Source organism: Brucella grignonensis (genome assembly GCF_002252505.1).
Taxonomy (GTDB): Bacteria; Pseudomonadota; Alphaproteobacteria; order Rhizobiales; family Rhizobiaceae; genus Brucella; species Brucella grignonensis.
In genome coordinates, this window is record NZ_NNRL01000167.1 from 57672 (window position 1) to 98777 (window position 41106).

Genomic DNA, 41106 nt, shown 5'->3' on the forward strand with positions numbered 1-41106 from the left:
ATGGTGAGGATATCCGGGTTCCAACCGTGGATATGGTCATTACCGAAAAAAATATCATCGGCAATCTTGTTGGAACCTGGGCTGAGCTTACAGAATTAATGGCACTTGCCGATCGAGGTCTCGTGAACCTGACGACTGTGGAATACAAACTCGCAGACGCCAATAAAGCACTCAAGGATCTGCACAATGGCAAGATACACGGGCGCGCCGTGCTGATCCCTTGAGTGCCAAACGCCGCAAGCCTGATGGCAGTTCTCCAGCCGCACGGCTGGAGAACGTGACGACAGAGGATGCCCCGCGAGAGGACAAGGATATGGTTTTCAGATTGTTGAGTCGCCAAAACCCCGAGCCGTTTCTCAAGATCAGCCGCTCCGTGAGGATCGCCGGACATTCGACCAGTGTGCGGTTGGAATCGGCATTTTGGAGCACATTAGAGGACATTGCGACAGTGGAGGGAATGACGATATCGAGTCTCATTAGTCTGCTATACCAGAAGGCAATAGATCAACACGATGACGTGCCCAGCCTCACCTCAATGCTACGGACCATCTGCCTCCTCTATCAGGAAGAGCGTAGTTCACCGGGTATACAGACGCAACAGCGCTGAGCCGACAGCGCAGTGGTATAGAGTGAACACCACTAAGTTTAGAGCATTTCGATCTGATTGAAACAGATCGAAATGTTCTCAATATTTGCTTTAACGCGCATCTTATCTGAGAACCGTTTCACACTTTTGGGGATGCGCTCTAATAGGCGGACACCTATTCCTTCAGAGGTGTCGTCTTGGTGGTTTGGTCAACCCTTCCTTCCGCAATCCAACGCGCACCAAGCACAAGTGCCCCCATAGCGAAATCCCTACCGTAGGCGACTACCATCTCTTGCGAGATCTGCGAGATCCTTTCAAAAAAAGCGTCTTTTGCCTCTTGTTCTTCCTTTTCGGACAGTTCGAGTTGCATGATTTCCTCCATTTATGGTTCGATTATTTGAACATCTGCTGTGGAAAGCTAACGATAGCAACGTCGCCAAGCGCATCTCCGATCGCAAGATGACGTCCATCAAGCGTCCATTGCAATGACGTGACGGGACCTCCGGCTGAGCGAACGACAAGTTCCGCGGGCGTGCCGAGGGAAGATACGACGACCTGTCCGTTGGCATAGCCAGCGGCGACAAGACGTCCTTTTGGCTGGGCTGCTACCGCCTCTACCAGAACCAAGCCAGTACGGCCTGTCGCGAGCGCTCCCGTCGAGCGGTCATCGAAGGGCGGCGTTTTCATCGACCAGGCTGCAATACGAAAAGCGCCGGATGCAAGAATAGTTTCTGTAGCCCAGGTCACATCCCGCACCTGACCCGGAAAGCCATCAAGAAACACGTGGCGACTTGAAGCTATTTCCAGAAGCAAAAGCCCTTTGCCGACGATACTAGATGCCAGCATGCTACCGTCATCGCTCCATTTCAATGACAACGGCTCAGCAGATAGCGGAACTCGCAACAGGGGCTGCAACGTATCCATAATCCGATATACGATCAGGCACTCGGTGCAAGCGGCGGCCAGCATGGCCCCATCCTTCGAAAAGGCGATACGTTCCGGTTGTCCTCCACCCTCGTGGGCCACGCTCAGCGGCGCGGACCAATCCCCATCTCGATGGACAAAAAGTCTGTCGGCGGTTCTATAGGCTGTTGCTCCCGTCAAAAGGCAATGATCGAATGCCATCAACCGAGCTGCCGACGAAAGAACGGTCTCCAAAATCTCGCCTGTTCGGCTGAGATGGACGATGTTGACTTCCCCGGCAGCAAGGAAGCCGCCATTGCGATATGTGGAGACCGCTTCGCCGTCTTTCACTCGCGTGACGATCAGCGGCGCTGGCTTTCCCTGCCGGGGCGCTATTGTTATTTGGCTCCCATTGACTGAAACGCGCGCGTCTGGCGGTTCGTTGTCAGCCATTCTGGCCAATGCGACCGAGCCATCGTCTGAGACGATGGCAAGAAGCGTATTATCTTCATTAAAACACATATGACGGATCGCAGACGATCGCCGCCACTTTCGGGCGAGGAGATCGAACAAGGCTATCGATGGGACTGTTTGCTGGTTCATGATTTTCCTCCCCTTGCCGCGATCAGACGGTCGATCTCCGCAACCGCTGTCTCTGCTGCTTCTATCTCCACGATGCAATCGGCCTGGGCCGATCGGATGCCGGAGGCCTGTTCTTCGGCCTCGTTCAATGCCTGTATGAGCTCATTGTTGGCAGGAACCTGATCCAGCGCCAATTGCAAGCGCAGGATCTCCATCTCGGTTCCCGACATCTCCTGGATCAGCTTGTGTACCCTTGCAGTAAGAGCCGACACATCGGCGACAAGATCAAGTCGGCGGCGCAGCAGTTTCTGAATCGGTTGATCTTGATCGTTCATGATGGGATGCTGCCTGTCTCGCGATGGCTTGAACGCCGCGTAGATTTGGAGCATTTCCCGCAAAAGTACGAAGCGGGTTTGCGTAGGGTAATGCGTAAAAACATAGAGATAGAACGGCTCCACGACTCCGTTTTAACTGGAACCGCTCTAAGTAAGAGGAGCCGCGAGATGTTTGAAACAATTGGCAGCACATTCTTCGATGCCCTGCGCCAAGCAGCCGAACGCCATCTTGAGCGTGACCACTCCTGTATTGAAGCGCTCGATGCGGCGGCCCGCAGTGCCAGCCCGGCAGCGACCGTCGCTGCGCAGGAGGCGCTTGCCGCTCTCGATCCAGCAATCATGAATTTGCTGCTGACCGAGACACACAAACTGTTGCGCGAACACCCTGGGCAGATCCTCGGAAGCTGGAAGCCCGCTGGCGCCAGCCATTGATTGTCGCGCGAGCTGCTCTTGCTGTAGCACTCCCCGACGTTTTTCAAGCGCCGAGGAAAGCATGTAAATTCGGCATTTGCTTTCTGCATTGTCGTTCAGCCAATCTTGGAGCGGTTCCAGTTAAAACAGAGTCGTGGAGCCGTTCTATCTCTTTGTTTTTACGCATTATCCCAGGCTTCTACGTGGATCATGGCGCCCTCATCGGACACCCGGAACGGTTTCGACAGCGCTACGCCTGAGAAGACGAAATCGAGCAACAGTGTCGTGTGTCGTTCGGCCAAAGCGTGAAACAAGGGTTGCACCTTCTCGATGATGCACGTACCGGAAAGCTGCAAAAGCATTAATCGTTGAAAATGGCGCTGCATCATGTGCTGGCTTTCTCCCAGGAAGCGCATCACGAAAACGACGTCTCACTGCTTCAGCAGGGTGAGTTCATTGAAATGTCGCCTTCCAACGAACCAAACGGCGACTGATGCTCGTTCCCGCCCGTCATGAACCTTTTCCAGAGCCAGAATAAACATCTTTCCGATTAAATGTAATCATTAAATTGATATATGTCTATCTTTGTTTACTTTGATATTTGAGGGAATTATTCAAGATAAATTCAAGTATAAATATCATTACATATGTAAATTACGATTGTAAAATAACTTTACACTACCTCGCTTTCACCGTGCGTCAAGACTGCAAAATACCGAGAAAATCGCATTTGGCACGCTATTTGCATTGTTCTTTGCATAAAATTATCGCGCTTACTGCGACGACAAAGAACGAAGGAATGGGGAGTACCGGATTCTTCGACAGAAGAGCCACCCTAAGGACCTTCGCCTCAATTGATTGCACCGCCCGGCTCCGGGAGCGCTCAAGCGCATTCTCGTTTCCGCGCGTTCCAACTCTCGCTCTCGGCGCTTCGCGCGCCGTTCCTGCCAGGCCTGAGGCTTTGGCGCAACAATATGGAGGCAGAGGACGATGTCGTCTTTGACGCTCAACAAGATTACCTCGCAGCGGGGCATTTCGGTCGGCGAGGCGACCAAGCGGATTTCCGATCTTGGTTGGAATCCCAGCTATGTGCAGGAAGCGATGACGTTTCCGACGGACTACAAAATCACCAAGGCACCCCGCGATCCGATGAAGCAGGTGCTACGTTCCTATTTCCCCATGCAGGAGGAAAAGGACAATCGCGTCTATGGCGCGCTCGATGCGGCGTTGCGCGGTGATATGTTCCGCAATGTCGAACCACGCTGGGTGGAATGGATGAAGCTCTTTTTGGCGATCATTCCCTTTCCGGAAATCTCCGCCGCCCGCTCTATGGCCATGGTCGCCCGCATCGCCCCCGGTGAAGACCTTCGGACAGGCTTCACCATGCAAATGGTCGATGAATTCCGTCACTCAACGATTCAGATGAATCTGAAAAAATGGTACATGGAAAACTACATCGATCCGGCCGGATTCGATATTACCGAAGAAGCCTTCGGTAAGTGTTATGCCACCACCATCGGCCGCCAATTCGGTGAGGGCTTCATCACCGGCGACGTGATGACTTCGGCTTGTCTGTACCTGACCGTTGTTGCAGAGACCGCCTTTACCAACACGCTTTTCGTCGCGATGCCATCGGAAGCCGCCCGCAATGGCGATTACGCCTTGCCGACAGTGTTTTTGTCGGTACAGTCCGACGAGAGCCGGCACATCGGCAATGGTCACTCACTCCTGATGGCAGCTCTGAAAGAGCCGGAAAATCACCTGCTGCTCGAGCGAGACCTTCGTTACGCGTTCTGGCAGAACCACGCGATCGTCGATGCCGCCATTGGCACATTCATCGAATACGGCACCACGAACCGCGATAAGAACAAAGAATCCTACGCGGAGATGTGGCATCGCTGGATATTCGAAGATTATTACCGCACCTACATGTTGCCGTTGGAGAAATACGGTATCAAAATCCATCATGATGATGTTCATGAAGCCTGGAACCGCATCACGAAAAAGCACTACGTGCACAAAGTTGCCCAGTTCTTTGCCGTCGGTTGGCCAGTAAACTTCTGGCGGATCGAAGCCCAGCGCGAAGCTGACTTCGAATGGTTCGAGCACAAATATCCAGGCTGGTACGCCGAATTCGGCGAATTCTGGAAATGGTACGACAAGCTTAGCCGCCCGGGTGAAACGATAATCACCTTCAACCAAGATGTGGGTTATGTCTATCCGCATCGCTGCTGGAGTTGCCTCGTTCCCTGCCTTATTCGCGAAGATATGGTCGTCGATGAAATCGATGGCAAGCTGCACACCTTCGCCCATGAGTTGGACCGCTGGACCGCCGTCGAGGCTTTCGCGAATGAATATCAGGGGCGGCCAACTCCCGCCATGGGCCGTTTCAGTGGAAAGCGCGAGTGGGAGACGCTCTATCACGGCTGGGATTTGGCGGATGCAATCAAGGATCTGAACTTCGTGCGTTCCGATGGCAAAACTCTCGTGCCGCAGCCGCATCTTCGTTTCGACGCGAAGGACATGTGGACGCTGGACGACGTACGTGGCCACACACTTCAGTCGCCGCTTACACTGCTACGCGAAATGTCACCCCAAGATCGGGAAGCTCATCTCGCAGACTATCGCGCGGGCTTCACCATCAATCCTTGCCACTAAGGCATTTTAGCTACAGGGGGCCGGAAACCCGGCCTCCCATTTAGTGACGAGGCCTCTGCCTAAGGGCAATTGGCGGGAGTTTGGGAGATTTAGAAATGGCCGACGCTCAGAAGATACAGGCGGTGGTGCATACGGTAAGATTAGAGCCCGTTGGCGTGGAGTTTGAGGTAGAGGATGGTGAAACAGTCCTGAATGCCGCATTCCGCCAAGGGATTGCACTGCCACACGGCTGTAAAGAAGGCCAGTGTTCCGCGTGCAAATGCGTTCTGCTGGATGGCGAAGTCGATATGCTCAAATATTCGACTTTTGCCCTCAACGATATGGAAAAGGATTCCGGTCACATATTGCTATGCCGCTCCATCGCCTATTCGGATATGGAGGTCGAGCTTCTAAACTACGATGAAGAGGTGTTGTCAAAATCGATCGCTGTGAAGGCCTATAAGGGCAAGATCTCAGGGTTCGAGAAGCTTACGCACGACATAAGAGGCGTCGAGATCGAACTCGAGACCCCGATGAAGTTCTGGGCTGGACAATATGTCGACATCACGGTCACCACGGAAAATGGGGAGACGATTACACGCTCGTTCTCCATGGCAAATACGCCGAGCGAAACCCAAAAACTCTCCTTCATCATCAAAAAATACCCCGAAGGAAAGTTCTCTGGCGAACTTGACTCAGGAGGAATCCGAGCTGGAGCCGAAGTCACAGTCGTCGGACCCTATGGCACCTGCTTCCGACGAGAAAACAGACAAGGCGCCCTAGTGTTGGTTGGTGCCGGGTCGGGCATGTCTCCGGTCTGGTCAATCCTGAATGACCATCTGCTCAGTGGAGAATGCCGACCCGTCTATTTCTTTTATGGGGCTAGAACGGTCGACGACCTCTTCCATCTTGATCGGATTGCGGCGCTCAGCGAGCGACATCCAGAAGTGACATTCATTCCTGTGCTATCGCACGCGGACGACAAGAGCGGCTGGTCAGGCATGCGCGGTTTCGTGCACGAGGCGGTCGACGTTAAGCTCAAGGAACTGGAGATTGATGGCGAAGGCGACGTCTACGCTTGCGGCCCCCCACCCATGATCGATGCATTGCAGCCTGTTCTGTTCATGAACGGCTTCGAAAGCGAACGTATTTTCTTCGATAAATTTACAACCTCGTCTGGAGATAATCCGGGACACTAGAGCCGGACGAGGATCGGACAGCATTGTTCACCGAAACAAGGGAGTGAGAAATATGCCTGCAATTTCCAGTTCAGTTGGGTCCGGAGCAGCCGGAGCCGCCATATTCGCGGATTCCGATAGCCGCAAATATCGCTATTTTGAGCCTAAAGGCCAGCGCGCCACCCATTACGAGGATGTCACGGTCGATGTCCAGCCAGATCCCGAACGATATTTGATCCAAAACTGGATTATCTCTTTTGCCGATGGCAAGGGCGCTTATGTCAAGGACAACACTATTGTCAGAAGCTCCGACTGGCACGCCTACCGTGCGCCCGATCAGGAATGGGAAAGGACGCATTATCAGCGCCAGTCCAAGATCGAAACGATGGTGCAAAACGTCATTACAAACGCCCGCCGCGCCGGGGCTCCAAAAGCTTTCGACAAAGCGTGGAGCAAAATTCTTCAAGCACATCTTGGAGCGTGGAAGCACGTCGAATTCGGGCTTGGCACCTCGTTGATGCAAGCGCAACGCTACGGCTACACGCAGATGATCAACAACGCTACGCTGACCAACTCGTCCTACAAACTTCGTCTTGCGCAGGACATCACCCTCTATCTGGCGGAAATCGGTATGGACATACCTGGGTGGGATGACGAGCTTGGCAAGAGAACCTGGCTTGATGACCCGGTCTGGCAGCCGACACGCGAGGCCATCGAGACCATCATGGGAACGGAGGATTATCTCGAGCAATATTTCGCTATCAACATCGTGTTTGAGCCGCTCGTCGGTGAACTGTTCAGATCAGGCTTCCTGATGCAGGTGTCAGCAGCCAATAATGATTTCATCACCCCACCGGTTATTTCGGCAGCTGAGGCAGACTACGAGCGCAACCTCGCCAACACGATCGATCTGATCTACATGCTCGCCAATGACAGCACCCACGGCGACTTCAACAGGAAGGTCTTCCAGTCGTGGCTCGCGAAGCATGCCGCTCTCGCTGACAAGGCTTCCCAGGGACTTCAACCAATCTGGTCGATGCCTCACTCCAAGCCGATCTCGTTCGCGGACGTCCAGGCCAAGTCTGAAGAACGCATCAGCAACATTTTGAACGAACTTGATCTCAAGCGCTAAGCCAAGGAGGCTCACACATGTCAAACGTTGCACGCGACACATCGCACAATAACATTTTCAAGTCGATGAAGGACATCACCTTCGAGCAGACTATTTCCCATCAATGTGGTGTCACCATGAATGACTCGGTCGAGGCGCGCGCCATCGCCGAATTCATGAGCAAGAAACCCGGGGTGATAGTGACCTATCAGCCAGCCATGATACGGATCGACGGCAACGGCAAACTGATCTTCAAAATGGATGAGATCAGTGAATATCTAGGCCGTGAGATGACTGCGGAAATATTCGAGGTCAATACCTCCACCCACTACGGTCGCATGGTTCGCATCGATGACAACGAGGTAATCCTGTTTGGCAACATGGATGAAGTCTTCGACTACATCTGATGGGGACATTCGGTGATTGAGCGGCCCCCATTGTTGGGGGCCAGCTGGAGCATCCAGATTTCTTAGAGGAGAGAGAAACATGTATGTCACCCCTGAAGGCAAAGAGGTTTTCATCATTGATGGTCACACCCATTTTTGGGACGGTAGCCCGGAGAACCAGCTCAATATCCATGGAAAGCAGTTCATTGACTCCTTTTATGGATACCACACCTTTTTAAGTCCAAAAGAACAGTACTGGCCGAAAGAAAAATTCGAGAAATACACGGAAGATGATCTATACAACGATTTATTCATTGATGGACCCGACGACATCGCAATTGTGCAGTCGACCTATCTGAAGGATTTCTACAAGAACGGCTTCAACACGATTGAGCGCAATGCCGAGGTGGCCAAGCGTTATCCAGAACGATTCATCGTGAATGGCTCATTTGATCCGCGTGACGGTGAGAAGGCGCTCGAATATATCCACTACATGAAGGAGAACTTCAACATTCAGGGTGTGAAGATGTACACGGCTGAATGGAATGGTTCTTCACGCGGCTGGAAACTGAACGATCCGCAGGCCTACAAGTGCTTCGAACTCTGCGAAAAGCTAGGGATCAGAAATATTCATGTACACAAGGGGCCGACGCTACGGCCGCTGTCATTGGATGCATTCGATGTCCACGACGTTGACTATGCTGCGTCGGATTTCCTGAACCTGAACTGGATTGTCGAGCATTGCGGCTTGCCTCGACTAGAAGATTTTTGTTGGATTGCGACCCAAGAGACGAATGTCTATGCGGGTTTGGCGGTTGCGCTGCCGTTTATCCACAATCAGCCGCGTTATTTCGCCGAGATCATGTCACAGCTACTTTTGTGGCTTGGTCCCGACAAATTGTTGTTTGGCTCAGATTATGCCATCTGGACGCCCCGCTGGATCGTAGAGGAGTTCTGGGCATTTAAAATGCCTGAACATTTGAAAAAGGACCCAGGCGTCGATCTTACCGACGATGACAAGTGCAAGATTCTTGGGCTCAATGCGGCTCGCCTCTACAATATCGACATCGAAGCGAAGAAGGCCGTGTTCGCCAAGTCGCCGCTGCGCATTGCTGCGGAGTAGGCATAATGTCCGGAGCAACTGATCTCAAAACCGTACGCGAGAGCGAGCTTTGGCGCCGACTGGGCGAAGTGGACGACCCGGAACTTGACGAGCCCATCACATCGATGGGCTTCGTTGAGCGGGCCGAAATTCTGGAGAATGGTACGGTGGAAGTGGATTTTCGCCTGCCGACCTATTGGTGTTCGCCCAATTTTGCGTTCCTGATGTTGAATGGCATTCGCGAGGCAATGGAGAACCTCTCGTGGCGACCCGTCTATCGCATCCGTCTGCATGATCACCTGATGGCGGACGAAGTGAACGAGGGCATCTCTAACGGCAAGTCCTTTACCCAAATCGTTGGCGAGCTCGCCAATGACTGTAATCTTGATGAACTGCGCAATACTTTTGCCGGGAAGGCCTTCAAACGACGCCAGGAAGCCGTGATCTTGGGCCTGCGTGAGCGTGGGTTGAGAGACGGGGAGATACTGGGGCTGGACCTTGCGGGATTAGACGAAGAAAGCTGCGAAGATGTCGAAATGGCAACGCAGAAGCATCGTTACAGGCAGGCACTATTGAAGAGATATCCTGATCTCAAGGTGGATGCTCCTGTTTTCGTAACTTGGGAGGGCGTGCCGATCCTGGAAGAAAACCTGAAAGTCTATCTGCGTGAATTGAGTGCTATTCGAATCAATATGGAATTCAATGGTGTTTTGTGTCGGGGATTGAAGAACACGCGATACAAGGAGATGGAAGTCATAGACGGTGAACCGACACTTGTCGATTTCATCGTCGGCAGCGTCCCCGCGACCGCCGCTCCATCGCCCGGAACCAAACGGGAAGCCACAGGTAAGAAATCGTCGTCAAGGCAGGAGGAGGTGAAGTCATGCCAAAACTGATGCTACACAATTACGAGGCTCGACGCGCACTTGCTCGTGGTATCGGAAGACTGGCCGCAGCAGTCGAGCCAACGCTCGGCCCGCGGGGTATGAATGCCATGATCGATCGTCCGATCGGCACCCCGCTGGTTACGCGAGACGGTGTCAGCATCGCCTCGGAAATCGAGCTTTCCGACCGTTTCGAGAACATGGGCGCACAGGTGGTCCGTGAAGTCTCCATGCAGACGAATGAAATCGCCGGTGATGGCACAACGACCGCCATCATCCTTGCCAACGCACTCGTACAGGAAGGGATTGCAGCCAATGAACGAGGTGCAAAATCGGTTGATCTTTGCAAAGGCATCGACATGGCAGTCGAGAAGATTGTTGAGACGCTGAAAGGCAAAGCGAAACCCGCCAAGGGAAATGGCGTCCTTTCTGCTGTCGCAAATATCGCCGCCACTGATCCAAAACTCGGCGCGCTCGTGGCAGAAGCCTACGAGAAAGTTGGTGCTAAAGGCATTGTTACGACCGATTATAGCGTAACCACCGAAACAACGCTGGATGTAGTCGAAGGAATGTCATTCGATCGCGGCTATCTTTCGCATCACATGGTGACGGATCAGGACAGTATGGAAGCCGTTCTGGAGCACCCCTTGATCCTTATGACAGACCTTAAGATAAACGACCCCGCTTCGCTCGACGCTGCTCGTAGCATTGCCGATGCGGCGGGTCGGCCACTACTGATCCTTGCAGAAGAGATGTCACCGGAAACAGTTGTGACCTTGCTGGGCAAAGAGGGCGCTGGCAAATATCTGGTTATACATCCTCCAGAATATGGTCATTGGCGAAAGGCGTTGATGGAGGATCTGGCAATCTTGACGGGCGGGCGGGTCATTGCTCGCGATCTCGGTGGCCGCTTGGAAGAAATTGCGGCCAGCGATCTCGGTTCGGCCGAGCGCGTGAGAACCAGCTCCATTTCCACTACGATTGTCCGTGGCGACGGTGATCCGGTGGCGATTGCGGCAAGGCGAGCGCAGGTTCAGCGTCAGTTTGACATCGCGCCACCCAATATCGAACAGGACAAGCTGCGTGAACGGCTTGCCAAGCTTTCTGGTGGCACTGCGGTGATCTATGCCGGTGGGGTGACACCCGTCGAGCAGAAGCGCACCATTCAACTTATCGAAGATTCCCTGCATGCCGTGCGTGCGGCGGTGGAGGAAGGCGTCGTTGCTGGCGGTGGTTCGGCGTTCGCCCAGGTCGCCCCGATTCTGGACGAGGTCCTGCAAACGGTGAGCGGCGATATGGCGGAAGGGGTGCGCCTCGTCAAATCTGTGTTGACACGGCCGCTTTCTCGTATTGCTATCAATTCTGGTGCTGATCCAGTGGCAATCGTCAGTGAGGTCACCCGCGTCAACGGTGGCTATGGTTACAACGCCTCGACCGGCAAATACGAGAATATGATCGAGGCTGGTATCATCGATCCGGTGCGTGTCACCTATACGGCACTGCGCAACGCGGCATCAGTTGCAAAGCTCATCCTGACGACGGAGACGCTGATCGGCGACCTCGAAGAAGGTGAGACTGACCCGACTGCTGGGCCAGCGCTGGGTGGTGGGGCGGAGCGATTGGGACGAGATTAACGGAAAGCCACCTGCAAGGCTTCACGGCATGATCCCAATAATAGTTTTCGAGAGACAGAACTCCGAAACAACAGGGAGAAAGTAATGGACCAGAAAACTGATACCGCTGGCAAGTGTCCAATTCCGCATGGAAACACGAGCGTCTCGGCCAGGTCAAACCGCGACTGGTGGCCGAACCAGCTGAACCTCAAGATTCTCCATCAGGGTTCTTCCTTGTCCAGCCCGCTCGACAAGGACTTCAACTATGCTGAGGAATTCAAGAAGCTCGATCTGCAGGCGCTGAAGCAGGATCTTTTCGACCTGATGACGGATTCGCGGGAATGGTGGCCGGCCGACTTCGGTCATTACGGACCACTCTTCATCCGCATGGCCTGGCACAGCGCCGGCACCTATCGCACCGGCGACGGCCGCGGCGGTGCCTCTTCCGGCACGCAGCGTTTCGCGCCGCTCAACAGCTGGCCGGATAACGTCAACCTTGACAAAGCCCGTCGTCTGCTCTGGCCGATCAAGCAGAAATACGGAAACAGCATCTCTTGGGCCGATCTGCTGATACTGACCGGCAACTGCGCACTGGAATCCATGGGTTTCAAGACGTTCGGTTTCGGCGGCGGTCGGGAAGACGTATGGGAACCGGAAGAAGATATCTATTGGGGTGCGGAAGAGACCTGGCTCGATGACAGGCGCTACAGCGGTGATCGTAATCTCGAAAATCCGCTGGCGGCGGTGCAGATGGGCCTCATTTACGTCAACCCTGAGGGACCGAACGGTAACCCAGATCCGATTGCCGCTGCCCGCGACATTCGCGAAACCTTTGCACGCATGGCCATGAACGACGAAGAAACTGTCGCCCTCATCGCCGGCGGCCACACCTTCGGTAAGACCCACGGTGCAGGCGATGCAGCTCTTGTCGGTCCCGAGCCGGAAGCAGCTGGCATTGAAGAGCAAGGCCTCGGCTGGAAAAGCAGTTTCCGCAGCGGTAAGGGTGGCGACGCGATCGGCAGCGGTCTCGAAGTGACGTGGACCTCGACGCCAACTAGGTGGAACAACAACTTCTTCTGGAACCTGTTCGGTTACGACTGGGAGCTGACGAAGAGTCCGGCCGGTGCACATCAATGGACTCCAAAGCATGGTGCGGGCGCCAACTCGGTGCCGGATGCACACGACAAGTCCAAGCGTCATGCACCCGCCATGCTGACCACGGACCTCGCGCTACGGTTCGATCCGGTCTACGAACAGATTTCGCGCCATTTTTTTGAGAACCCGGATGCCTTTGCTGATGCCTTTGCTCGCGCCTGGTTTAAACTGACGCATCGCGACATGGGGCCGCGTGCTCGTTATCTTGGTCCGGAAGTGCCGAGTGAAGAACTCATCTGGCAAGATCCGGTGCCGGATGCTGACTATGCGCAAATCGATGCTAACGATATCGCTGCCCTCAAAAGTCAGATCGCTGCCTCGGGCCTGACGATCCCGCAGCTCGTCTCGACGGCCTGGGCTTCCGCTTCTACCTTCCGCGGTTCAGATAAGCGCGGCGGCGCTAATGGTGCGCGCATCCGTCTTGCACCGCAGAAAGATTGGGAAGCCAATCAACCGGACCAGCTTGCTTCCGTACTTCAGGTACTCGAAGGCATCCAGAAGACATTCAACAATGCTCAGACTGGCGGCAAGAAAGTATCGCTTGCCGATCTGATCATTCTCGGTGGTTCGGTAGCCATCGAACAGGCTGCGAAGAAGGCTGGTCACGACGTGGTCGTTCCCTTCGCGGCTGGCCGTACTGATGCATCTCAGGAACAGACCGACGCTGAATCATTCGCCGTTCTGGAGCCGATTGCCGACGGGTTCCGCAACTATCAGAGGGGTGTGTACACCGTTTCCTCCGAAGAACTGCTGATCGACAAGGCTCAGTTGCTGACGCTGTCGGCCCCGGAAATGACCGTTCTTGTCGGTGGTCTGCGTGCACTGAACGCTAATTGCGACCAAATCCAGCATGGCGCCTTCACCAAACGTCCGGAAACGTTGACCAACGACTTTTTTGTCAACCTGCTCGATATGAATACGGAATGGAAGGCTGTTTCCGAGACGAAGGACGTGTTCGAGGGACGAGATCGTGCAACCGGAGAGGTCAAGTGGACTGCCACACGCGCCGATCTTGTCTTTGGCTCCAACTCGCAGCTACGAGCTATCGCTGAAGTCTATGGTCAAGCTGATGCCGGGCAGAAATTCATCCACGACTTCGTCGCTGCCTGGACGAAGGTCATGAACGCCGACCGCTTCGACCTTATCTGATCAAATTCAGGGCATTTCCAGCAAAAGTGCGAAGCGGCTTTGCATAGGATAATGCGATGAAACAAGCACTTAGAGCGGTTCTGTTTTGCTGGAACCGCTCTAATTTAGCCGGACACGCCAAAAAAGCGCGTCTGGCTCGGCAACGGCTTACTTGCCGATCTCACGTTGTTCACCCCCCGACAAAAGGGGCGAAACGGAACGCTTATCTTTTTCCAACTAACACGGTGCAGAAATTGGAGCAGTTTGGCATCAAGCGTATTCTCGCTTGATGCCAAACTGCTCCAATTTCCGATAGAGCGTAGGGCGAGATATCCCGAGCCGGCGAGCAACCTTACTGAGATTGCCACGTTCAGCTGACAAAGCTCTGATCACTGCCTGCCGTTCGGCTTCAGCAAAACTACCGACAGGCCTGTCACATTCGATGCCATCACTCTCTGAGAACGATGCAAGGATCTCGGCAGGGAGATCGTCAATACGGACAAGCTGATCGTGCGACAACAGATGCGCCCGTTCAACAAGGTTGCGCAGTTCCCGGACGTTGCCTGGCCAAGGATAGCGGATCAACGTGTCGAGCGCCTCGTTCGTAAATTCAAGGCGCGAAACTCCCCTTTGGGCGGCCATCCCTCGATTGAAATGATCGAGAAGCAAGATGCAATCGTCACCGCGTTCGCGCAGGGGCGGCACGTGGATCGTAACTGCGCTTATTCTATAGAAGAGATCGCGACGGAAGCGTCCAGCCGCAACCTCTTGTTTAAGATCACGATTAGTCGAAGCGACGAGCCTGACGTCAACCGGTCGAGACTGGTTCTCACCCAAGCGCTGAACGAGACGTTCCTCAAGAACGCGCAATAGGAAGGGCTGTATGTCGAGCGGCATTTCGCCGATTTCATCCAAGCTCAATACGCCGCCATTGGCTAGTTCAAAGACACCAGCCTTGCCATCGCGCGATGCCCCGGTAAAAGCGCCGGAGACGTGACCAAACAGTTCGCTTCCGAAAAGCTCCTTTGTGACAGCCCCACAATTAAGGGCTATGAAAGGACTACTTGCAGCCTTCTGGCTACCCGCGTGGATGAGCCGCGCGAATAGTTCCTTGCCAACACCTGTTTCACCTTCAATTAGCAGAGACGTAACATCGCTGGTCCCGGCGGCACGGCATGCAATATCAATTGCCGCTCGAATTGAATCGCTCTCACCGACGATTGGACAGTTCGCACCACTAAGCTCACTCGGGCGATGGCCGTTGATCGCAACTGTTTGTTTCACGGTATTTTTCGGAAGCACGAGAGCCGCGCCGCGGATATCGCCATCGACTTCGAGAGGACGGACATCACAATTCCCCATGACGTCAGGAAGATTTGCCACGATGCTGTCCACGAAGCCGGAGCCCGCAAATTTCGACTCCCGACGGTTGACGCCGCCATTGCGAAGGCCGTCCGTAAAACTACGGCCTTCAGAAGGTGATACGTTGTTGTTGTAGACTGTCCTGCCCTGCCTATCGATAATCAACAGCCCATCACTGGCTCGGTAGTTTTTCGCTGAAGCGAGGAAGGCCTCGAGTAGCAGCATGCGTTCTGCTGTCTGCGAGTCAACGATCGCCCGCTCGATCTCACGCGCTGCCGCTGTGACAAGGGCAATGTTGTGTAGACGAAAAATATCCGGATGCCCCGAAAGATCGATGACCCCAATCACATTGCCGTCAAAGGGATCCCGGATTGGCGCGCCGGCGCAAGTCCAACTCTTAATACCAGCGCAGAAGTGTTCAGCGGCATGGACGAAGACTGGTGCACCAGTCCAAAGCGCTGTACCTATGCCATTTGTACCGACCACATCCTCGGTCCACTTTCCGCCAATGCCAAGGTGTATGTCCATACCATCAAAAACAGTTCTCCGATCGCCGGCCACGTCAACCAAGACGCCGTCTTTATCCGCCAGTACAAGCATGGCACCAGTACCGTCCAGCGTTCTGCCGATCATGGAGAAAGGCTGCGCAGCAGCCTCCAAAAGTTCCAAATTGTTGCGCGTTCGCGCCTCCACAATGTCACGGTCTGTTTCCAGAGGGGCGTGATCACGTTGCGCGTCGATGCCGCAATCAGCGCAACGGAACCAGGAATCATGGATCGTCGACCGAATTGGAAACGACGGCGTCTTCGCTTCGTCAACTCCGTCAACCACGCTTTCCCAGGCACGCGTGACCACCATCTCATCGTAATCAGATCGTAGCAAGTTGGACTGCGCGAACGTGGTGCCCCCTTTTGATGAACGGGCTACAGGCAGATCACTTGCCTCATTTGGATTCCAAGTCATGTAGCTCTCGCATTCCCAGAAACAACAAAATGTGGCGACGGTGGAATGACCGGTTTCACGTCAGGTTTCGGGAGGGATATCGAGACGCATGCCGATGTCTGCAGCGAGCTCGGCAGGACCGTAGGCGTCACCGAGAACAACGCCATCCATGTCGGCGATCGCTTCGGCAAGCCCGGTTTTCAGAGGCGCAATATAACGGTTTCCCGCTGTGGCGAGAGTGAAAATCTTACCGACGCCCGTTTCACGGAGATCGCCGAGGTGATAAATCTGCCGTCCTGACTGGACATCGACAGCAATTATCCGGCCGTTGAGGGTGACTCTTATGCGAGCCACCGGCTCTGGTGTGGGAGCCAAACTGCCACCGACATGGATGATCAGGCCATCCGGTTGTGGCGTCGGACTCGGGTTCCCCATCTTGGAATAGCGCCCATCGCTCAAATGGTCTGCAAGTTTGGTGATAAGCCCACGATTTTGCTGTATGAGTTGCCAAATATGGACATCCTCACGACGCGGACCTTCCCGCTTAGAAAATATCTCGACCATGAATCCTCCCAGATCATGACTGCATTTTCTTACGTATGGTTGGCTGGAGTAGTACCATGTTTCAACCAATACGCCATCATATACCTTAGCATCTATTGTCAATAAGATGGTGGTGCAGGAGCGCGTCATACCAAATTTCGATCAAACGCGGGAACTCGTCTCTAAAAGTCTAGTGTTCAGTTTCTGTCTATTGCGGGGTGTGGGTGCCCAGCGCTATCCTTGTCGTAAAATGATGCATAGGAGGAGATATGCAGCATCTTTCCAGCATGGACCGTGCTCGTAATGGGCTTGAGAGCGGCGACAGATTTCCGGTAGCGACCTTACCGACGGTCGTGGCTGAGAGTTGGCATCGTTGTCGCGAACTTGGCCTCGACCCGCGCTCCGAACCGCGCCAGAACGTTATAGCCTTTTCGCAAGTCAAGCATCGACGTGAGCAGAATGCAGTTCTGCGAAAGTTGGCACTTGCGGAAATGCAACTACTCTTTTCACAGATCGCCGGGTCAAATTTCATGATCGCTCTGGGCGATGCGGACGGAATCGTGCTTGACACAATCAGTGACCAACACTTTGCGGATAGCGCTCCCGGTCGCTCAATCATCCCCGGTAGTATGTGGAATGAAAATTTGAGCGGCACCAACGCGCTGGGGCTGGCTGCGGCGTACAATAGGCCAATAGCAATCTACGGGCGCGAACATTACTTCAGAGGCCACGGGCATCTTAGTTGCATGGCCGCGCCTATTCTGAATTCGCGTGGCGAGACAATGGGACTGCTGGATGCTTCCTGCGCCCATGAAGCAAGGCAGGAGCATACCCATGCCCTTGTGCGAATGGCGGCCGCGCAGATCGAGAATGGGTTGATCTTTCAGGAGTGTTCGGAAAGTTTCATCTTCGCATTTCATCCACGAATAGAGTATCTCGACACAATTTCAGCGGGCCTTCTCTCCGTCGCGCGGGACGGCAGCGTCGTTTCGCTGAACCGGCCTGGCATCTCCTTGCTTGCAGGCCTACCCGCAATGATCGGTCGGCATTTTGATGACCTCTTCGAAGGTGGTTTCGGTGCGGCAATGGATGGCCTCCTCAACGGCGGAGTGATCCGAATCCGCGACATGGCGGGCAGTGGTCTTTTTATGGTTTGCCGCCAAATCGGCTTGCGTCAAGCAACAGCAGCGCAGCTTCGGCCGTCGACACCGCCCTCGGTAAAAGAACGAAACGAGCCTTCCTTCGTCTGTGAAGACCCTGTGATTAGGCGCGCGATGATCGACATTGAGGAAGCAGCGGCACTGCGCATGCCACTCCATATCACGGGTGAGACCGGGACCGGCAAAGACCTGATGGCACGCCATATCCATCATCGGAGTGGGCGCGAGGGTGCATTTGTTGCACTGAACTGTGGCGCAGTGCCAGAGGCGTTGTTCATCGCCGAGATCTTCGGACATGAACGTGGCGCTTTCACCAATGCCCGCGCCGAAGGTGCACCGGGGCTCGTTCGCGCAGCCGATGGCGGTACTTTATTCCTGGATGAAGTTGCAGACATTCCGACTGCCGCTCAAAGCTCCTTGCTTCGCTTCCTCGACAGTATGGAAGTACGGTCCGTCGGTGGTACCAAGACGGACAGGGTTGATGTTCAGATTGTATCGGCTACCAATCGGGATCTTCGTGAGCTGGTAAGCCAGCGTACGTTCCGCGCCGACTTATATTATCGGCTCAATGCTTTCTCCATCCACCTGCCCCCCGTGAGAGAGCGTAGCGACTTCGACGGCATCGTCCGTTATCTCATGGAAAGTCTCGCGCCTGGAATACCGATCACGGATACAGCAATCGCAAGCCTTGCTTGCCGATCTTGGCCGGGCAACGTTCGCGAGCTAAGAACCACCTTGCAGCGTGCATTGCTCCGTCGGCGTTCAGGCTATGTGGACGAAGGATGCTTAGAAGAGATTGGTTTAGCGAAAATTGATGATCAGGATTGCTGTGATGCGTGCAGACCACATCCACTGAGCCGTACGAAATGCCGAGAGATTCGCGCAGCATTCCGAGCGAACGAGGGCAATATCTCACATACGGCTCGCCAACTCGGTTTATCGAGAACGACTGTTTACAAGCACGTTCGTTAAGGCTGCAAACATAGAATGAAGAGAAAGCTGTGAGTTCTGTTACCTGATGGCGGTCATATATGGCTGTGAGATCGTCTGGCCATTTTTGATTGGTGGAGGAGTGTCTTCATAGGCAGACTCGATAAGCCTTCATCGACGAATTTCTTGCGAGCCACCTTACCCATCGCTTACAGCATGCGCGCATCGTGGATACCGCGATAGACAAGCTGCTCTACTATTCGGGCACAAGTGTTCTCAAAATTTCTCATTGTCTTTCTTTTGAGTCGAAATGAACCCAATCCATCCTCTGCAGACATCAGCACGAAGGCCAGAGAAACAGAACAAACGAAAGGTCCGCCCAAATGGTTCCAATGATCGGCCTAGGTAGCCGTTAGGACAGCCAGGATATTGTGGATGAACCGCGCTCCGTACTGTACGAATTTTTGCAACGGGACCCCGAAATCATAACGTTGTTTGAAACAAGCGAGTGCGCAAATTACTTTACGACCTGCTGTTGTGACCCATAAAAGCGGAGACGCTCTGATGACTGGACAGACAACGAATTGGTTCGGCATTTTAAGTATAGTCTCTCTGACAAAGCGGAACTTCACTAATCCGTTGATGCAGCGCGGAAAGAAATTTCTCTTCTGCGCGATTAAGAACAGTGCTGGGATTATGAACCACATAAATGTCGATAGCAGGAGGGCTTTCATATGGTGGTAGTCGCCAGAGAAGCTTTCCATCAACATCGGGCTGTGCAACGTGAAGAGGCAGGGCTCCTATCCCCAAGCCTGCAACGATCATACGTCGAACTTCTTCAGCATTTGCGGACATTCCAATAATCCGAGAGTTGAGTTGTGCTTCCTCACGCAGAATAGCCACAGGGCGCAAAGCATCTGTAAGAATATCAGTTTTGAATGATACAGATGTTTCTCCACGCAGATCTTGTAACTTCAGATCGGAAAGTCCGTATAGGCGGTGAGATGGGCCACAAAAGAAGCCGAAATACTCACGGAAAAGCCTCACATATTTGAGCTTATCATGCTGCTTGTGAACCAGACAAATTCCGATACTTGCTTGCTTTTGCAAAACGCTCGTTGTCACCACGCTGCTGGTCATGACTTCAATACTAAAAGTCACTTCGGGGTTTTCATGATGGAAGTTTTTGAGCACTTCATCAAGAATCGGAGAAACAACATAGCTTGCCAAGGCGATTGTGACATGCCCGGTTATCTCTTCTTTCATGTCACGGATGAGCACATCTAATCGCGAAACACTTCCGAAAATTCCAACCGCTTCCTTATAAAGAAGAAGTCCCGCAGCCGTAATTTCAAATCGGCCCATCGCACGATCAATCAATCGCTTTTGTAGTCTGTCTTCCAGTCTTTTCAAAGCGTTGGATACAGTGGGTTGTTTCAGCCTCAAGCGATTTGCTGCTGCAGTAATGCCCCTCTCTTCAACGATGACGATGAAAGTGCGCAGTAAATTCCAGTCGAGTTCCCAAGGAAGTTTTTTAATGCGGTTTGATGAGGATGGTTCAGCAGCAACCATGGCATTCTCTAAATCTATGGGTAACATTTCTATTATCTATTTTGAAAATGACCCGCTTTCATATCACTATGCAAGCAAAATTAACCACAACCACCTGTGGGGGAAATCTGAAATATGCGGGACCACGTTTCCTGGATGCGCCCATGGCTCTTATTGACACCGGCTTTAACGACGGTTGCTTTATTGCTCGTCATACCTGTCGGGTTCATCATCGTTTATTCATTCTGGTTAAGCACAAGTACCGGAACGGATTCCGTTGGCTTTTATCTCGATAACTGGACCGAAGTTTTAACGGACCCATTTTATAGAGACATTCTCTTTAAGACACTGCGCATCGCATTTCTGACGACGGTTGCTTGCTCTATATTGGGGTATGCACCGGCATATTACATCGCGACGTCGAAGAGCCGTTATAAGCCACTGTTGCTGTTGTTGCTTATACTTCCCTTTTGGATTAGCTACATAATTCGGACCATGTCCTGGATCAATATTCTTGGTGCCGCGGGCGCAATTAACTCCGTCTTACTCTGGATGGGACTGATCAACAAGCCTGTGCAACTGCTCTATAATGAGGCCACCGTCATTCTCGGGCTCGTTCACTACCTGCTGCCATTCATGATACTCAATGTTTATGTGAGCGTAGAAGCCATTGATCGTAATCTGGTCGATGCAGCGCGTTCGCTTGGTTCAACGAGCTTTCAGGCGTTTCGTGAAGTAACTTTGCCGTTATCCCTGCCGGGTTTGGCCGCAGGCGGATTACTTTGTTTCGTCCTTAGCGCTGGAACCTATATCACTCCCGCAATCCTCGGCGGTCCGCGCGATGCCATGTTCGCCAATCTGGTTTTTGATGCTGTTATTACGCAGCTCAATTGGCCGTTGGGCTCTGCACTTTCCATCATCCTGCTCATTGTTCTGAGCGTTGTTGTGATCATTTATAATCGCTTGATTGGCATAGGCCAGCTCGCAAAAAGTTTTCAGTGAGGCTGCAATGACCACATCATTCTGGCTCCGGCTCTATACAATCGCTGTCTATCTTTTCATGTTCCTGCCGATCGTCGTTGTCGTGCTGCTGGCATTCAACGCTAACCAGTTTGGCACGTTTCCGATGGAGGGGTTAAGCCTGCGCTGGTTTATCCGTTTATGGGAAAATGACGCGATCATGCGCGCTTTTCGGGTTTCGCTGCTGCTGGCATCATTGACCGCAATCATATCGACCACCCTTGGCGTGCTTGCCGCCCTTAGCCTCGTTCGATACCGCTTCAGGGGCAAAGAGGGCATTACAACGCTGCTGATTGCTCCGATTTTAGTGCCGGAAGTGGTTCTCGCGGTCGCATTGCTGCTGTTTCTGCGTTGGCTGGATTTGCCAAAGAGCTTTCCGCTGCTTCTCTTGGGTCACGTTGTGTTTACGCTGCCTTTCGTCCTTCTTGTGGTTCAGGCACGGCTCGCAAGCATAAAGCGCGACTATGAAGAAGCTGCAATGAGCCTTGGCGCCGGACCGATTCAAACCTTCTTCGTCATCACACTTCCATTGCTTATGCCTGCTGTATTTGCCGGGCTTCTATTTGCTTTCACCATCTCATTCGATGATGTGACTGGCACTTTGTTCTGGAAGCCGGGCGGAATTGAGACTGTGCCCACACAGATTTTCGCAATGCTTCGCAACTCGATTTCACCAGAAATAAATGCACTGGGAACTGTGATGATCGTGGTGACTGTAACTCTGCCAGTGGTCGCCCTCGCCTTTGCACGCTGGCTGGTCATGCGACGAAGTTAGTGGTGTTTCCGGCTTTGATTGAGTTGGAAGAATAAATGCAAGCCTTTGTTTATAAATAAAAATATGAATGTAAGTTGGACTATCGGCAATACTCTGATCGAAATAAAATTGTTAATCAAAAAGCAAAAAAGGGGAATATCAATGGATGATACAAAACGGTACGAACGTTTGTTGGATCGCTATCGTCATGGAGACATAAAGCGCCGTACGTTTTTGGGTTTGATCGGTGCATCTGCCGCAGCGTTTGGTGTCATGGGTAAACCATTTGCCGGCTACGCATTGGCTGCCAAGCCCGATGAAGTTCGCTTTGATGGCTGGGGCGGTGTGGTTTCCGATGCCTTCCGCAAACATGCATTTGCTCCCTATACTGAAAAAACCGGAATTCAGGTTGTTGATGGAACATTTGGCGGTGCAGATGAATATCTAGCTCGGGTGAAGGCCGGACGTCCGGGCGAGTTCAATATTGCACACCTGTCGGGTGTTTTCGATTATGCCCGTTACAATCAGCAGGGACTGGCTTCGGAAATAAACGAGGCAAACATTCCAAATCTCGCGAATGTTATTGTTCGATTGCAGGATGCACTGCGCCCGATTACGGGCGGTAAACTCTCCGCTGTTCCTTACAATTATGGGACCACCAGCATTGCTTACAACCGGAAATATATTTCCGATGAAGAAGCCAAGGAAAAGGGCGCAAAGCTTCTTATCGATACGGCCTATAAAGGTAAGCTCGGTGGCTGGAGTGAATGGAAAACCCGGATTTGGTATGCCGCTTTGCAAACAGGGCAGGATCCAAATGACATCAAAGACGAAGATGTGATGTGGGAGAGCGTTCGTACGAGCCGCGACAACGTCCTTAAATATTGGAGTTCGGGCGCCGAACTGATGAGCCTTCTGGCTGCCAACGAAATTTACGCAACGGAGGGCTGGTCCGGACGTATTCGTGCTTTGCAGGATCAGGGCCATGATCTGGGCTACCTTGATCCCGAGGGTGGACTTGGCTGGCAGGAATGCCTTTTCGTATTGAAAGGAAGCCCGATGGAGGCGTGCGAGGAATTGTTGAACTTCATGCTGGAACCGGAGGTCGCAATCGCGGTTGCCGAAGGTCAAAGCTATCCGCCGGCGCTTGATCCGCAAAAGGTTGACCTTGGAAAAGTGGTGCCGACGCTGCCAGCATTCGATCCGGAAGGAAAGCTGACGTCGCTCAATTTCTTTAATCCTGACTATTGGAACAGAAATGAAGCCAAATGGTCAAAAGCCTACAGTCGTGTAGAGGCTGGCTATTAACTGAATGCAACGGGCGGGGCCGTTGGTCCCGTCACCGCTGATGTTTTCCCATAGAACCAGGATCAAGCGAGTATCGTGTTGAATACACCTCAAGTTGCTGTCGAACTAAATAAACTCGTAAAACGCTTCGGTGATGTGACTGCCGTACACGAGATCAGCCTAGAGATAGAAGAAGGAAGCTTCGTGACCTTGCTTGGCCCCTCAGGCTGCGGCAAGACAACGACATTGCGTATGATCGCGGGGCTGCTTTCGCCAAGCTCTGGTGCCATCAAAATTAAGGGTAAGGACGTTACCACGACACCGATCCATCGGCGTAATCTCGGTATTGTCTTTCAGAATTATGCATTGTTTCCGCATAAAACAATTTTCGATAATGTTGCTTTTGGTCTTAGATATCGCAACATCGCCAAAGCCGAGATTGTGCGGAAGGTCCGTGACGCGCTTGAACTGGTGCAGCTACCGGATGTTGCAGAACGGTTTCCGGCTCAACTATCTGGCGGACAGCAGCAACGTATCGCACTTGCACGCGCGATTGTTATCGAGCCGGATGTGTTGTTGCTCGATGAACCTCTTTCTGCGCTTGACGCTAACCTTCGCGAAAATATGCGCGTTGAACTCAAACGAATCCAATCAGAGTTGGGTATCACAACAGTGTTCGTGACACATGATCAGGCGGAAGCACTTGCGATGTCTGATCGGATTGTGGTGATGCGGAGGGGGCATGTGGAGCAGGTGGGGGTGCCTGAAGAGGTATACAATCAACCCAGAACCGCGTTTGTGGCCAATTTTCTAGGCAACTCGAATCTCGTGCCTGCCCGAATAGTGGAAAAACGTGGATCGCACTTTATTGCTAGTATTGATGGTATTGGAACGTTGCCAATAGAGGTTGCGCGATGTGGGACCCTTTGTGAAGGGGATGAGGCATTGGTCGTGATCCGTGCTGAACGTCTTTACCTTAAAGAAAGCGATGTTCCAGCAACGCTTGAAGACGACATTTTGCAATTGTCCGCTCGTGTGACCGATGTCGATTATCAAGGACAAATTGCGCGCTATTTTCTCGATTCGGGTGGTAAAACCTATGAGGCATTGAACACGATTGATCGTACGCCCTTCAAAAAGGGGTGCGTATTAAACGCGGTTATTCGCGGCCGTGATTGCGCGTTGATTCCAAAATCTGAAACATAGAAAGCGATTTCAACGTGACGGTATCAAACGCCGACGTCATCTCGCATGCAATTGACTCTTCTACAAGGCTCGATCGATGAATTTTATCTTCTCTGAAGCACAGCGCACTCATGACCCGCGCCACTTCTTGTCTGCTGGCACGCGTAAGCAAAATCCTGAGGTACCAGAGCGCATCGATAGATTGTTGTCGGGTGCAAAATCAACCGGTCTAACGTCAATGGAGCCGGCTGACTATGGAATGTCACCAATTTCGGCTGTCCATACGCCTGAATATCTCCATTTCATGCAAAATATTCACAATGAATGGTGTAAATTTCCTGGCGCTGCAGACGAGGTGATCCCCAATATTCATCCTGCGAGGCGTGATATTTCTTATCCTCTTTCATGGCTGGGGCGCGCAGGCTATCACATGGCAGATACGTCATGCCCCATATCGGCTGACACTTGGAGTTCTGCTTATTGGAGTGCACAAACCGCGGTGGAAGCTGCTCGTCATATCCAGAACGGTAGTGACTCTGCTTACGCTCTCTGCCGCCCGCCCGGCCATCACGCATTCAATGATATGGCGGGGGGCTTTTGCTTCCTAAACAATTCAGCTATTGCTGCCCAACAGTTACGCCAGACTTGTGAGCGCGTTGCCATACTTGATGTAGATTTGCATCACGGAAATGGAACACAAGGCGTGTTTTATAGTCGTAAGGACGTTCTCACATTATCGATCCATGTTGACCCAACTTCATTTTATCCGTTTTTCTGGGGGCATTCTTGTGAACGCGGAGAAGGAGAGGGGCTTGGCTACAATCTGAATATTCCCCTAAGTCTCGGATCTGGCGACGATGTTTTTCTGAATGCGTTAAAAGTGGCTATCGCCCGCATTCATGCATTTCAGCCCGATGCATTGGTGATAGCATTGGGACTTGATGCATCATCTGAAGACCCCTTCGGTGGCCTGACAGTCACCAATGATGGGTTCTCCCGGATTGGGGCAGCCTGCGGTGATATAAGATTGCCGACCGTCATCGTCCAGGAAGGTGGATATCTTTCCGATGCACTTGGAAAAAATCTCACAGCATTTCTAAGCGCTTTTTTATCGAAACGTATATCTTGAAGCCTAGCATTGTCACATTAAAGCGCATGCAGTTCATTGCGTTCTGGGATGGGCTCAAATTTTACCACCCATCCCGTTTTAAAGCGGAAGGAATATTTGGTTCCGCTTTAAAAGGTCTGATCGTTCTGGTTTTCATCTATCGTTTGCAGATGAATTCATGGGGTCCCGTTGTAAAATTCGGTCGGCAGGTAGCAAGCCTTAACTGTAGAGATACACTTATGCTGTGAGCGCTGTGAACTGTTGTCAGAGTGAAAATGGTGTCAAAAAAGGAAATTTAATCCTTCGTATTCTTTTATGAAGGGCCGTGACATTAGGTTGCGGTTCTTCATATTTTATAGAATGCTTTATTGAAGGATAAAGCGAAGTGCCTTTATTGAAGTTTAAGATTCTCAACTTCACTGAATACACGAAAATAATTCAACCCAAGAATACCGTCTGTTTCCTTTTCCGTAAAACCACAATGCATCAAGGTATTCTGTAGTTCACTAAATGCTGTGTAGTCACTGAACAAATTGGACTGCAGTCCGCACCTATCGGTTCCAATAGCTATGTTATTTACGCCGACTAAGTCCGCCGCTTTTTTAAGTCCTATCGCATAATCCATAATTGAGGGAAATAATATCGAGTTAGGCCATATACCAATCAATCCGCCTTGATTTGCAATTTTCAAAGCTATTTCCGAAGGTAGCTTTCTCGCATCGTCGTCTCCCGCTTCCCGTATTGATGTGTGCGAACAGACTACGGGTGCGCTTGTTTCCTTGAGAACGTCATTCATTGACTTCTCGGATAAGTGTGCCAAATCAATGATAATACCTAAGTTATTGCAAAGCTTGACTGCAGATAATCCAAACGTGCTTAAACCTCCATATTTCTCTGGTTCAGTTTGATTGTCAGCTAATTCACTCGGGTAATAGTGTACTAACCCTAGTTGTCGAAGATGGCGATACTGATAGTCGAAAGCTAATTGGCGTAGATCCTTCTGAAGATGATCCGCGCCTTCAATTCCGACGATTATCCCTCTTTTCCCTACAATTGATATTTGTAAAATATCACTGGATGACTTTATAAACTGAAGATCAGATTCGTTTATTGTCCATTTTAAATTCTCAAAAGCTTTATCGGTATAATCCACGATCTGGTGCTCATTTTTGGGTTCCTCCATAACCACTTTTCCGTTCTCAAAATGCAGTAAACAACCATCAGGAACAATATTCTGAACGGTTATAGCCAGACCTGATTTTCTCATCAGATCGCCAACATCTTCTGGTGTCGTATTGGGATATAGAAGTTGTTCACTGTGGCAATGTACATCAACAATAAGGTTGTTTCTCATCTTGTTCTCCTATCATCGCTTCGAACAATTACGAGCGATTGAGATTGTATCCGAAGATAGCGGCCAATAGGATTATCTGAAACTTCGAATGGCCCCGAAAACCACCATTATAAGATGCAGTTAATGAATATTAGAGTAACTAAGTCAGCTACGTTTTGTGATAAAACTCTTCGCACAATAGTTCCAAACTGCACGAAATATCAAGCTATTAGTGTGCGGATCATTGATATTTATAATGAGGTACAGTGATGCTACCTACAGTGGTATTACTTGGGGTATATTGCTTCTCTCCAGCAGGAAATAGGGAATATGGAGAGGGAGCTGTGATGGATAGCTTTTATAGTCAACCACTTGCCATATGTGGCATTGGATGCAGATTTCCTGGTGGAGTTGATGACAGTAGTTCGTTTTGGGACCTTTTAACTGAAGGACGTGACGGAATTGTCCCGGTTCCACAAGATCGATGGTCATCGAGCAAATTTTTCGATCCAGATGTTCGAATCCCAAGTAAGATGTATGTAAATGCTGGTGGATTTATAGATCAGAATATAAATGAATTTGATGCGGAGTTTTTCGGCATTTCGCCGAGAGAAGCGTCCAGGCTTGATCCTCAGCAACGCATTCTTTTGGAAATTACATGGGAAGCGCTAGAAGACGCTGGCATAAGTTTGTCCGATATCGTGGGAACCTCAACGGGAGTGTTTGTCGGTGGTTTTATGGCTGACAATTTACTCACCCAACTTAATCCACTCAATCGCGATATGATAGGTGCGCATAGCGAAATTGGTTCAACGCTAGGTATATTATCGAACAGGATATCTCATTTTCTGGATTTACAAGGCCCGAGCATGACAGTCGATACCGCGTGTTCATCATCCTTGACCGCTTTCCATCTTGCATGTCAGTCACTACGGTCATTTGAATGCGATACTGCGTTGGCCGCTGGTGTTAACATAATGATACGTCCAGAAAACCACATTGCACTGTCCAAGGGGGGATTTCTGGCAAAAGACGGACGGTGCAAAAGCTTTGATGAGCGTGGAGATGGATACGGTCGCGGAGAAGGTGCAGGGATAGTCGTGTTAAAACGGTTAAACGATGCAATCCGTGATAATGACAACATTATATCAGTCGTGCGGGGCACATCAGTCAATCAAGACGGTCATACCGACGGCATTACAGTTCCAAGCGGTGAAGCGCAAACTTCCCTGATCCGTAAAGTGTACGGGCTATCTCATGTTGATCCGATTAAAATTGGTTATATCGAGGCGCATGGTACAGGAACTAAAGTTGGAGATCCTATCGAAGCAAATGCATTAGGCAACGCTATAGGGGTCTATAGGGCCTCAGAAAATCCTGCATATATTGGTTCTGTAAAATCAAATATCGGACACCTTGAAGCGGCAGCTGGGATTGCTGGAATAATTAAGGCTTCGTTGGCGTTGAAACACGGAATAGTACCTAAGCTCGCAAACTTAAAGAACCCCAACCCCAATATTCCATTCGAAAAGATGGGGCTAAGGCTTCCGATAGATAATATCGAAATGCGTGAGCCTAAGGGAGAGAGATACTACGCTGTAAATTCTTTTGGGTACGGTGGTTCAAACGCGCACGCGTTGCTGCAAGACTGGGTTGAAAGCAAAGCACACCCACAAGATCATTCTGCCTCGCCTTCCTTTAAATACCTTCCCTTATCTGCACGGAATGAAAAAGCTTTGCGGCAGCTCGCCGAAAGATATTCTGATATATTAACCGAGGCCAATGTCAATGATGTCTGCCATACAGCGTCGTGTCGACGTTCCCATCTTGAATATAGGTTGGCGGTTTTTGGCAATAATGCTTCAGATTTAGAACAACAATTAAAAGCATATGCCGCGGGCAATGATCAAGATATTATTGCCGGGAAGACTGCTTTTAAACCCAAAAAGCCGGTTTTTGTTTTGACGGGCATGGGGCCTCAGTGGTGGGCCATGGGAAGAGAGCTGTATCAATCCGAACCAGTCTTTCGATCCACTGTCACTACCATTGACGAAGTGTTCGAAACTTTCGCTGGTTGGTCAATTCGCCATGAAATGTTGGCTGGCGAAACCGAATCCAGGATGGCACGAACTGAGGTTGCCCAGCCAGCAAATTTTGTTCTGCAAGTTGCTCTGGTAGAGTTATACAAATCCTGGGGGGTGAAACCTGCTGCCATTGTTGGTCACAGTGTAGGTGAAGTCGCCGTCGCTTATTTATGCGGTGCCTTATCACTCAATGAAGCTGTTCAAGTCTCATTTCATCGCAGTCAACTGCAACAAAGACTAGCAGGAAAAGGTGGCATGCTGGCTCTGGGCGCAACAGAAGAGCAAGCTACGTCAATGATAAACGGATACAGCGACGTTGTCTCTATTGCCGCCATCAACAGCGATAAATCTATCGTACTGGCCGGTAACGTAGATGCTTTGCAGGCAATTGCGGGGCAAGCTGAGAAAGAAGGGATTTTTAATCGCTTTCTAAAAGTCGAAGTCCCTTACCACAGTCCGGTAATGGACGAGATTAAATCTGATCTTCTCTCAATGCTGCACCATCTAGGTCCCAAACTACCCCAGATGCCGACATGGTCGACAGTTACTGGCATGAAAGTAAACGAAATCAATTTTGATGGAGATTATTTCTATGAGAATGTCAGACAACCAGTTCGGTTGGCTGCTGCATTGTCGGATTTGATGAATGCAGGATTTGAATCATTCATCGAAATTGGACCCCATCCAGTTTTATCAAATGCTATTCAGGAATGCGCTGCATCGTTGGGAAAGACTGTATCGGTTGTTTCGTCACTGCACAGGGATAAGCCAGAGCTTGAAACTCTAAGAAGAGCGTTTTCTCAACTCTATGTAAATGGCACAACAATCGATTGGCGAGCTTCCTGCCTTAGTGAGGGAAACAAGATTGATCTGCCACATTACCCTTGGCAACGAGAAGAATACTGGGAAGAAGCGCAGACCGCCGCATCTGATCGCCTAGAGCCATTGACTCATCCATTAGTTGGTTTTGAGATGCCGACCGCAGTGAAAGGTTGGCAAAATGATCTAGGTGGTGTGAAACAAACCTACATCAATGAGCATAAAGTCGATGATCTAGTTATTTTCCCGGGAGCTGGATATATCGAAATAGGGTTGGCAATTCATTCCCGTCTTGATGAACGAAATTTAAAAGAAATCCTGAACGTTAAATTCGGTAAAGCCCTGGTTGTGAACACACATGAAGGGACGAAAATCCAGGTTTTCTATGACAAAGAAACGTCTAGCTGCAAGATTTTCGGTTGGGACGAAGCTTCCGAACAATGGACATTGCATGCAAGCATGGAACTTGGATTTGATGTGCAAAGTGAAAATCACAAGCAAATTAATCTGAGCGAATTAAAGTCAAAAATTATACACGAAATTGACGGCTTGAAGCATTATAAAATCATGTCGTCGAGGGGACTAAATTATGGATCAGCCTTTCAAGGTGTCAAGAAAGCATGGCTGGGCGAAAATCTTTGCTCATCGTTGGTGAAAGTCGAAGTTCCACCTGAGATTCAATCCGATATCAAAGATTATTTTCTGCATCCCGCAGTTCTTGATGCGTCCTTTCAATCCATTCTGCAGACAATAGAAAATCCCGCAAACCGAGACTTGTATCTGCCAGTTAGTGTTGATCGTGTCCTATTTTATAATAAACCCGAGAGCTTATTATATGCCTACGCGACCAGAACGGAGACTGACGGAAGAACGCTGAAAGGTGATATCATCCTGGTGAATGAAAATGGCGAAATTTGCGCTAGCTTTCATGGAATGGTTATTCAGGCAATTACCGATAAAATCGCGCAAGCCAACAATGCTCTCGATGATAAATTATTCGGTCTAAAATGGGTCGAGGCTGCGAGACTACCTCAAGCTGAAGCTGGTAAACATGTCTTAATTGGACGTGGGGGTGCTGCATTCGAAGCGATCAGAAAAAGTTTTGATACAAAAGTAGAAAACTTTTCTATCATAATCGAAACAAATATGGTTGCTGCTATCGATGCTTATAATAGTTTGGTCGCAAACGATATTAATTCCGAAATTAAATCCGTTTCTCTTATGTGGGGCAGCGAAGATAAAAAAGACATTTGCGGGATTGAGCAATGTTCTGAAATGTTGATGTTTCTACAGAACTCCTTAAAGCATCATAGCAAGAAGAAAATTATAATTAATATTCTAACATCAGACGCTCAACAAACGAAGGACGAGTTGTCCGAACAACAGCTATCTTCTGCGGCAACAGTAGCAATTTCAAGAGTTGCAATTGCGGAACAACAGATCCTGCCGATCCGAAATGTCGATTTGACCATCGACCAGCTTTCTATAGAGCGCGCCATCACCGAGTGTATTTCCAGTATCTCCGACGACGATATTGCGCACAGAAGCGAAGGGCGTTTCGTGAGAAGATTGACGCAAATAGCAAAATCAAAATACACGCGTGAGAACACATTCAAGATCGATGGCGACAAAACCTATCTCATCACCGGAGGGTTAGGAGGTTTTGGTCTCGAAACAGCAAAATGGCTGGTGAGTAAGGGGGCTAAACATTTGGTGCTTGTTGGACGCTCGCACAAGAATACTTCTGATGTACTTGATGAGCTGACCATTTTGAAAGCTTCAGGTGCTGAGGTCGAAATTATGACGGCCGATATGTCGGATTTTGACCAGGTAAAAAGCCTGATGAGTTCCATTCAGAGTAGGGATCACCGACTTGCTGGAATATTTCATGCTGCTGGGGTATTGGACGACAATCCGATTGATTCCTTGCAAAAGTCACAAATCGAAAACGTCATGATGCCAAAGGCAGTAGGAGCTTGGAATCTCCATCTTGCCACTGCTAATATTCCTCTGGATCATTTTATCATGTTTTCGTCTATCTCGTCGTTGGTTGGTACGCCGGGGCAAGGAAGTTATGTCGCTGCAAATGCATTTCTGGATGCTCTTGCAATCTATCGTTCTGCACAAGGTCTTGCCGGTACTGCTATTAATTGGGGTGTCATAGGTGCGGTCGGAATGGCTGCACGAAAGAAAGAACTGCTTGGTTATCTTACGGGAACTGGCTTCGATAAAATGCATCCGCAAGAAGCGCTTTCAGGCTTAGATACAGCGATAGAGTTGGGGGTGAGCAATATTGGAATTGCCAATATGAACTGGCATTCATTTGCGCCCCTCTATCCAAGTTGGGCGGCTTCAAAAAGAAACGAAGAAATCACTAAGTTGATTGACTTCACCGCTGGCCATCAATCTTCTTCAAGTGAAGAAAGAGGCTTTTTCAAAGATATAGAACACCTACAAGATAGATTTGTGCAGATAATAAGCAATGTTTTACATGTTGAAAAAGACCGAATTGACCTCGGGAAATCTCTGATATCGATAGGACTTGATTCTATTCTCGCTATAGAGATGCAGGCGAAAATTGAAGCGGACTTAAGATTAAAGTTGTCCGTACTCGATCTCTTACGTGGTGTTTCGATTCGAGAACTTGTCGATAAGTTATTCGCATCAGTTGATCATTTACAGTCTGATGAGGCGGAGGGAAATTCATCTTCGAGCAAGACAGATGAATTGATAAATATCGAAGACATTGATGCTTATCTTGATAACTTATCTGATGCTGAAGTCGCTTTAATCTTGGAAGGTAAGGTATCTGTTGAGACTGGAGCACGATCATGATGCGGGACTTCGATCCAGATACCTTGCGGCAAAAGGCTAAAGAGTTTCTTCTATCTCGTGCTCACAGAAAATCAGATGCTATGCCATGTTCCGAGGGGCAAAGGTCGCTTTGGTATCTCCATCAAATGGCTCCCGAGAGTGCGGCTTATAATGTTGGCTATGCAATCGAAATTGAAGGCCCAATCGATCATAAAATCATTCGAAAATGTTGTCGGGATATCGTCAAGCGCCACGCGGAATTGCAGTCGGTATTTTCGAGTACAAGCGGTTCTCTGCTTAAGAGAATTGAGGTTGGTGAACGCCTAGATTTCAAGCAAATCCCTGTTGGGATCGTCAGTGATCGGGAAATCAGAGATATTGTAATCAAAGAGTATAAAAGGCCATTTGATTTGAGTTGCGGCCCTCTAATAAGATTTGTAGCTTTCGATTTGAAAAATGGAAACCATATCTTTCTTTTGGTAGCACATCACATAGTTTGTGATGGAGACTCCCTTTGGTTGTTACTTGACGAACTTGGAGATCAATACTCCCAAACAGTTGGTGGGGGAGGTGAATCTGTTGTTACAATAGATTCATCCTATGACGAATTTGTCGCCAGTGAGCAGGCTTTGATCAACAGCGGATCGCTCTCTCCCAGTTGGGAATACTGGCGAAGCAAACTGGAAGCCGCACCAAATCCTATTGATCTTACCTTGGCCAACCCCAGGCCGAACAGTCAAAAATTAACTGGATTATCGCGGCCGTTACGCATGAGGAAAGAATTAACCGGTGAAATCAGAGCGAGAGCAAGAGAGATCGGCGTTACGCCATATGCTTTCCTGCTTGCAGCATTTCAGGTGTTGATATCCAGATATGGACGCGAGAACGACATCATCGTTGGCGTTCCTTCGTCACTCACCCGCGCAGGTTCATACCAACAAGTCGTAGGTCATTTTGTCAATCAATTGCCTATTCGCTCCGTTCTTACCGGAAATATGAATTTTCGAACGTTGGTGGAGGAAGTTTTCGATCAGTTACTTTCAGCAAGAGAACATGGCAATGTTCCTTTCGGGGAGATGGTGAAGAGATTTTGCCCCGTAAGAACACCCAACCGCTCGCCAATTCTTCAATCGTCTTTTGTACTGCAAAAATCTCCAAAAAGTAATTCAATCTTTGATTTAACCGTTCCAGAAGGTGAACGTAGGTGGGGCCAATGGGGCGGACTAAAAGTTTCCCATTTCGATTTCGCCCAACAGGAAGGCCAATTGGATATCACGTTGGAGCTCATTGATGGTGTGGACGAATTTTTCGGACGTGTAAAAACCGATGATCATCTTTTTAGCGCGGAAGATACAGAACAACTGGCGAGTTCGTTCGTTGCGCTGGTAACGCATGCTGCCAAAAACCCAGCTTGCAATATTGAAGATTTAAAAATTCAAAATGACGACGACCGTGACATGATGCTAAGTGTATCAGGAAATTTATGTCGCAAGTTTCCCGTCGTGATTAATTTAGCGCAAGCATTTAGCGAAGCAGTTAATCGTTATCCCACCAGAATTGCTGTAAAATTTGATGATTCAAAGCTGACTTATGCAGAGCTTGACGCTCGTGCAAACGAGCTTGCAGATTATATCGTTGCTCAAGGAATGCACCAGTCGCGCATAGGGCTTTGTGTTGATCGATCTCTGGACATGATCATCGGAATTCTAGGTATATTGAAGGCAGGCTGTGCCTACATACCAATTGACCCTAATAGCCCTTCAGCCAGACAGCAATTTATAGCTCAAGATAGTGGCGTTGAATTATTGCTCACTCAAAGTCACTTACGTGATCGTATTCAGGGATTAAACCTTAGCACTCTCTGTCTCGATGCTGATTGGGATATGATAGCAAATCAAAAGGGAAAAGTCTTACAGATTGAAGCGGTCAGTCCCGACAGCGAAGCATATGTTATTTACACGTCCGGGACTACGGGGCAGCCGAAGGGCGTGGTTATATCGCACAAGAACGTAATAAGATTGTTTCGCACAACAAACGACTATTATGGGTTCAATGAACAAGACATATGGCCTTTGCTGCATTCATTCGCGTTCGATGTGTCCGTATGGGAAATATGGGGAGCATTCTTATATGGTGGAACTCTGATCGTTGTGTCTCATGATATTATACGATCTCCAAATGAATTGACTGAGTTACTGATTGCCGAAAAGGCCACCATACTAAATCAGACTCCGTCTGCGTTTAGATTGTTAATGAAAGCAGACAATCTTAGCGATCTGGCATCTAACGGGAAATTGCGTTTGATCAGTTTTGCGGGCGAAGCGTTGGAACCGCAGAATCTCAAACAATGGGTTGATTTGGCAGGCGATGAAAATCCCAAGATTGTAAACATGTACGGTATTACCGAAACCACAGTGCATGCAATGTATCGAAGGATATTCAAGCAGGATTTGTTAAGTCATTCCAGCATGATCGGTGAGCCATTCCCCGATTTGAGAATATACATTTTGGATGAAAGAATGGAACCTGTTCCATATGGAGTACAGGGTGAGATTTATGTTGGGGGCGACGGTGTCGGTATTGGATATCATAATAGAAAGGATTTGAACGAACAGAGGTTTATTACTGATCCGTTCAAACGGGAGGCTAATGGGCGTTTATATCGTTCAGGGGATCTAGCTATTCGACGCCGCAATGGTGACATTGAATATTGCGGCAGGATGGACCGCCAGGTTAAAATCCGAGGGTTCAGAATTGAGCTTAGCGAGATAGAATATACACTGTCTGAACATAGCATGTTGAATGCGGTTATTGTTAGGGTCTTGGGAAGTGGCGAAACCTCTACAATTGTCGCATATGTCGTAAAAAGAGACAGCAAAAACGCGGATTTGACTAGCCGTGAACTTCAGCGATTTCTATACAAGAAACTGCCTGACTACATGGTTCCTTCTCTATTTGTGTTTCTCGATAGTTTTCCCTTGAATGCAAATGGCAAGATCGATGATGCGAAATTGCCTTTGCCTTTGCTCGATAAAAAATTCGAGACAAGTTCTTTTGTTCCGCCTCGCGATAATGTTGAGCGTAATCTCATCAGGATCTGGCAAAAAATCTTGAAATGTGAAGGTGTCGGCATTGAAGATAATTTCTTTGATTTGGGAGGGCATTCTTTTGTTGCCGTAGCAATGGTGGCAGCAATTGAAACGGCCTTTGGAGTCAAGATTCCAGTATCTTCGGTGCTTTACAATCAGACGATTACAAAAATTGCTGAACTCGTCAGAGCGAGTACGAATAGCGTCACGAATTCTCCATTGGTTGCCATCAAGGAGGGTTCCGGCGACAGGAACATCTTTTGTGTCGCTGGTGGTGGTGGAAATGTGGTCTATTATTACCATTTGGCTAGTCATTTATCGAACGAAATAGGTTTCTACGGATTACAAGCATTTGGACTTGACGGTTCCGAACCAAAGACGAACGTTGTTGATGCAGCCAAAGCATACATTGATCATATAAAATCGATTCAACCTCTAGGACCTTATTTGTTGGCTGGGCATTGTTTCGGTGCTTGGATTGCATACGAGATCGCTAATCAACTTGTACTCTCAGGAGAACAAGTTGAAAGGCTCTTCGTTATAGACGCACCCGCACCGACAACCGAATTGGCTCAGCACAAGAATTTGTATGATCGCTCCGATCCGGCTTGGGTAACAAAATTTGTGAAGGCGTTCTCTGAAGGAATTAATATCAATATCGAACACAAAACTAACGATAGTGAAAAAACGCAAACCGAATTGCTGAATGATGTCGCAATTCATTTTGAAAATGCCGGATTGCTTCCAATTGATGCCGGGCGGAAGCAGATACATGCATTGTTTGATGTTTTCGTGAACAACAATCTCGCTGTGTATTCTCCTGCAGAAGGGCATTTATTGGCAATCACGCTTTTTAAAGCGAATGAATTCCACTCAGACTATGATTACTCAATGGTGGAGGATGAAACCAAATCCTTCAGTTGGGCAAAATTTGCTCGACCGCCGATCAATGTCCATGTGGTGCCGGGTAATCACATTACGATGCTTAACGACGAAAACGTTTCGGAAATCTCAGATTTAATATCGAAATCAATTACGGGAGGTGTATCTTCTAATGACCAGTATTCAGTCCGTTGAATTTCTTGATAACCATCGAAACAGAAAATATAGCGCGTTTATAGAATTTTCAGGCGCTCTTTCTGACACAGGGAACTATGATTCCATTCATGGACCCTCGCCTGCACCATTCTTTGAAGGTAGAACTACAAATGGTGCCGTTGCGGGTGAACTTGTAGCTCAAAAGCTCGGTTATCAGGCAGATGCGTCGATGCATCTTGTTGGTTCAGTTAAAGGCAATAATTTCGCCGTTCGTGATGCTATGGCTTCTGGAGACCGTCCTGAAGATTTGTCAGGGCAAGTCAGCGCTTACCTTGATAGCGTTGACGGTGTTGCAGACTCCGACGCTTTATTCTTTGTCTTTAATGGTGGGAATGATGTTATTCAGGCAATATTGACTCAAGACAATGTTAAATCGGTTGCATTGATTTTGGAGGCCGTTGAAGGTCTGGAACGTGCGCTCACACGCTTGGTTGAGGCCGGTGCTCAACACATCTTGGCTCCCGATTTTATTGATGCATCGCTTTTGCCTTTGATCATCCAGAAGAAAGACGTCGTTAGAGGTCAGTTGATTTCGGAATTCTTCAATCGCAGTTATCGACGAATGCTCTTGTCGCTTGAGCAGAAACTCAAATTTAAATTTATACGTTGGAGTTTTGACGTATTCTTTAAAAAACTCATCCACGAGGGTGAAAGCTTCGGATTTATTAATACGACAGATCCATTCAGCACAATGCCTGATAAAGAGCATCTCGACATCAAACAGTTTGTCTTTTTGAGCGAGATATTTCCTACCGCGCGCGCCCATGAACTCATGGCGGAATCGATTTTAAAGGTCATCGCCAAGCAGGAGTAAGTAATATGTCAAGCGTTGAACGTTTGGATGCGAAATCCAAAACATCAGAACTGGCAAGCTATTCCAGAGCCGTTAAAGTTGGTGATTTCATATTTGTGTCTGGAACACTAGGACGCAACTCTGAAGGAGATATCCCTAATGTCGGTGATGCGGGAGGACAAACGGAAATCATACTCCAAAGGATAGAAAATGCATTGAAGGAGATGAATGCTGGACTTGATGACGTTGTCGAGACCCGGATTTTCGTAGCTGATATCAAAAAATGGGAAGGCGTTGGTGTCGTGCACGGCAAGGCATTTCGAAAAGCAATGCCAGCGACGACTTTATTGCAGGTTTCGGGGTTTGCCCATCCTGAAGCATTGGTCGAAATTTCGGCTATTGCGTATTCCCCGAGATCATGAAAATAGCTTGGGATCAACTAGTAAGTTTGAGTGATAAAATCCAAACCTATTATGGATTGGAATCTCATTCTTATTATCGAGATGATCTCTCATACTTTGCTATTTTTGTCTCAACACAACATTTCAACGTCGAATTCGAAAATGACGCAAATTTATTCCTTACTGACGGAGAAAAGATAAGGGCTGGAAAATTCGTTAATAAAGCCGATGGGATTGAATATACAACTGCGCATGCGATCCTAAAACTCGCGTTGATTGCTGCGGGTTATGAATGGAAGAGCTTTTACTTACATACACCTTCGCTGGGGGCAAAGCCTGTTCTGCGAGGCATTGGAAACTGTCAGTACCCAGATGTAAGTTTAAGTCACACCAAAGGTGGGGTTGTTGTTGGGATATCTTGGGATTATCGGATTGGAGTCGATGTTGAAAAAGGAGACAGACGAGAAATTCTTGATAATGCCCGCTATTTTTGTACAGACAATGAGCTTAAACAGGCAATCCTTCATAATCAGAGAAATAACGAAGGTTATTTCGTCAGTCTTTGGGTGGCTAAAGAAGCCATTCTTAAATCAGCAGGACTGGGATTGCTTGTAAATCCGACGAACATCGAAATTGAAGTTAAGACGCAAAAGATAGTCGAATTGCGGTCCAAAGACTTGCAACCATTTGATTGGGAGCTAAAAATTTGTCAGCCAACAGTAAGTCATCTTTTAGCTGTAGCCTTATCGAAGAGAATTTTCCAATAGAAGGCGGTTGTGCTTGCGGTAACGTAAGATACAAAATTAATGGACCTTGGGATTTGGGTTTCAAATGCCATTGCAGGGACTGTCAGCGTTCCAGTGGATCGGCATATGCCGCGATTTTGGTGATTGATGAAGATAAAATTCATATTTGTGGTGGACTGCAATTTTATACTTCAATTGGAGATAGTGGACGAGACGTAAATCGTGGCTTCTGTGCGATTTGTGGGAATTATGTTATAGTTAAAATATTCATTTTGGACAGTAAGTTGGGCATCTATGCCCCAACCCTCGATGATCCTTCTCTGTATTGGCCGGAGATAAGCGTTTACACCTCGAGCAAACAGGAGTGGGATAGCTTGCCGGAAGGCATTAAAATATATCCAAAATTGAGATCAGACCATACTGGTTGAGGTATTCTTCTACGGCAAAATTAATCCAAAAAACTCAATGGGAGGGAATGCTAAATGTGTAAAATGTTTGCAGAAATCGATCCACAGTTTTATGAGAGCCAAATACGATCTGTTCGTTTGAATGGGCATTCGACTTCTGTACGATTAGAAGTATTGTTCTGGAATATCTTAGATGAGATCGCGCGAGAAGAGAACAACACAATTGGCAGGTTTCTTTCTCGTCTTCATAACGAAGTATTGCATTTTAATGGTGAGGCAAGTAACTTCACCTCATTGTTGAGGTGCGCCTGCTTACGCTATATTCAAGACAAAGGTAGCAGTATTCACTATGAAAATGACATTCGGGTGATCAATCTAGGGCGTAGACTCGTAAACTGAGGCACCGTATACGGATAACAGAGGCGGTTCGGGAAGTCTGCATAGCTAGGATAAGTGGAATTTCTACCTGAGTTCGGCTTAGATGCCGGGAACAGGAGATATTATGACCAGACGACTGCGCTGGATCCCCGCAGTTTGGGGTGCATGCCAACCAGATCAAGCAGTGGACTCGTTGATGGTGACGTTGCCCCCAAGTTTTATCCAGTTTTGAGTTCGCTCCAGCGGTTTTGGGTTGCTGTATTCGGGGCGGTAGCGGCGGGTTGCGGTGCGGAGCCGTTCCGGCTGCGCAGCACCGCATCACGTCGCGGGTTGATTGTCTGAGCGAACTCGGCAGGCGTCATCCAGCCGAGTCCAGAGTGTGGTCGATGATCGTTGTAATCGCTGCGCCAGTTTAAAAGCGCTGATCGTGCATGGGTCAGTGACGAGAAGAGCGTTTCATTCAGGAGCTCGTCTCGTAGCCGTCCATTGAAGCTTTCGATGAAGGCGTTCTGGATCGGTTTGCCAGGCGCTATATAGTGCCATTCCACTTTGGTCCGATCCGCCCAATGCAGGATTGCGTTACTGGTGAACTCACTGCCGTTGTCACTGACGATCATCTTCGGCTTGCCACGTCTTTCGATGATCCGGTCCAACTCACAGGCAACCCGCAAGCCGGAAAGGGACGTATCGGCGACGAGAGCCAGACATTCTCTTGTGCAATCATCGACGACCGTAAGCACCCGAAACCTGCGGCCATCGGTGAGCTGATCTGACACGAAGTCCAGCGACCAGCGATCATTGGCAGCCGTCGGGATCAACATCGGCGCTCGGGTGCCTATCGCCCGCTTACGCCCGCCACGCTTGCGTACCGCCAGCTTCTCCTCCCGATAGAGCCGGAAGAGCCGCTTGTGGTTCACAAGGTGACCCTCATGCCTGAGCAGCACATGAAGACGTCTATATCCAAAGCGGCGACGTTCATGCGCCAGCTCCTTCATCCGCTCGCGAAGGTCATGGGCATCGCTGCGCCTGGTTTCGTAACGGATCGTCATACGGCAAAAGCCCATGGCTTTACACGCCCGCCGTTCGCTCATCTGGTGGTGATCCATCAGATGAGCGACAGCTTTCCGCCTTGCTGCGGGCGTCACCACTTCTTTCCCAAAAGGTCTTTCAAAGCGGCGTTGTCGAGCATCGCATCTGCCAGGAGCCGTTTCAGCTTCGTGTTTTCGTCTTCCAGCGTCTTCAACCGCTTGGCCTCGGACACGTCCATGCCGCCGAACTTGGCTTTCCATTT

General features: G+C 49.6%; 33 protein-coding genes (1 of these 33 cut by a window edge). 24 read left to right on the forward strand and 9 right to left on the reverse strand.

The features are described from left to right. Positions 1-224 carry the 3' end of an NAD(P)-dependent alcohol dehydrogenase gene (locus CEV33_RS21345; protein WP_094542377.1) on the forward strand. Its footprint begins 829 nt before the window's first position, so only the last 224 of its 1053 coding nucleotides appear in the window; its start codon lies off the left edge, out of view; the stop codon is at positions 222-224. A gap of 89 nt (positions 225-313) precedes the next feature. After that, positions 314-607 carry a ribbon-helix-helix domain-containing protein gene (locus CEV33_RS24825; RefSeq protein WP_374817921.1) on the forward strand — a complete coding sequence of 98 codons (294 nt, stop codon included), beginning with the start codon at positions 314-316 and terminating at the stop codon, positions 605-607. Between the two features lie 154 nt (positions 608-761). On the opposite strand, the gene CEV33_RS21355 is transcribed toward CEV33_RS24825, so the two are convergent. From CEV33_RS21355 to CEV33_RS24085, 3 genes are read right to left on the reverse strand one after another with little or no spacing between them, the layout of a single operon-like run. Continuing rightward, positions 762-956, reverse strand: coding sequence for a hypothetical protein (locus CEV33_RS21355; protein WP_094542379.1), 195 nt, complete (start codon positions 954-956; stop codon positions 762-764). A 23-nt stretch (positions 957-979) separates the two neighbouring features. Further along, positions 980-2092, reverse strand: a complete 1113-nt coding sequence (locus CEV33_RS21360) for a WD40 repeat domain-containing protein (protein WP_094542380.1) — start codon at positions 2090-2092, stop codon at positions 980-982. Beyond that, complete coding sequence (locus tag CEV33_RS24085) at positions 2089-2406, reverse strand: hypothetical protein (RefSeq protein ID WP_094542381.1); 318 nt, start codon at positions 2404-2406, stop codon at positions 2089-2091. The genes CEV33_RS21360 and CEV33_RS24085 overlap by 4 nt, the downstream gene beginning before the upstream one ends. 168 nt (positions 2407-2574) lie before the next feature. Here CEV33_RS24085 and CEV33_RS21370 point away from each other — a divergent pair, with 168 nt between their 5' ends. Next, complete coding sequence (locus tag CEV33_RS21370; RefSeq protein WP_094542382.1) at positions 2575-2838, forward strand: hypothetical protein; 264 nt, start codon at positions 2575-2577, stop codon at positions 2836-2838. Positions 2839-2996: 158 nt separating this feature from the next. Here the strand turns inward: CEV33_RS21370 and CEV33_RS21375 are convergent, their stop codons facing one another. Further along, positions 2997-3206, reverse strand: coding sequence for a hypothetical protein (locus CEV33_RS21375; RefSeq protein ID WP_141211614.1), 210 nt, complete (start codon positions 3204-3206; stop codon positions 2997-2999). A gap of 601 nt (positions 3207-3807) precedes the next feature. Here CEV33_RS21375 and CEV33_RS21380 point away from each other — a divergent pair. The 8 genes from CEV33_RS21380 (at position 3808) to katG (ending at position 14032) form a co-directional block, all read left to right on the forward strand. After that, positions 3808-5475: an aromatic/alkene/methane monooxygenase hydroxylase/oxygenase subunit alpha gene (locus tag CEV33_RS21380; RefSeq protein WP_094542384.1), complete on the forward strand. Its 1668-nt coding sequence runs from the start codon at positions 3808-3810 to the stop codon at positions 5473-5475. A 95-nt stretch (positions 5476-5570) separates the two neighbouring features. After that, on the forward strand, positions 5571-6653 hold the full coding sequence (locus CEV33_RS21385) for an NADH:ubiquinone reductase (Na(+)-transporting) subunit F (protein ID WP_094542385.1): 1083 nt from the start codon (positions 5571-5573) through the stop codon (positions 6651-6653). 52 nt (positions 6654-6705) lie between these two features. Further along, the gene (locus tag CEV33_RS21390; RefSeq protein WP_094542386.1) at positions 6706-7764 is read left to right on the forward strand and encodes an aromatic/alkene monooxygenase hydroxylase subunit beta; all 1059 of its coding nucleotides are present in this window, start codon (positions 6706-6708) and stop codon (positions 7762-7764) included. Between the two features lie 17 nt (positions 7765-7781). Continuing rightward, complete coding sequence (locus CEV33_RS21395; RefSeq protein ID WP_094542387.1) at positions 7782-8150, forward strand: MmoB/DmpM family protein; 369 nt, start codon at positions 7782-7784, stop codon at positions 8148-8150. Positions 8151-8229: 79 nt separating this feature from the next. Further along, the gene (locus CEV33_RS21400) at positions 8230-9252 is read left to right on the forward strand and encodes an amidohydrolase family protein (RefSeq protein ID WP_094542388.1); all 1023 of its coding nucleotides are present in this window, start codon (positions 8230-8232) and stop codon (positions 9250-9252) included. Positions 9253-9257: 5 nt separating this feature from the next. Further along, on the forward strand, positions 9258-10127 hold the full coding sequence (locus CEV33_RS21405) for an iron-sulfur cluster assembly protein (protein WP_094542389.1): 870 nt from the start codon (positions 9258-9260) through the stop codon (positions 10125-10127). Next, complete coding sequence (gene groEL / locus CEV33_RS21410; protein ID WP_094542390.1) at positions 10115-11749, forward strand: molecular chaperone GroEL; 1635 nt, start codon at positions 10115-10117, stop codon at positions 11747-11749. The genes CEV33_RS21405 and groEL overlap by 13 nt, the downstream gene beginning before the upstream one ends. 84 nt (positions 11750-11833) lie before the next feature. After that, positions 11834-14032, forward strand: coding sequence for a catalase/peroxidase HPI (katG, locus tag CEV33_RS21415; RefSeq protein WP_094542391.1), 2199 nt, complete (start codon positions 11834-11836; stop codon positions 14030-14032). Between the two features lie 249 nt (positions 14033-14281). Here katG and CEV33_RS21420 read toward each other — a convergent pair whose 3' ends face one another. Further along, positions 14282-16336 carry a sigma-54-dependent Fis family transcriptional regulator gene (locus CEV33_RS21420; protein ID WP_094542392.1) on the reverse strand — a complete coding sequence of 685 codons (2055 nt, stop codon included), beginning with the start codon at positions 16334-16336 and terminating at the stop codon, positions 14282-14284. 60 nt (positions 16337-16396) lie between these two features. Further along, a complete protein-coding gene (locus CEV33_RS21425; protein ID WP_094542393.1) occupies positions 16397-16879 on the reverse strand; it encodes a hypothetical protein in 483 nt (160 codons plus the stop codon). Positions 16880-17127: 248 nt separating this feature from the next. On the opposite strand from CEV33_RS21425, the gene CEV33_RS21430 reads away from it, so the two are divergent. Next, positions 17128-18990 (forward strand): sigma-54-dependent Fis family transcriptional regulator, encoded by a 1863-nt coding sequence (locus tag CEV33_RS21430; RefSeq protein ID WP_094542394.1) that lies wholly within the window; start codon positions 17128-17130, stop codon positions 18988-18990. A 555-nt stretch (positions 18991-19545) separates the two neighbouring features. Here CEV33_RS21430 and CEV33_RS21440 read toward each other — a convergent pair. Further along, positions 19546-20520 carry a LysR family transcriptional regulator gene (locus CEV33_RS21440; protein WP_094542395.1) on the reverse strand — a complete coding sequence of 325 codons (975 nt, stop codon included), beginning with the start codon at positions 20518-20520 and terminating at the stop codon, positions 19546-19548. A gap of 135 nt (positions 20521-20655) precedes the next feature. Here CEV33_RS21440 and CEV33_RS21445 point away from each other — a divergent pair, with 135 nt between their 5' ends. The 5 genes from CEV33_RS21445 (at position 20656) to CEV33_RS21465 (ending at position 25874) form a co-directional block, all read left to right on the forward strand. After that, positions 20656-21501 (forward strand): ABC transporter permease, encoded by an 846-nt coding sequence (locus CEV33_RS21445; RefSeq protein ID WP_208620241.1) that lies wholly within the window; start codon positions 20656-20658, stop codon positions 21499-21501. Between the two features lie 7 nt (positions 21502-21508). Next, positions 21509-22294, forward strand: coding sequence for an ABC transporter permease (locus tag CEV33_RS21450; RefSeq protein ID WP_094542397.1), 786 nt, complete (start codon positions 21509-21511; stop codon positions 22292-22294). Positions 22295-22312: 18 nt separating this feature from the next. After that, positions 22313-23581 (forward strand): extracellular solute-binding protein, encoded by a 1269-nt coding sequence (locus CEV33_RS21455; protein WP_235818490.1) that lies wholly within the window; start codon positions 22313-22315, stop codon positions 23579-23581. A 75-nt stretch (positions 23582-23656) separates the two neighbouring features. After that, complete coding sequence (locus CEV33_RS21460) at positions 23657-24766, forward strand: ABC transporter ATP-binding protein (protein ID WP_235818491.1); 1110 nt, start codon at positions 23657-23659, stop codon at positions 24764-24766. 76 nt (positions 24767-24842) lie between these two features. Next, entirely contained in the window at positions 24843-25874 is a 1032-nt protein-coding gene (locus tag CEV33_RS21465) for a histone deacetylase family protein (protein WP_094542399.1), read from the forward strand. A gap of 370 nt (positions 25875-26244) precedes the next feature. Here CEV33_RS21465 and CEV33_RS21475 read toward each other — a convergent pair whose 3' ends face one another. Next, entirely contained in the window at positions 26245-27207 is a 963-nt protein-coding gene (locus tag CEV33_RS21475) for a dipeptidase (RefSeq protein WP_094542401.1), read from the reverse strand. A gap of 326 nt (positions 27208-27533) precedes the next feature. Between CEV33_RS21475 and CEV33_RS21480 the strand changes: the two genes are divergently transcribed. The 7 genes from CEV33_RS21480 (at position 27534) to CEV33_RS21510 (ending at position 39836) form a co-directional block, all read left to right on the forward strand. Further along, on the forward strand, positions 27534-32924 hold the full coding sequence (locus CEV33_RS21480) for a type I polyketide synthase (protein ID WP_167388209.1): 5391 nt from the start codon (positions 27534-27536) through the stop codon (positions 32922-32924). After that, entirely contained in the window at positions 32921-37069 is a 4149-nt protein-coding gene (locus CEV33_RS21485; RefSeq protein WP_094542403.1) for a non-ribosomal peptide synthetase, read from the forward strand. The genes CEV33_RS21480 and CEV33_RS21485 overlap by 4 nt, the downstream gene beginning before the upstream one ends. Then, the gene (locus tag CEV33_RS21490) at positions 37047-37904 is read left to right on the forward strand and encodes an SGNH/GDSL hydrolase family protein (RefSeq protein ID WP_094542404.1); all 858 of its coding nucleotides are present in this window, start codon (positions 37047-37049) and stop codon (positions 37902-37904) included. The genes CEV33_RS21485 and CEV33_RS21490 overlap by 23 nt, the downstream gene beginning before the upstream one ends. 5 nt (positions 37905-37909) lie before the next feature. Next, a complete protein-coding gene (locus tag CEV33_RS21495) occupies positions 37910-38305 on the forward strand; it encodes a Rid family hydrolase (protein WP_094542405.1) in 396 nt (131 codons plus the stop codon). Then, positions 38302-39051 carry a 4'-phosphopantetheinyl transferase family protein gene (locus tag CEV33_RS21500; RefSeq protein ID WP_094542406.1) on the forward strand — a complete coding sequence of 250 codons (750 nt, stop codon included), beginning with the start codon at positions 38302-38304 and terminating at the stop codon, positions 39049-39051. The genes CEV33_RS21495 and CEV33_RS21500 overlap by 4 nt, the downstream gene beginning before the upstream one ends. Positions 39052-39104: 53 nt before the next feature. After that, entirely contained in the window at positions 39105-39458 is a 354-nt protein-coding gene (locus CEV33_RS24830) for a GFA family protein (RefSeq protein ID WP_407923798.1), read from the forward strand. A 63-nt stretch (positions 39459-39521) separates the two neighbouring features. Then, complete coding sequence (locus CEV33_RS21510; RefSeq protein ID WP_235818493.1) at positions 39522-39836, forward strand: ribbon-helix-helix domain-containing protein; 315 nt, start codon at positions 39522-39524, stop codon at positions 39834-39836. Positions 39837-40033: 197 nt separating this feature from the next. On the opposite strand, the gene CEV33_RS21515 is transcribed toward CEV33_RS21510, so the two are convergent. Beyond that, positions 40034-41106, reverse strand: a protein-coding gene (locus CEV33_RS21515; RefSeq protein ID WP_094542416.1) for an IS3 family transposase whose coding sequence is annotated in 2 segments (ribosomal slippage) — positions 40034-40974 and positions 40974-41106 — 1074 coding nt annotated over the 2 segments. Because the reading frame shifts where the segments join, the coding sequence is not laid out codon by codon here. This gene is flagged as partial in the annotation.

What these genes read in the sequence shown, in the direction of transcription:
- CEV33_RS24825 (WP_374817921.1), top strand. Translation starts at nt 314, where the DNA reads ATGGTTTTCAGATTGTTGAGTCGCCAAAACCCCGAGCCGTTTCTCAAG.
- CEV33_RS21355 (WP_094542379.1), bottom strand. Translation starts at nt 956, where the DNA reads ATGCAACTCGAACTGTCCGAAAAGGAAGAACAAGAGGCAAAAGACGCT.
- CEV33_RS21360 (WP_094542380.1), bottom strand. Translation starts at nt 2,092, where the DNA reads ATGAACCAGCAAACAGTCCCATCGATAGCCTTGTTCGATCTCCTCGCC.
- CEV33_RS24085 (WP_094542381.1), bottom strand. Translation starts at nt 2,406, where the DNA reads ATGAACGATCAAGATCAACCGATTCAGAAACTGCTGCGCCGCCGACTT.
- CEV33_RS21370 (WP_094542382.1), top strand. Translation starts at nt 2,575, where the DNA reads ATGTTTGAAACAATTGGCAGCACATTCTTCGATGCCCTGCGCCAAGCA.
- CEV33_RS21375 (WP_141211614.1), bottom strand. Translation starts at nt 3,206, where the DNA reads ATGATGCAGCGCCATTTTCAACGATTAATGCTTTTGCAGCTTTCCGGT.
- CEV33_RS21380 (WP_094542384.1), top strand. Translation starts at nt 3,808, where the DNA reads ATGTCGTCTTTGACGCTCAACAAGATTACCTCGCAGCGGGGCATTTCG.
- CEV33_RS21385 (WP_094542385.1), top strand. Translation starts at nt 5,571, where the DNA reads ATGGCCGACGCTCAGAAGATACAGGCGGTGGTGCATACGGTAAGATTA.
- CEV33_RS21390 (WP_094542386.1), top strand. Translation starts at nt 6,706, where the DNA reads ATGCCTGCAATTTCCAGTTCAGTTGGGTCCGGAGCAGCCGGAGCCGCC.
- CEV33_RS21395 (WP_094542387.1), top strand. Translation starts at nt 7,782, where the DNA reads ATGTCAAACGTTGCACGCGACACATCGCACAATAACATTTTCAAGTCG.
- CEV33_RS21400 (WP_094542388.1), top strand. Translation starts at nt 8,230, where the DNA reads ATGTATGTCACCCCTGAAGGCAAAGAGGTTTTCATCATTGATGGTCAC.
- CEV33_RS21405 (WP_094542389.1), top strand. Translation starts at nt 9,258, where the DNA reads ATGTCCGGAGCAACTGATCTCAAAACCGTACGCGAGAGCGAGCTTTGG.
- groEL (WP_094542390.1), top strand. Translation starts at nt 10,115, where the DNA reads ATGCCAAAACTGATGCTACACAATTACGAGGCTCGACGCGCACTTGCT.
- katG (WP_094542391.1), top strand. Translation starts at nt 11,834, where the DNA reads ATGGACCAGAAAACTGATACCGCTGGCAAGTGTCCAATTCCGCATGGA.
- CEV33_RS21420 (WP_094542392.1), bottom strand. Translation starts at nt 16,336, where the DNA reads ATGACTTGGAATCCAAATGAGGCAAGTGATCTGCCTGTAGCCCGTTCA.
- CEV33_RS21425 (WP_094542393.1), bottom strand. Translation starts at nt 16,879, where the DNA reads ATGGTCGAGATATTTTCTAAGCGGGAAGGTCCGCGTCGTGAGGATGTC.
- CEV33_RS21430 (WP_094542394.1), top strand. Translation starts at nt 17,128, where the DNA reads ATGCAGCATCTTTCCAGCATGGACCGTGCTCGTAATGGGCTTGAGAGC.
- CEV33_RS21440 (WP_094542395.1), bottom strand. Translation starts at nt 20,520, where the DNA reads ATGGTTGCTGCTGAACCATCCTCATCAAACCGCATTAAAAAACTTCCT.
- CEV33_RS21445 (WP_208620241.1), top strand. Translation starts at nt 20,656, where the DNA reads ATGCGCCCATGGCTCTTATTGACACCGGCTTTAACGACGGTTGCTTTA.
- CEV33_RS21450 (WP_094542397.1), top strand. Translation starts at nt 21,509, where the DNA reads ATGACCACATCATTCTGGCTCCGGCTCTATACAATCGCTGTCTATCTT.
- CEV33_RS21465 (WP_094542399.1), top strand. Translation starts at nt 24,843, where the DNA reads ATGAATTTTATCTTCTCTGAAGCACAGCGCACTCATGACCCGCGCCAC.
- CEV33_RS21475 (WP_094542401.1), bottom strand. Translation starts at nt 27,207, where the DNA reads ATGAGAAACAACCTTATTGTTGATGTACATTGCCACAGTGAACAACTT.
- CEV33_RS21480 (WP_167388209.1), top strand. Translation starts at nt 27,534, where the DNA reads ATGGATAGCTTTTATAGTCAACCACTTGCCATATGTGGCATTGGATGC.
- CEV33_RS21485 (WP_094542403.1), top strand. Translation starts at nt 32,921, where the DNA reads ATGATGCGGGACTTCGATCCAGATACCTTGCGGCAAAAGGCTAAAGAG.
- CEV33_RS21490 (WP_094542404.1), top strand. Translation starts at nt 37,047, where the DNA reads ATGACCAGTATTCAGTCCGTTGAATTTCTTGATAACCATCGAAACAGA.
- CEV33_RS21495 (WP_094542405.1), top strand. Translation starts at nt 37,910, where the DNA reads ATGTCAAGCGTTGAACGTTTGGATGCGAAATCCAAAACATCAGAACTG.
- CEV33_RS21500 (WP_094542406.1), top strand. Translation starts at nt 38,302, where the DNA reads ATGAAAATAGCTTGGGATCAACTAGTAAGTTTGAGTGATAAAATCCAA.
- CEV33_RS21510 (WP_235818493.1), top strand. Translation starts at nt 39,522, where the DNA reads ATGTTTGCAGAAATCGATCCACAGTTTTATGAGAGCCAAATACGATCT.